Genomic DNA, 42,166 nt, shown 5'->3' with positions numbered 1-42,166 from the left:
CTGGGACATCGAAAACCTCACGGGGTGGGGACAGAGGAGAACCACCCGGAGCAAGGACCGCGCCGTGGTGGCCGTTCCTTGGTAACCGCCCCCGGCCAAAAGCCGCAAAGGTGTGACCTACGACGAAAGGCCGTAGATCCTGCGTGTAACCCACATCTCTTGACGGAGGGGGCCGTGCGGGGCGAAACCCCCATTTCAGGCTGATCGATCAGAGCGATGCACCAAATGTCCGAATTGGAATGAGGCTGTTCGCGACTATTCCGGGTAGTACGTGACATCCGTCCTGTGCCGCTTGTCACCGGGAGCCCGGTCAGGACGTTCCGGAAATGTGGCGTGGGTCTCCGGATCCGAAGAAGTCGGCCAGCAGCCGGTTGAGTTCCCCGGGCCGTTCCGTGGGGATCGAGTGGTGGGACGCGCCGGGGAGGACCACGACCTCCGCGCCGGGCAGCAGACGGCGCGCGTCGGCGGCCATGCGGGACGCGTCGTGCGCCCTGCTCCGCTCGGCCGCCACCACGAGGGTCCGGACGGGGCAGGCCCGCAGGGCGTGCTCGGCGGGGCGGGGCATGGCGACGACCTTGGACCGCTTCAGCCCGGCGGTACTGTCCAGGAACTCCCGCCACACCCGGTCCTCGGGGTCGCGGCCGGTCTCCCAGCGGTGGAAGGCCCGGGGCCGCTGGGCCGCCGGCCTCAGCAGGGTGAGCACCGCGTGCAGGAGGTAGCGGCTGCTCATCCGGGTGAAGCACTGGGCGGGGTCGAGCAGGGCGAGGCCGGCCAGGCGGTGAGGTGCGTGCAGCGCGTGGCGCAGGGCGATCCAGGCCCCGTAGGAGTGACCGCACAGGTGCACCCGGTCCAGGCCCAGCCCGTCGAGGACCGCCTCGAGCCAGGTGACCAGGTCCCCGGCGTCCCGCAGCGGCGCCCCGTCGTGGACGCTGCGGCCGAAGTCGCCGATCAGGTCCACGGCGTACACGCGGTGGGTGGCGGCCAGGGCGCCGGCGTTGGCGTACCAGACGACCGACGTCGTCCCGCCGCCGGGCAGCAGCACCACCGGGGAGCCGTCCTCGGGACCGCAGACGTGCACCCGGGTGCTGCCGTAGGGCGTGGGGACGTCGACGCCCCGGACCGGGACGGGCCACTGCCTCAGCACCGCGTCGTACGCCGCCAGGAACCTCGGCTCGTCACCCACGGGTCCCCCCACCTCGTGATCACCGGACCCGCCGATTCTCCCGCCCGCCGGGGCCCGGCGGAAGGGGCCGGGCCCCGGACGGAGCGGCCCGGGCGGCCCCGCACCCCACGGACCAGGGACGTCGGCGGGAACACCGGGCACCCGGCTCGCGGTACCTTCGTCGTCACCCGATGAGGAGAGTCAACGTGAGCAAGTTCGTGCGGCCCGCCGCCGAGGGGGCCGACCCGTTCGGCACGGTGCAGTTGCGGCGGGGTGTCCTGGACGCGTGGGCCGCCAGTCCCGCCCGGTTCCGGGAGGACGCCAACGCCGAGGAGGACCTGGTCCTCGGCGGCTACCGCGACCGGCTCGTCGTCGAGCTCGCCCAGAACGCCGCCGACGCCGCCGCCCGCGCGGGCGTGCCGGGACGGCTCCGGCTCACCCTGCGGGACGGGGTCCTCGTCGCCGCCAACACCGGCGCGCCCCTGGACGCGGCGGGCGTGGAGTCGCTGTCCACGCTGCGCGCCTCCGCCAAGCGGGACGTGCCCGACGCCTCGGTGGGCCGGTTCGGCGTCGGGTTCGCGGCCGTGCTCGCCGTCACCGACGAACCCGCCGTGGTCAGCCGCCACGGCGGGGTGCGCTGGTCCCTCGCCGAGGCCCGCGGGCTCGCCCACGAGGCCGCCGGGGGCAGTGCCGCCCTGGGTGACGAGATCCGCCGCCGGGACGGGCACGTGCCGCTGCTGCGTCTGCCCTTCGCCGCCGAGGGCACCGCCCCCGCCCCCTACGACACGGCCGTCATCCTCCCGCTGCGCGACACGGCCGCCGCCGACCTCGCCGAGCGGCTGCTGCACGCGGTCGACGACGCCCTGCTGCTCGCCCTGCCCGGCCTGGAGGAGATCGTCGTCGAGGACGGCGACAGCGAGCCGAGGACGCTGCGGCGCCGGACCGAGGGCGACCTCACCGTGGTGGAGGACTCCCGCGAGGGCACCACCCGCTGGCGCACCGCCGCCGCGCACGGGCCCCTCACCCCCGAGCTGCTCGCCGACCGGCCCGTCGAGGAGCGGCTGCGGCCCCACTGGTCGGTCACCTGGGCCGTGCCCGTCGACGCCGACGGCACCCCGGGCCGCCCCCGCACCAGCCCCGTCGTGCACGCGCCGACCCCCAGCGAGGAGCCGCTCGGCGTCCCCGCGCTGCTCATCGCCTCCTTCCCGCTGGACTCCACCCGCCGGCACACCGCCCCCGGCCCGCTCACCGACTTCCTGGTGCAGCGCGCCGCCGACGCCTACACCGAGCTGCTCGCCGACTGGCGGCCGGTGACCGCCGGGATCCTCGACCTGGTGCCCGGACCGCTCGGCAAGGGCGAGCTGGACGGCGCCCTGCGCGCGGCGGTCCTGGAGCGGCTGCCGCGCACCTCCTTCCTGCCGCCGGCGGCCGAGCCGCGCGACGACCGGGACGGCCGGGACGACGACTCCGGGCTGCCCGAGTCGCTGCGGCCCCGGGACGCGGAGATCGTCGAGGGCGCGGGCGCCGACACCGTGCGGGTGCTGGCGGAGGTCCTGCCGACCCTGCTGCCCGCCGGTCTCGAACGCCGCGTCGAGCTGCGCACCCTCGGCGTCGCCCGGATCCCGCTCGGTGACGCCGTCGACCGGCTGGCCGGGCTGGAGAAGGAGCCCGGCTGGTGGCGGCGGCTGTACGAGAGCCTCGCGGGCGTCGACCCGGACCGGCTGTCCGGGCTGCCCGTGCCGCTCGCCGGTGACCCCTCCGACGGGTTCGGCCCCGGCACGGCCCGTACGACCATCGGCCCGCGCCAGGTCCTGCTGCCCGGCGGTGACGCCGCCCGCATCGAGCCCGGGGTGCTGTCCCGGCTCGGCCTCAAGGTCGCCCACCCGGACGCCGCCCACCCCCTCCTGGAGAAGCTGGGGGCGCTGCCCGCGACCCCGCGCGCCGTCCTCACCACCCCGCAGGTGCGGGCCGCCGTCGCCGCGTCCCTCGACGACGACGGCGGCGGCCTCGGCTGGGAGGACGACGCCCCGGACGCCGAGGAACTCGCCGAGACCGTGCTCGGCCTGGTCCGGGACGCCGGACTGGAGCCCGGCGACGAGCCCTGGCTCGGCGCCCTCGCCCTCCCCGACGAGGACGGCGAACTGGCGCCCGCCTGCGAACTCGTCTTCCCCGGCGGCCCGTTCGCCTCCGTGATGCGCGAGGGCGAACTCGCCGCCGTGGACGCCGAACTGGCCGAGAAGTGGGGCGAGGCGCCGCTGGCCGCCTGCGGCGTGCTCGTCGGCTTCGCCCTCGTCCGCGCCACCGACGTCGTCCTCGACCCCGACGAACTGGAGCCCCGCGACAGCGACTTCAGCGAGCCCGACGACCCCGGGCTGCTGGACGCCGTGGACGTGTGGTGCGAGGACGTCCTCGACCGCTTCCCGGACACCCCGGTGCCGCCGGTCGCCACCGAGATCGTCGCCGTCCGCGACCTGGACCTCGTCGACGACGACCAGTGGCCCCGCGCCCTCGCCCTGCTCGCCCGCCCGCCGCTGCGCGACGCGCTCACCCAGCCGGTGCGGATCCTCATGCCGGACGGCACCCACGAGACCGTCCGCCCCTACACCGCCTGGTGGCTGCGCGGCCACCCGGTGCTCGACGGCCGCCGCCCGGCCGGACTGCGCGCCGCCGGCGGCGACCCGCTGCTGCGCGGGCTCTACGACGAGGCCGACGCCACCGGCTTCGAGGACGAGCAGGTCCTGCGGGCGCTCGGCGTGCGCACCTCGGTGGCCGCACTGCTCGACGAGCCCGGCGGCGCCGCCGAACTCCTCGACCGCATGGCCGACCCGGACCGCGAGGTGGGCCCCGCCCAACTGCACGCCCTGTACGGGGCGCTGGCCGGTCTCGACCCGGAGGACGTGACCCTGCCGGACGAGCTGCGGGCGGTCGTCGACGGGCGGGTGCGGGTGGTGGACGCCGCCGACGCGGTGGTCGTCGACGCGCCCGACCTGCTGCCGTTCACCGAGGGCCTGCCGCTGCTGCCGGTCCGCCCCGCGCGCGCGGCCGACCTGGCGGAGCTGTTCCAGGTGCGGCGGCTCAGCGAGACCGTCACCGGGCGGGTCGGCTCCGAGGGCACCGAGCACGACGTGCCGGAGCCGGTGCGGGTCCTGCTCGGCCCGCGCACCCCGGCCACATACGTCGAGCACGAGGAACTCCTCGTCGACGGCGTGGAGCTGGACTGGCGTCTCACCCCGGACGGCGTCCTGCACGCGGCCACCCTGGAGGGGGTCGCCGCCGGGCTCGCCTGGGCGGCCGGCCAGTGGCCGCGCCGGTTCGAGGTCGCCGCGCTGCTGGAAGACCCCTCGCGGACGGAGGAGTTGGCGCGGGACCGCTGGTTCGACTGACGGGCAGCTGGCCGACAGCGGACCGACAGCGGACGGCACCGGACCGACAGCGGACCGACAGCGGACGGCACCGGGCCGGCAGCGGGCCGTGAACAAACACGGTCACAAAACTTTCACTTTTCGTGCAACCATTGCCCCCACCCGCGCATCTGATCTTCCGAGTCAACAGACTCCACGATCATTCGGGGCCCCGGGCCGACGACGAGCCGTACGAAACGACCAGAGCCGGGGCCCCCTTCCTCCACCAGGGGAACGCATGCGTATTCGCGCCACCGTGGCCGCCGTCTCCGGCGCCCTGGCCCTGTCCGCCCTCGCCGTCCCGTCCGCCCAGGCCGTCGACGCGCCCTCGTTCCGGGACGCGGCCACCGCCGCGATCGAGGCGGACCGCAACGCCCCGGCCCAGCGGTCCACGTTCGCCGCCGCTGCCGCCGTCGGCGACCTCGACGTCTCCTTCTCCGGCCTCAAGATCGCCGCGGCGGTCAAGGTCGGGACGACGAACAAGGTCTCCACCACCGTCACCTACAAGATCACGCACGGCGCCGACGTGGACATCCACTCGGACGACTTCGCGACCGGCCCCTACATCTACAAGGGCTCCTACGAGCAGCCGGTCAACCTGCTGCTCGGCGACAACCCGGCCACCTGCACCTCCACCTCGGCGACCACCGCCACCTGCAAGGGCAAGATCGACATCTACCCCGCGTACGACGAGCTGATCAACTCCGACGCCGGCGCCTGGAAGGCCGGCGGGCTGGCGCTGAACTACGTCACCGAGGAGTTCGCCGACCAGGGCGCGATGGGCTCCACCAAGATCCAGCGGTACTCCCGCCTGACCGTCAACGCCGCCCCGGAGCCGGTGAAGAAGGGCAAGACCATCACGGTCACCGGCAAGCTGTCCCGGGCCAACTGGGAGACGCACAAGTACCACGGCTACAGCACCCAGAAGGTGCAGCTGCAGTTCCGCAAGAAGAACTCCAGCACCTACACCACCGTCAAGACCATCAAGACCAGCACCACCGGTCAGCTGAAGACCACCGTCAAGGCGTCGGTCGACGGCTACTACCGCTACAACTTCGCGGGCACCAGCACCACCCCGGCCATCAAGGCCGCCGGTGACTTCGTCGACGTGAAGTAGGCGGCAGGAGGCACGACGTGCGGCAGGCCGGGCACCACATGGTTCCCGGCCACCACACGGTGCCCGGCCGCCACCCGGTTCCCCGCGTCCCCGCCAGGGGCGCGGGGAACCGTGCGTCGGGGCCCGGACCTACACGGGGAACCGGCGGTCCACCCACCGCCACAGGAACTCCAGCGTGACCGCCGCCACCGCCGCGATCCCGACCGCCGCCCACGGCATCGTCATCCCGACCAGCTTCAGCGCGAAGAACTCCTGGAGCCACGGCACGACCAGCACCACCAGGAACCCGGCCCCCATGGCCGCGACCAGAGCCACCCGCCACCAGGTGTAGGGGCGGGCGATGATCGCCAGCACCCACATCGAGATCAGGAACAGCGTCAGGGTCGCCGCGCTGGTCTCCGCGCCCAGCGCGTCCGCACCGCTGTAGTGGTGCCGTGCGAGCAGGTACGTCGTGAACGTGGCCAGCGCGGCCAGCGCCCCGCCCGGGATCGCGTACCGCATCACCCGGCGCACGAAGTGCGGCCTGGCCCGCTCCTTGTTCGGGGCGAGCGCCAGGAAGAACGCCGGGACGCCGATGGTGAGCGTGGACAGCAGCGTCAGGTGGCGCGGCAGGAACGGGTACTCGACCTGCCAGCACACCACCAGGATCGCCAGCAGCACCGAGTAGACCGTCTTCACCAGGAACAGCGTCGCGACCCGGGTGATGTTGCCGATCACCCGCCGGCCCTCGGCGACCACCGACGGCAGGGTGGCGAAACTGTTGTTCAGCAGCACGATCTGCGCGACCGCCCGGGTGGCCTCCGAGCCGGAGCCCATCGCCACCCCGATGTCGGCGTCCTTCAGCGCCAGCACGTCGTTCACCCCGTCGCCCGTCATCGCGACCGTGTGCCCGTGCGACTGGAGCGCGCCGACCATCTCCCGCTTCTGCTGCGGGGTGACGCGGCCGAACACCGTGCCCTCGTCCAGCGCGCCCGCCATCCCGTCCGGGTCGGAGGGCAGCCGGCGGGCGTCCACCGCCGACCCCTCCAGGCCCAGCTTGGCGGCGACCGCGCCGACCGACACCGCGTTGTCCCCGGAGATGACCTTGGCGCGCACGTCCTGCTCGGCGAAGTAGCGCAGGGTGTCCGCCGCGTCCGGCCGCAGCCGCTGCTCCAGCACCACCAGCGCGGCCGGCTGCACGCCCTCGGCGGCCTCCGGCGCGTCCACGTCCACCCCGTCCCGGGCCCGGGCCAGCAGCAGCACGCGCAGCCCCTGCTCGTTCAGCCGGACGGTCTCGTCCAGCGCCGGGTCGTGCGGCGCGAGCAGCACGTCGGGCGCCCCCAGCAGCCAGGTCACCGGCTCCCCGCCCGGCTCCTCCACGAAGGTCGCGCCGCTGTACTTGCGGGCGGAGGAGAAGGGCAGCGTGTCCGTCAGCCGCCACTCGGTGGTGTCCGGGTAGGCGTCGATGATCGCCTGGAGGGAGGCGTTCGGCCGCGGGTCCGCCGAGCCCAGCTCGCCGAGCACCCGGCGCAGGTACGTCTCGTCCCCGTCGCCGAGCACCCGCAGCCCGGTCACGTCCATGCCGCCCTCGGTGAGCGTGCCCGTCTTGTCCAGACAGACCGTGTCGACGCGGGCCAGGCCCTCGATGGCGGGCAGCTCCTGCACCAGGCACTGCTTGCGGCCCAGGCGGATCACACCGATCGCGAAGGCCACCGAGGTGAGCAGCACCAGCCCCTCCGGAACCATCGGGACGATGCCGCCGACGGTGCGGGCGATGGAGTTGCGCAGCTCGTTGTGCTTGACGACCAGCTGGCTGATGATCAGACCGATCGCGGTCGGGACCATCATCCACGTCACGTACTTGAGGATCGTCGAGATGCCCGAGCGCAGCTCCGAGTGGACCAGGGTGAAGCGGGACGCCTCCTCGGCGAGCTGCGCCGCGTACGCCTCGCGGCCCACCCTGGTGGCCTGGAAGGCGCCGCCGCCCGCGACCACGAAGCTGCCGGACAGCACCGGGTCGCCCGGCCGCTTCACCACGGGGTCGGCCTCGCCGGTGAGCAGCGACTCGTCGATCTCCAGCCCGTCCGCCTCCACGCAGCGGCCGTCCACGACCACTTTGTCGCCCGGCCCGATCTCGATCAGGTCGTCCAGCACGATCTGGGAGGTGCTGACCTCGGCCGCCGTCCCGTCCCTGCGGACCGTCGGCCGCACCTCGCCGATCAGCGCCAGGGAGTCCAGGGTCTTCTTCGCCCGCCACTCCTGGATGATGCCGATGCCGGTGTTGGCGAGGATGACGAAGCCGAACAGGCTGTCCTGGATCGGCGCGACGATCAGCATGATCACCCAGAGGACGCCGATGATGGCGTTGAACCGGGTGAAGACGTTCGCGCGCACGATCTCGGTCATCGACCGACTGCTGCGCACGGGAACGTCGTTGACCTGCCCGCGAGCCACCCGCTCGGCCACTTCCGCGGCGGTCAGTCCGGTCACCGGTGACGTGACCGTGCCGGGCTGCTCGGCTTCGACCTGGGCGCCCGCGTCGAGATGCGTCATGCCTCTGACGTTACGTGCGGAGGCCGCCGGTCACCCACCTGACCCCGGCAAGTTCCGTCCCGGGAAGGACCCGGGGGAAAGCGGCAACCTCCCGGGGGCGTACGGGGACGGCCTCCGGACCCCGCGGGACCGTTCCGGGCCGACCCGGGGACTCCGGCCGGTGCGGCCCGTGCGGCCCGAGCGGCCCGTGCCGCCGGTGCGGCCGGTGCGGCCCTGTGGCGCCCGCCCGTCGGTGGCTCGGGGCGGGCCCCGACCCCTACGCGGTCTCGGCCCGCTCCGTCGCACCCTTCGAGCCGGCGGCGCTCGTCGAGCCTGTCGCGCCCGTCGAGCCCGCGGCGTCCGCCGGGCCTGCGGCATGCGGGGCGCCCGTCCCGCCCGCCGGGTTCGCGGCGTCCGCCGGGTCCGTCGCCCCCGCAGCGCTCGTGGCGCTCGTGGCGTCTACCGGGTCCGTCGCCCCCGCGGCCCTCGCCCGCTTGAGGGCGGCGTCGCGCTTGCGGACGTACCAGATGCCGATGAAGCCGAGCCCGCCGCCGGCCAGGCAGGTCCACAGCCACCAGGTGTGGCCGTGCTCGTCGAACCAGCCGTAGAAGGGCAGCTGCACCAGGAAGAGGACGAACCAGACGATCGTGCCGCCGACGATGGTGGCGACCACGGGGCCCTCCAGGGGCTCCGGTGCCTCGTGCTTGGGGGTCCACTTCTCCATACGGGCAGTCTACGAGGGGGTGCGGCGGCGCGGCCGGTCGCGTTCGCGCGGCGGCAGCGGCGGTGGCTGCTGCGGTGGCGGTGGCGGTGGCGTGGTCGGCCGCGTTCGCGCGGTCGCGGTGGGGTGGAAGGTCGCGTCGGTGCGGCGGCCGGGGGAGCGGTCGCCGGGAGACCGGGTGAAAGGTCGCCTCGGCGCGGTGCCCCGCCCTTCCGTCCCGCCCGCCGGTCCCGGTCCGTGTGGTCGGCCGCACACCCGCGGAGAAAGGTCATCCGGCGTCTACGCGCGGAGATAGCGGAGCAGCCGTTATATGTTCATACTGAAACGGTTTGTTTCTGGCCACTTCTTTTCGTAGGAAACGCCAAAGGGACGCCTCGCGATCCCGCCGGTGATGAGGTCTCGCATGTCCACGTCGGCTCCCGCCAAGGCGCCCACCCCGGAACAGCCGGAGGGCGGCCCGGCGTACGGCGCTCTCGACCGCTACTTCAAGATCTCCGAGCGGGGCAGCACCCTCGCCCGCGAGATCCGGGGCGGTTTCGCCACCTTCTTCGCGATGGCCTACATCATCGTGCTGAACCCGATCATCCTCGGCAGCGCGAAGGACATGTACGGCCACCAGCTCGACAACGGTCAGCTGGTCACCGCGACGGCGCTGACCGCCGCGTTCACCACCCTGCTGATGGGCGTCATCGGCAACGTCCCGATCGCGCTCGCGGCCGGGCTCGGCGTGAACTCGGTCGTCGCGCTCCAGCTCGCGCCCCGCATGTCCTGGCCGGACGCCATGGGCATGGTCGTGCTGGCCGGCTTCGTGGTGATGCTGCTGGTCGCCACCGGCCTGCGCGAGCGTGTGATGAACGCCGTCCCGTACGGCCTGCGCAAGGCCATCGCCATCGGTATCGGCCTGTTCATCATGCTGATCGGCCTCGTCGACTCCGGCTTCATCACCCGGATCCCGGACGCCGCCCAGACCACCGTCCCGCTCCAGCTCGGCGTCGGCGGTCACCTGAACGGGTGGCCGGTCCTGGTCTTCGTCCTCGGCGCGCTGCTCACGCTGGCGCTGATCGTCCGCCGGGTGCCCGGCGCGATCCTCCTGTCCATCGTCGCGATGACCGTCCTGGCGCTGATCATCAACGCCGTGGCCGACGTCCCCTCCTGGGGCCTGACCGAGCCGACCTGGCCCGGCAACCCGGTCGCCACCCCCGACTTCGGCCTGATCGGCGAGGTCAGCCTGTTCGGCGGGTTCGCCAAGGTCGGCGTGCTGACCGGCGTGCTGTTCGTCTTCACCGTGCTGCTGTCGTGCTTCTTCGACGCGATGGGCACGATCATGGGCGTCTCCGACGAGGCCAAGCTGACCGACGGTGACGGCCACATGCCCGGCATCAACAAGGTCCTCTTCATCGACGGCGTCGCGGTCGCCGCGGGCGGTGCCAGCTCCTCCTCGGCCACCACCGCCTTCGTGGAGTCCACGGCCGGCGTCGGCGAGGGCGCCCGCACCGGCTTCGCCAACGTCGTGACCGGCTCGCTGTTCGCCGTCGCGCTGTTCCTCACGCCGGTGGCCACCATGGTCCCGAGCCAGGCGGCGACCCCGGCGCTGCTCGCGGTCGGCTTCCTGATCCTGGCCGGTTCGATCAAGGAGATCGACTGGGCGGACTACACCATCGCCGTCCCGGCCTTCGTCACCATGGTGATGATGCCGTTCACCTACTCGATCACCAACGGCATCGGCATGGGCTTCCTCACCTTCTCCGTGCTGCGCCTGGCGGCCGGGCGGGGCCGTGAGGTGCCGGTGGCGATGTACGCGGTGTCGGCGGTCTTCGCCTTCTACTACCTGATGCCGGCGCTGGGCCTCACCTGATCCGCCGCCCGCACACCCGGCGCGCGACGGTTCTACGGGGTCACGGGACCCCGTAGAACCGTTCCGTCTCCTCCACCGAGGTTCGGAACCTCTGGTCGAAGTCGTCGCGCCGGAGTGTCCGCAGGACGTAGTCCTGGACGGTCATGCCGCGTTTGGCGGCGTGGTCCCGGAGCCGTTCGAGCAGCTCCTGATCGATCCGCAGGCTGAGCACGTCGGTCCCCATGGGCATGAGCGTTGCCGCACATCTCGTCCCCGTGCACCCCTTTTCGCCAATTGATCACTCGAACGGGTGATCCGGGACGGTAGTGGCCGGAGTCACGGCCGAGACGGCGCCTCACCGGTAGTCCTTAGCGAGAGTAATGAGTTACGCTAAGCACCATGCCGGATTTCAGCCATGGCGACGACGCTGCCGCCGTGAACTCCCTCCGCACCGCCGTGATGCGGCTGTCCCGTCGGCTCAAGCACCAGCGCGTCGACGAGTCGCTCAGCCCCACGGAGATGTCGGTGCTCGGCACCCTGGCCCGCTGCGGCCAGGCCACCCCGGGCGAACTCGCCCGCAAGGAGCACGTCCAGCCGCCCTCGATGACCCGCATCGTCGCCCTGCTCGAAGGCAAGGGCCTGGTCCGGCTGGACCCGCATCCCGACGACCGGCGCCAGAAGGTCGTGCGGCAGACCGAGCAGGCAGAGGCCATGCTCGAGGAGAGCCGCCGCCGGCGGAACGCGTTCCTGGCCACGCTGGTGGAGGGGCTCGACGAGGACGAGTGGGCGAAACTGCGCGCCGCCGCCCCCGTGCTGGAGAAGCTGGCACACCTATAGGCCCGCCCCGGCGGCCTCACCGAGAGGCCCGCCGCGCCGGCGACGCCCACGCAGAAAGCGCTGTAGCACCCGTTGCAGCACCCGCTGTAGCACCAAGGAGGCGAACCTTTTGAGTACGGGATCCGGAGCACCTTCCGCCCCCGCACCAGACACCCGCGACACCCCGAGCGACCTCGACAGCACCCCGCGCAAGTCGTCGATGTTCTCCTCGCTGAAGGTCAGGAACTACCGCCTCTTCTTCACCGGCCAGGTCGTCTCCAACATCGGCACCTGGATGCAGCGCATCGCCCAGGACTGGCTGGTGCTCACCCTCACCGGCTCCGCCGCCGCCGTCGGCATCACCACCGCCCTGCAGTTCCTGCCGATGCTCCTGTTCGGCCTCTACGGCGGCGTCCTCGTCGACCGGCTGCGCAAGCGCCCCACCCTGCTCGTCACCCAGACCGCGATGGCGCTCACCTCCCTGATGCTCGCCGTCCTCACGCTCACCGACAGCGTCCAGGTCTGGCACATCTACGTCGCCGCTTTCGCGCTCGGCCTGGCCACCGTCGTCGACAACCCGGCCCGGCAGTCCTTCGTCGCCGAACTCGTCGGCCCCCGCCAGCTCCAGAACGCCGTCAGCCTGAACTCCGCGAACTTCCAGTCCGCCCGTCTGGTCGGCCCCGCCGTCGCGGGCGTGCTGATCACCGGCGTCGGCACCGGTTGGGCGTTCCTCCTCAACGGCCTGTCCTTCATCGCGCCCATCACCGGCCTGCTGATGATGCGCTCCCGCGAGCTGCACGCCGCCACGCCCTCCAAGCGCGGCAAGGGCCAGCTCCGCGAGGGCCTGCGCTACGTCGCCGGGCGGCCGGAACTGGTGTGGCCGATCGTCCTGGTCGGCTTCATCGGCACCTTCGCCTTCAACTTCCCCGTCTACCTCTCGGCCTTCGCCGACGACGTCTTCCAGGGCGGCGCGGGTGCCTACAGCCTCTTCAACATCCTGATGGCCGTCGGCTCCCTGGCCGGTGCCCTGCTCGCCGCCCGGCGCGGCACCGCACGGCTGCGGCTGCTCATCCTGGCCGCGCTCGCCTTCGGCACCGTCGAGATCGTGGCCGCCGTGGCGCCGGCGATGTGGATGTTCGCGGTCCTCATGATCCCGATCGGCCTGTTCGCGATGACGGTCAACGTCACCACGAACACCAGCATCCAGATGTCCACCGACCCGGCCGTCCGGGGCCGCGTCATGGCCCTGTACATGATGGTCTTCCTCGGCGGCGCCCCCGTCGGCGCGCCCATCGTCGGCTGGATGACCGACACCTACGGCGCCCGGATCGGCCTCGCCGTCGGCGGTGCGATCGCGGTCACCGCCGCGGCCGTCATCGGCCTGATCCTGGCCCGGCTCGGCAACCTCCGCCTCACGGTCGGCTGGCACGGCGGGCACCCGAGCGTGCGGTTCGTGCCGAGGGAGCGGGAGCGGGAGAAGACCCTGGCGGCGGTCTGACCCTGCCGGGACCTCGTGTCCGGCCCTCGGTGCCCCGGGGGCCGGCTTCTGCCGCGCGCACGGGGGAGGCCCGGCCGCGGCCCGAGAGCGGTCCGGGCCCTGGTCACCCGCGAGATCCGTCCGGCCCCCGGTCACCCGCGAAACTGGACCCATGAGACTCTTCGCCGCCGTACTGCCCCCCGACGACGTGACCCGCTCGCTCACCGCCGAGGTGGAGCGGCTGCGGGCGCTGCCCGGTGCGGACACCCTGCGGTGGACCGGGCGGCCCGGCTGGCACGTCACCCTCGCCTTCTACGGCGAGGTCGACGACGTCCTCGTCCCGGACCTGGACGTCCGCCTGGAACGGGCCGCGGCCCGCACCGAACCCTTCGAGCTGGCGCTCGGCGGGGGCGGCCGGTTCGGCCGGGGCCGGGCCCTGTGGACCGGCGTCGACGGCGACCTGCGCACCCTGCGGCTGCTGGCCGACCGCTCCGAGGCCGCCGCCCGCAAGGCCGGCGTCCCGATGGAGGACCACCGCCGCTACCGCCCGCACCTGACCCTGGCCCGGAGCCGCACCGACCACGACGTGCGGCCCCACCTGGACGTCCTCGGCGGCTACCGCAGCCGCACCTGGACCGTGACCGAGCTGGCCCTCGTCCGCAGCAGCCTGCCGACGTCGGGCGTGCCGGGCGAGCAGCCCCGCTACGAGGCGGTCGCCCGCCACGCCCTCGGTGCGGCCGGTTAACCTCGGAGCGTGGACCCGAAGACCCGTAACCGGATCATGGCCGGTGCGCTGATACTGATGTTCGTCGTCGTGGCGCTGGCGGCGGCCCTGGGCAAGTAGCAGCGCCGCCGCCCGCGCCCGGTCGTGCGCGCCGACGTGCCGACCTCGTCAGCGGGCGGATGTCGTCAGCGGGCGAACGCCCCTGGTGTCACCAGGCGAACGCCTCCGGGGAGGGGCCCGGCCCCGGGAAGATCTCGTCCAGGGACGCCAGCAGCTCCTCGCTCAGCTCCAGCTCCACCGCCCGCAGGGCCGAGTCGAGCTGCTCCTTCGTGCGCGGCCCGACGATCGGTCCGGTCACGCCGGGCCGGGTGAGCAGCCAGGCCAGGGCGGCCTCGCCGGGGGCGATGCCGTGCTTGTCGAGCAGGTCCTCGTACGCCTGGATCCGCGCCCGCGAGGCGGGGTCGTCGAGGAACTCCGCGGCCCGGCCGGAGGCCCGGCGCCTGCCCTCGGCCTGCTTCTTGAGCACTCCGCCCAGCAGACCGCCGTGCAGCGGCGACCAGGGGATCACCCCGAGCCCGTACTCCTGCGCCGCCGGGACGACCTCCATCTCGGCGCGCCGCTCGGCGAGGTTGTAGAGGCACTGCTCGCTGACCAGGCCGATGGTGCCGCCGCGCCGGGCGGCGATCTCGTTGGCCTGGGCGATCTTGTAGCCGGGGAAGTTGGAGGAGCCGACGTAGAGGATCTTGCCCTGCTGGATCAGGACGTCGATCGCCTGCCAGATCTCCTCGAACGGGGTGCTGCGGTCGATGTGGTGGAACTGGTACAGGTCGATGTAGTCGGTCTGCAGCCGCTTCAGGCTGGCGTCCACGGCCCGCCTGATGTTGACCGCGGACAGCTTGTCGTGGTTCGGCCAGGCGTCGCCGTCGGCGGCCATGTTGCCGTAGACCTTGGTGGCGAGGACGACCTTGTCGCGCCGGTCGCCGCCCTGGGCGAACCAGTTGCCGATGATCGACTCGGTGCGGCCCTTGTTCTCGCCCCACCCGTAGACGTTGGCCGTGTCGAAGAAGTTCAGACCGGCGTCGAGCGCCGCGTCCATGATGGCGTGGCTGTCGTCCTCGTCGGTCTGCGGACCGAAGTTCATCGTCCCGAGGACGAGGCGGCTGACCTTGAGTCCCGTGCGTCCGAGCTGCGTGTACTCCATGGTTCCCCAGCCAACGTCCTGGAGTGCGCTCCAAGCAAGGGGATCAGTCCCGGGGGAAGCCGTCGGTCGGCAGCGTCAGATCGGCCACGGTGCCGGTCAGGTCGATGTCGTCGCCGAAGTCCACCCTGGTCCTGGTGACGTAGTCACCGTTCTTGGGGTCGGTGTAGACGAAGCAGCGCCCCAGGTAGGGGTCGGCGATGACGTACAGGGGGATTCCGGCGGTCGCGTACGCGGCCTTCTTCGGCCCGTAGTCGTTGGCGGCCGTGCCCTCGGAGATGACCTCGAAGACGAACCGGACGTCCGTGTGGCGCCACCGGCCCCGGTCGTCCTTCTCGGCGTCGGCGCCGAGCACCGCCACGTCGGGGCAGAAGCCGTTCTCATGGCCGGGGAAGTCGATGCGGACGTCGGAGAACACCTTCGCGTCCTTGCCGAACCGCGCTTCGACGGCCATGGCCATCCGGAAGATGATGGCCCAATGGGTGTCGCGCTGCGGTGTCAGGTAGACGTTGCCCCCGACGATCTCGACCCTGCATCCCTCGGGGACGGGCATCCGCTCCAGCCGCTCGAACCACTCGTCCAGACGCTCGGAGTCGACGTCGGCCATGGCGATCCTGTCTTCGACGACGGTCATCGTGGCGCTCCTCCCCGTCGCACCCACGGACGAATGCGACCGCGCGGTACAACGATACGCACGGTGAGCAGGACACGGTGCCGTCCTGCCCGGGCCGTCCCGCCGGGTGGCTAGACCTCCCCGTAGGGGCCGCCCAGGTCCCAGTGCTGCCACATCGCGTCGGCGAAGGCTGCCGCCATGCGGTGCTCGCCCCGCTCGTTGGGGTGGGTGCCGTCGTAGGTGTCGGTCCGGAAGTCGTAGGTGTCCGCCGGGTCGGCGAGCAGGAGGGGGGAGGTGTCGGTGCCGAGGTCTATGACCGTCTTGGCGAGGAGGTCGTTGAAGCGGGCGACCTGGGCGGCGAAGGCGGCGTCCTGGTCGGCGCGGACGTTGTGCAGCACCGGCATGATCACCATGCGCACCTTCGGCCGGGCCGCGCGGGCGTCGGCGACGAAGGCGCGGACGTTGTCGGCGGTCTGCTCGGCGTTGGTGTAGAAGCCGAGGTCGATCAGGCCGAGGGAGACCAGCAGCACGTCGGCGCGGGCGGCGCGGACGGACTCGCCGATGAGCGGGGCCAGATGGTGCCAGCCCTCGCCCCAGCCGGCGAGGTGGCCGCGGGGGAAGTCCGGGTCGGCGTAGGCGTACGAGATGGGCGCCTCGGCGGCCTTGTCGTAGAGGGTCTCGCGCGGGCCGGTGAAGGTGAACGGGCCGCCGAACGTTCCGCACAGGTGCTGCCACAGCCGGTAGCGCCAGGTGTGTTCACCCGCGCTCCCGATCGTCATCGAGTCACCCACGGGCATGAACCTGAGCATCCGCTCATCATCGTGGATCACCCCCGCCGACGGGGTGTGAGACCGGCCACGCGTCCGGGTGATCCCCACCGGCGCCGAACTAGCCTGCCTGATGGCAGGCTTGGGGCATGCGCCGACCCTTCGCCCTGCTCGCCGCCGCCCTCCTCACGGGGGCGCTCGCCGTGCCCGCCTCCGCAGCCGAGGGGGAGGGCCCGCGGACGCGGAGCGCGGGCGACGGGGGGTTCACGATCAAGGACCCGCGGATCACCGAGTCCAGCGGCCTCGCCGCGTCCCGGCAGCACCCCGGCATCTACTGGACCCACAACGACAGCGACGACGGCCCCTACCTGTACGCCGTCGACAGCGCGACCGGCGAGACCGTCGCCCGGCTCACCCTGACCGGCATCGGGTCGCCCCGCGACGTGGAGGCCATCTCGATCGGCCCCGGCAACCGCATCTTCGTCGGGGACATCGGCGACAACCTCGGCGGCACCTGGCCCCACGTGTGGATCTACGAGCTTCCGGAGCCGGAGGAGTTGAGCGACCGCACCGTGCGGGCCACGCAGTACGTCGTGACGTACGCCGACGGGGCGCGGGACGCCGAGTCGATGGTCGTGCACCCGAAGACCGGGCGCGTCTACATCATCGACAAGAACGAGGACGGCGGGCACCTGTACGAGGGGCCCGCCGAGCTCTCCGCGTCCGGCCCCAACGTCTTCCGGCGCACCGTCCCGATCGACCTGTGGGCCACCGACGCCGCCCTGTCCCCGGACGGCGAACACCTCGCCGTGCGCGGCTACCTCGGCGGCATCCACTACGCCTGGAACGACGGCAAGCCGCAGCGCAAGGGCCGGCTCAGCGTGCCGCTCCAGGGTCAGGGGGAGTCCGTCACGTTCTCCGCGGACGGCACCCGCATCCTGTACGGCACGGAGGGCACCCAGAGCCCGGTGGAGGCGCGCGAGGCGCCCGGCGCGAAGGCCGCGGAGGGTGACGGCGGCGACGGCGGCCAGGGCTCGAGCGGTGCCGACGGCGCCGCGGCCGGGGACGACGCGCTCGGGGACGGCGTCAAGCTCGGCGGCGCCGCCGTGGCGGTGATCTGCGTGCTCCTGTTCGCGCTGGGGCGGCGGCGCCGACGGGGGTGAGGGGCGCGGCCCCGAGGCGCGGGCCCCGGGTGTGCGAACGTGCGGAGGCGCCCGGCGGATCACCGCCGGGCGCCTCTGATCACGTACGACGCGGTACGGCTACAGCTTCTCGATGACGTGGTCGACGCACTTGGTCAGCGCCTCCACGTCGGCCGGGTCGACGGCCGGGAACATCGCCACGCGGAGCTGGTTGCGGCCCAGCTTGCGGTAGGGCTCGGTGTCGACGATGCCGTTGGCGCGCAGCACCTTGGCGACGGCGGACGCGTCGACCTCGTCGGTGAAGTCGATGGTGCCGATGACCTGGGAGCGCTTGGCCGGGTCGGTGACGAACGGGTTGGCGTACTTGATGTCCTCGGCCCAGCCGTACAGGGTCCGGGCGGAGGTGGCGGTGCGGCGGACCGCCCAGTCCAGGCCGCCCTGGCCGTTGAGCCACTTCAGCTGCTGGTCGAGCAGGAACAGGGTGGCCAGGGCCGGGGTGTTGTACGTCTGGTTCTTGCGGGAGTTGTCGATCGCCGTGGGCAGGGAGAAGAACTCCGGGACGTGCCGGCCGCTCGCGTGGATCCGCTCGACGCGCTCGATCGCGGCCGGGGAGAACACGCCGATCCACAGGCCGCCGTCGGAGGCGAAGGACTTCTGCGGGGCGAAGTAGTAGACGTCGGTCTCGGCGATGTCGACGGGCAGGCCGCCCGCGCCGGAGGTCGCGTCGACCAGGACGAGCGCGCCCTCGTCGGCGCCGGCCGGCCGCTTGATCGGCATGGCGACGCCGGTCGAGGTCTCGTTGTGGGTGAGGGCGTAGACGTCGACGCCGGCGGTGGCCACCGGCTCGGGGTGCGTGCCGGGGTCGGCGGAGACGACGTCCGGGTCGGCGAGCCAGGGGGCCAGCTTGGCGGCCTTGGCGAACTTGGAGCTGAACTCGCCGAAGGTGAGGTGCTGCGACCTGTTCTCGATCAGGCCGTGGGTCGCGATGTCCCAGAAGGCGGTGGAGCCGCCGTTGCCGAGCACGACCTCGTAGCCCTCGGGGAGCTGGAACAGCTCGTGGACGCCCTCGCGCACGCTGCCGACCAGGTTCTTCACCGGGGCCTGGCGGTGGGAGGTGCCGAGGAGGGACGTGCCGGTCGCGGCCAGGGCGTCCAGCGCCTCCGTCCGCACCTTGGAGGGACCCGCGCCGAAACGTCCGTCGGCGGGCTTGATGTCAGCGGGAATCTGGATCTCAGCCACGACAGGGGAGCCTAGCGGCTGACGGACGCGCGGGGCGCGTTTCGTCCGTCCGCTGAGACGGCCGGTGGACCCGCCCCGGTGGTGTCCGCGGGTGGGGCGGGGGCGGTCCCGCAGGGTCCGGCGGGGTGGTGGGTGGATCGGGCGGGCCGGTGCCCGCCGGGGTGGCGGGCGGATCGGTCGGGCTGGTGTCTGCCGGGGCCGGTGGGTGCAGGGGGTGCGCGGGGGCCGGTGGGTGGAGGGGTGCGCTGGCGCACGTGGGGTGCCCGGCGGGCGCCCGGCGGGCGGGGCTCGCCCGCCGGCCGACCCGGGGGCGTCAGGTGCCGAGGCGTACCGGCAGCTCGTACAGGTCGTTCTGGGTGACGACCGGCTTGTTGCGCAGCTCGGTGGCCGGGACGGCCAGGTCCAGGTCCGGGAAGCGGGCGTAGAGCGCGGGGAGCGCCACGCCGGCCTCCAGCCGGGACAGGGCGGCGCCCGGGCAGACGTGGGGGCCGTGGCCGAAGGAGATGTGCCGGTTGGCGCTCTCGCGGGTGATGTCGAAGTCGCCGGCGGTCGGGCCGTGGGCCTGCTCGTCGCGGCCGATCGCCGCGTAGGACACGATCAGCGCGTCCCCGGCGGGCAGCACCTTGTCGCCGACGGGCACGTCCTCGGTGGCGAACCGGATGAGGACGTGCGAGGTCGGCGTGGACCAGCGCAGCGTCTCCTCGATCACCGCGGACCAGTCGGCCTTCCCGGACAGCACCAGGGCGCGCTGCTCGGGGTGGGTGGAGAGGTTGACGACCGCGTTGACGATGAGCGAGATCGTCGTCTCGTGCCCGGCGGCGACCATCAGCTGGAGCGTGGAGACGATCTCCTCGTCGGTGAGCCGGTCGCCGTTCTCCGACGCCAGGATCAGCGCGGACGTCAGGTCGTCGCCCGGGTTCTCGCGCTTGTGCGCGACCGTCTCGGTCATGATCGCGGCCAGCTCGGTGAGCGTGGCGACGACCTCCTCGGGCGGGGTCTGGGTGGAGAAGAACTTCTCGAACAGTTCCTTCAGGCGCGGCAGCCGTTCCTCCGCCAGGCCCATCAGGTCCGCGATCACGTACATGGGCAGCGGGTACGCGAACAGCGCCTTGAGGTCGACGGTGTCGCCCGGGGCGGCGGCCACCTCGTCGAGCAGGGACCCGGTCAGCTCGGTGATGCGCTCCCGCATGTGCTCCACCCGGCGCGGGGTGAGCGCCTGCGCGACCAGGGTGCGCAGGCGGCGGTGGTCGGCGCCGTCCACGGTGAGCATGGAGCGGGGCGGGTTGGCCAGGCCGATCAGCGGCCAGTCGGGGGCTATCTCGCCGCGCTGCCAGGCGCCCCAGACGGTGATGTCCTTCACCAGCCGGGGGTCGGTCAGCAGCTTCTTGGCCTCGGCGTGGTGGGTGACCGCCCACACGTCCACGCCGCCCGGCAGGGTCACGGCGGCCAGCGGCCCGGCGGCCCGCAGCGCGGCGCTCTCCGCGTCCAGGTCGGAGACGAAGGGGTCGAGGTGGATGCGGTCCGGGCTCGACGCCGCCGGGCAGGTGCCCGGCACCGGGTCCGTGCCCGGTTTCTGGTCCGGGGCCGACGCCGGGTCCGGGACGGTCGGGGCGGCGGCGTTCGGGTCGGATGCGGTGGGTTCCGTGGCGGCCGTCATGCGGGCGTTCCTCCCAGGGCGGGGGTGGGGGTGAAGATGACCGGAAGTTCGGACAGCCCGCGCAGCCAGGGCGACGGGCGGCGGGAGAGTGAGGCGGCCGGCACCGCGAGGTCGATGTCCGGCAGCCGGTCGAGGACGACCTCGATGCCGGTGCGCGCGATCACCTCGGCGATCTCCTGCGCCGGGAAGGGGCAGCGGTGTTCGCCGTGGCCGAAGGAGAAGTGGGCGCCGTTGCCGCCGGTCAGGGCGGAGCCGTCGGTGCGCACCTGCGGGTCGGCGTTGGCGCCCTGGAGGCCGAGCAGCAGCATGTCGCCGGCCCGGATGCGGCGCCCGCCCAGCTGGGTGTCGCGGGACGCCCAGCGCCCGGCCACGTTCTGGGTGGGGGTGTCCTCCCACAGCACCTCGTTCATCGCCTCGGCGATGCTGTTGCGGCCCCCGAACAGGGAGGCGGCGAACCGGCTGTCGGTGAGCATCAGATGGAGCGAGTTGCCGATCCAGTCGGCGGTGGGCTGGTGCCCGGCCGCCATCATCACCATCAGGTCCTGGACGATCTCCTCGTCGGTGAACCCGGACGTGTCGGCGAGCATCCGGGTCACCACGTCGTCGGCGGGCTGCTCCTGGCGCAGCGCCACCAGCTCCGTCATCGACGTGAACAGGTGGGTCTGCCCGGCGATGGCCCGTTCCCGCCCGTCGATCATGTCGTTGAGAGCGGTGACCAGGGCGGGGCCCTGGTCGTCGGTGAAGCCGTAGAGCCGGGTCAGCACCCGCACCGGGAGCAGCATCGCGTACTCGGCGATGATGTCGGCGCGGCCCTCGGGGCAGATGCCGTCGATCAGTTCGTCGGCGAACTTCTCGGCGGAGCGCCGCAGTTCGAACGGGTCCACCGCCTCCAGCGCGGCGGTCATCATCCCGGCGCGCTGCCGGTGCCGTTCACCGACCGTGTAGAGGATCGACGGCTGCTTGCGGCCGATCATCGGCAGCAGCGGCCAGTCGTCGGGGATGTTCACCCACTGGCTCCACAGGTCGGAGTCGCGGCTGAACAGCACCGGGTCGCCGGTGATCTGGTGCAGTTCGCGGTAGCCGAGCACCAGCCAGGCCGGTATGTCCCCGTCGAGCAGGACGGGGACGACGCTGCCGTGGGCGCGCCGCATCTCCCGGTACACCCTGGCCGGGTCGTCCTGGAGCAGGGGCCCGCTCAGGCGGACGGGGTCGGGTTGCGGGGCGGGATGGGGGGCGGGGCTCACACCAGCTCCTGACGGGAGTCGCGGGAGGGGGAGGCGTACCGGGCCTGGATGTGCTCCACCAGCGTGATCAGCACGATCTTGCTGGACTCCCGGGACCGTGCGTCGCAGTTGACCAGCGGCACGTGCGGGTCGAGGTCCAGCGCCTCGCGGATCTGCTGCGGGGTGAAGGTGGGACCGCCGAAGTCGTTGCAGGCCACGATGAACGGCGTGCCGTGCTTCTCCAGCCGGTCGATGGCGTACCAGGAGTCGTCGATGCGCCGGGTGTCGACGAGGACGACCGCGCCCAGCGTGCCGGAGAACAGCCGGTCCCACAGGAACCAGAAGCGTTCCTGGCCGGGCGCCCCGAACAGGTACAGCACGTTGTGCGCGTCGAGCGTGATGCGGCCGAAGTCGAAGGCGACGGTGGTCGCGGTCTTGCCGCGCACCCCGCTGACGTCGTCGACGGCCTCGCCCGCCTGGGTCATCGTCTCCTCGGTGTTGAGGGGACGGATCTCGCTGACCGAGCGGACCATGGTGGTCTTCCCGGCGCCGAAGCCGCCCACGACGACGATCTTGAGGCCGTTGGCGGCCGACGAGCCGAGCGGTGTGCGGGCCCCGTCCGTGGGGCGCGGGTCAGAGGTTGCGGAGTCCAACGAGCACCTGCTCCAGGATGTCGGGGTCGGGAACGGCGGTTCTGCGCGGGTGCCGGGCGCTGACCCGGCCGGCCGCGAGCAGGTCGGACAGCAGGATGCGCGTGATGCTCACCGGCAGCTTCAGCACGGCGGCGATCTCCACCACCGCCGTGGGGCGTTCGGTCAGCCGCAGGATCTCCGCGTGCTCGGACTGCATGCCGGGCGCCGGGTCGCACTCGGCGACGACGAGGGTCACCAGGTCGAAGGGGTTGTCGGGGCCGGACCGGCTGCGTCCCTGGGTGAGCGTGTAGAGCCGGTCCGGCGCGTCGTCCCTGCCCGGCCTGCTCATGAGGTCCGGGGCTGGGCGGTCAGGTGCTCGCCGAGCTGTTCCACGAGCTCGCTCATGTTGTGGCCGACGAGTCCGGCGTCCGCGTCCTCCGCCGTGACGACGGCCAGGTGCGCGCCCTCGCCCGCCTCGACGATGAACAGCACACCGCCGTAGAACTCGGTCATCGCCGAGCGCACGCCGCCGCTGCCGTCGCCGAACTCGACGGAGGCGCCGTGGGACAGGGACTGGATGCCCGCGGCGATGGCGGCGAGTTGGTCGGCCTGGTCGGCGGAGAGTTCCGGGGTGCGGCACAGTTTCAGGCCGTCACGGGACAGCACGAGCGCGTGCCGCGCGCCCGGCGTGCGCTCCAGCAGGCCCTCGATCAGCCAGGTGAGCTTGTCGTCGGCGGTCGTCGTGCCGGTCATGTGGTCGTGTCGCCTTCCGGGATGCGGGGGGTTGCTGCGGGGTCGGAGGTCTCGGGGGATCCGGTGACCTCCTGGACGCCGGGGGTCTCGGAGACCTCCGGGGTCTCGGAGGCCTCCGGGGTCTCGGTGGACTCGGGCGTCTGGGTGAACTCGGGGGTGCCGGGGGCTTCCCGGGTGTCCCGGGTGTCCTGGGCGTTCCCGGTGTCCTCGGCGTTCCGGCTGTCCTGCTCCCGGGAGGAAGGGGCCGGGGGCGGTGAGGCGGCCGGGGACGGGGCTTCGACATCGGTGGTGTCGATGGCGGCGTCGGTGTCGGTGTCGGCGGAGGGCGCGGTGGCCGTGGCGGTGGTGGCCGCTTCGGGGGCGGTGTCCTGCCGTGCCCGGGGGGACCGGTCCGGGTCCTGGGGGGTCCCGTTCGCGCGCTGGGGCCGGGGGGCCTCGTCCGGGCTCTGGGGCCGGGGGGTCCCGTCCGGGCCCGTGGCCGTCTCCTCCGCGACGGTGCGGACGGCCTGACGGAAGGAGTGGAAGCGGGCGGTGCGGGCCCGGGTCTCCTCGGCGGTCGGCGCGGGGCGCGCAGCGGGGGTGGTGTCCTGCCGGGTGCGCTCGGCCTCCGCGAGGGTGCGGCCCCGGCGGCGGCGCGGCAGCGTGAGCGGCGCGGGCGCGTCGGAGCCCGGGGCGGATCCGGGGGTGCCGGCGGCCGGGGAGCCGTGGGACGGCAGCGGCTCCGGGGCCGGCTCGGCGGCCCCGGCACGGCCCGCCGCGTAGGACGACGGGGCCGGGGGCTCCGTGGCGCCGGACGGGGTGCGCAGCGCGGGGCGGGCCGTGCCGTTGTGAGCCGTGCGGCCGGGTGCCGTCCCCTCGCGGGCACCGTGACCGGCCTCGGACCGGGCGGCGGTGCCGTGACGGGGCTCCGGTTCGCCGCCGGGGGCCGTCCGGGACGGGAGGGCCGGTTCCGCGGCGGCCGACGTCGTCCGCGCGGTGGCGCCGGAGAAGGGAGCGGAGGACGGGGCGGAGGACGGCGCTCCGGCCGTGGCCTGCGGGGTGCCGGCGGCCGGGGCGACGGCCGACTCCGGCGGTACGAGGATGTCCTGGGGGACGAGCATCAGGACGCCGGTGCCGCCGCGGGCCGAGGGACGGTAGGAGACCCGCAGGCCGTACCGCCGGGCCAGCCGGCCCACCACCGCGAGGCCCAGCCGGGTGCCGGTCAGGCCGCCGAGTTCGGCGGACTCGCCGGAGACCGCGCGTTCGGCGCGGCGGAGCTGGGACTCGCCCATGACGAGCCCGCTGTCCTCGACGGAGACGATGACGCCCGCCGGGACCTCCTCCACGTAGACGTGCACCTCGGCGGTCGGCGGCGAGAAGTTCGCGGCGTTGTCGAGGAGTTCGGCGAGCGCGTGCATGACGCCCTCGGCGGCGTGCCCGGCGACGGCGGTGTCGCTGGTGGAGTGGACGCGGACCCGCTGGTAGCCGCTGATGCGGCCCATGGCGCCGCGCAGGATGGACTCCATGCCGATGGGCCGGGCCCAGCGGCGGCCGGAGCGGGCGCCGGTCAGGACGGCGACGGAGTCGGCCAGGCGGCCCGCCTGGGCGGTGCGGTGGTCGAGGTGGAGCAGGTCGGCCAGCACCTCCTCGTCCTGGTGCTTCTCCTCCATGGCGCGCAGGTCCGCGAGCATGCCGGTGGCCAGCGCCTGCATCCGGCCGGCGGTGTTCGCGGTGGCCGACACGGCGGCCGCGCGGGCGCTGTTGGCCTCGCGCAGGTCCCGCGTCAGCCGGGTGTTCTCCTCGCGGAGCCGCTCGCGCTCCTCGGTGAGGCGGTTCCGCTCGTCGGCCCAGCCGGCCCGCTCCTCGTCGAGGTCGCGGGTCAACCGGGCGGTGTGGGCGGTGTGTTCCTCGGTGATGAGGCGCAGCTTCTCGGCGTGCTCGGCGGTGAGCCGTTCGATCTCGGCGGTGTGGGCCTCGGTGAGTCCGGCCTTCTCCTCGGCGTGCTGGAGCGACAACTGGGCGCTCTGGGCGGCGTGGTGTTCGCTCAGCCGGTCGCGTTCCGCGCTCAGCGTCTCCGCCAGATGGGCGCGCTCCTGGTCCAGCTCGGCGGACAACCGGGCGCGCTCGCGGTTGAGTTCGCCGGTGAGTCGTTCGTGCTGGCGGCGGGCGTCCTCCGCCACCCGGGCGCGTTCCTGCAGCAGCCGTCCGACGTCCTGGCTGACGGTCTCCAGCCGTCCGCGGGCCGCGCGTGCCGTCAGGACGGCGTGCGCGGCCACCGTCGCGACCGCGCAGAGCAGCAGGCCGGCGATCGCCGCGGTCCATCCCACGGCGCCCCGGGCCGACTCCGGCCCCAGCAGGACGGCCGCCACGGTCCCGAGCGCGGCAAGGGCCGCGGTCAGCAAGGGGATCGGCAGTAGGGCGCGTGGGGTGGGGCGGTCGCCGGGGAGCAGGGGGGAGGTCATCAATCAGGTCCTCGGTCGGGTCCTCGGGCTGGTCCGCGGGTGCGCGTGCCGGGGGTCACCGCGCTCGGCCGTGGCCCGCGTGGCCGCCGTTGTCTTTTTTGGGGTCACGTTTCGGACGAGAGCGATGGGTCAACGCGCAACTCGCGGTCACTATATGGGAGTTCGTGATCGCTTTGGGAAGTATCCCTTCCAGTTCGCGGGACGGGACCGGATGACGAAGGGAATCGGCCACGGCATTCGGGGCGGTGGCCGAAGGGGTGCGGGTGCCAGATCGGCTCCCCGCCCGTCGACCGGGCGGGCGGCCCACCGGGGAGGCCGGAGTGCCGTGACGCGGGGGGCGGCCGGGTGCGGTGGGCCGTGACGCGGGGGGCGGCCGGGTGCGGTGGAGCGGGTGCGGTGGAGCGGCGGGGGCCCTGGCCGGGTTCGCGGCTGTCGGACGGGGCGGCGCGTCGGGGAGGCCGGGGGCGCGTCTCGGTCCTGCGGGGCCGGGCCGCGCCCCGGGGCTGGGGCCGGGCCGCCGGGCCGGGGCATGCTGGGACCATGACGGGCACCACAGACGGGACGGACGGGACGAACCAGCCGGACGGGACGAACGAGCCGGGCGCCCCCGATGGCCTGGGGGGACGTGGCGGGGCCGGGGCTGGCGGGCCGGGCGGGAAGAGTGGCCCGGGTGGACGTGGCGGGAGCGGGACCGGAGGGCTGGGCGCCACCGGTGGCGCGGCTGGGCGTGGCGGGGCCGGGGCCGACGAGCCGGGAGGGACCGGCAGGCCGGGTACTCGCGGTGGCGCGGGTGGGCCTGGCGGGGCCAGGACCGGAAGGCCGGACGGGACGGACGGGACGGACCGGCCGGGCGGAACCGGCGAGCCGGGCGGGCCGGACCAGCCGGGCCGGACGAACGAGCCGGGCGGGACCGGCGGGCCGCGGGGGACGGGAGGGCCGGACGCTCCCGGTGGCACGGGTGGACGTGGCGCAGCCGGGACGGGCAGGCCGGGCGCCACCGGTGGCGCGGGTGGCCGTGGCGGGGCCGGGACCGGGGGATCGGGCGGAGCCGGGGGGCGGGGCGCTGCCCCCGGTGGTTCGGCGGACTCCCGTGAGCTGCGGGACGCGCTGCGTTCCGCGATGGCCGGTGAGGTGGACTTCGGCACGACCGCGCGGGCACTGACCACCATGGACGCCTCCAACTACCGCCGCGTGCCGCTGGGCGTGGTCGCGCCCCGGGACGCCGACGACGTGGCGGCCGTGCTGGAGGTCTGCCGGGAACGGGGCGTCCCGGTGGTCGCGCGCGGCGGCGGCACGTCGATCGCGGGGCAGGCGACCGGTACCGGTGTGGTGCTGGACTTCACCCGGCACATGAACCGGCTGCTCGCCCTCGACCCGGGCGCCCGTACCGCGGTCGTCCAGCCCGGCCTCGTGCTGGACCGGCTCCAGGAGGCCGCCGCCCCGCACGGTCTGCGGTTCGGGCCGGACCCGTCCACGCACGGCCGCTGCACGCTCGGCGGCATGATCGGGAACAACTCCTGCGGGTCCCACTCGGTGGCCTGGGGCACCACCGCCGACAACGTCCGCGAGCTGTCGGTGGTGACCGCGCGCGGCGAGCGGCTGGACGCGGGCCGGGACTGGGCCGGCGCCCCGGCGGGCCTGCGGCGGCTCGTCGACGGGGAACTGGCCCGGCTGCGCACCGGGTTCCCCGACCTGCCCCGCCGCATCTCCGGCTACGCGCTGGACGCCCTGCTGCCCGAGAACGGGGGCGACGTCGCCCGCTCCCTCTGCGGGTCGGAGGGCACGCTGGCCCTCCTGACCGAGGCGGTGGTGGACCTCGTGCCCGCCCCGCGCGCACGGGCGCTCGCCGTGCTCGGGTACGCCGACGAGAGCGGGGCCGCCGAAGCGGCGGCGGGCCTGCTGCCGTGCGGGCCGCTGACCGTGGAGGGCATGGCGGCCGATCTCGTGCCGGAGGCCGTGGACCTGCCGCGCGGGGGCGCCTGGCTGTTCGTGGAGACCGGCGGCGACACGGCGGCCCAGGCCCGCGCGCGGGCGGAGTCGGTGGTCCGCGCGGCCGACGCCCTGGACGCCGTGGTGGTCACCGACCCGGCGCGGCAGCGCACCCTGTGGCGGATCCGCGAGGACGCCAGCGGCACCGCGACCCGGATGCCGGACGGCACCGAGGCGTGGCCCGGCTGGGAGGACTGCGCGGTGCCGCCCGCCCGGCTGGGCGCGTACCTCCGCGACTTCCGGGGCCTGCTCGCCGCCCACGGCCTGCGCGGCGCCCCCTACGGGCACTTCGGGGACGGCTGCATCCACGTCCGGATCGACTTCGACCTGCTGACGGAGCCGGGCGTGGCCCGCTTCCGCCGCTTCTCCGAGGAACTGGCCGACCTGGTCGTCGCCCACGGCGGCTCGCTGTCCGGGGAGCACGGGGACGGACAGGCGCGGGCCGAACTGCTGCCGCGCATGTACGGCGCGGAGACGGTCGCCCTCTTCGAGCGGGTCAAGGGCGTCTGGGACCCGGACGGCCTGCTCAACCCGGGCATGCTGGTGGACCCGGCGCCCCTGGACGCGGACCTGCGGTTCGCCGTCCTGCCCCGGGAGCCGGTGGACGTGGCGTTCGGCTACCCGGCCGACGGCGGCGACTTCTCGGCCGCGGTCCGCCGCTGCGTGGGCGTCGCCAAGTGCCGTACGACGTCGGCGTCGGGGCCGGCGGTGATGTGCCCGTCGTTCCGCGCGACCGGCGAGGAGGAGCACTCCACGCGTGGGCGCGCCCGGCTGCTGCACGAGATGCTCGCCGGTGAGCTGGTGACGGACGGCTGGCGCTCGACGGAGGTGCGTGACGCCCTCGACCTGTGCCTGTCCTGCAAGGGCTGCCGCTCCGACTGCCCGGTGGGCGTCGACATGGCCACCTACAAGGCGGAGTTCCTGCACCACCACTACGCCGGCCGGCGCCGTCCCGCCGCCCACTACGCGATGGGGTGGCTGCCGGTGTGGCTCGGCTGGGTGGCGCGGACGCGCTCGGCGGCGCTCGTCAACGCCCTCGCCTCGGTGGGGCCGCTCGCGAGCGCGGCGAAACGGCTGGGCGGGATCGCGGGGGAGCGGCAGATCCCCCGGGTGGCGGACCGGACGTTCACGCGGTGGTGGCGGACGCGGCGGACACCCGGCGTGGGGGCCGGAGGAGCCGCGCCGACCGGGGGTGCGGCGGAGGCCGGGGACCGTGGGGCGGAGGCCGGGGGCCGTGGGGCGGAGGCCGAGGGTCGTGCGGCGGAGGCCGAGGGGCGTGGGGCGGACGGCGGCGGGACGGGCGCGGGGACGCTGGTGGTCCTGTGGCCGGACACCTTCACGGAGCACCTGTCGCCCTCGGTGGGCCGGGCCGCCGTCCGGGTGCTGGAGGCGGCGGGCCTGCGGGTGGCGCTGCCGCCGACCCTGCGCCGGGGCCGCCGCCCGGTCGGGGACGCCCGCTCCCGCTCGGCCCTCTCCCTGCTCACGGCCCGCCGCGGCCGGGTCTGCTGCGGACTGACCTACGTCTCCACCGGCCAGCTCGACCGGGCCCGCGCCGTGCTGCGCCGCACGCTGGACCTGCTGGAACCCGTGCTCGCCACCGACGCCCCGCTCGTCGTCCTGGAACCCAGCTGTGCGGCGGCCCTGCGCACCGACGCTCCCGAACTGCTCCACGACGACCCCCGGGCCGCCCGGCTGGCCGGCCGCGTCCTGACCTTCGCGGAGGCGCTGGAGCAGTACGCCCCCGGCTGGGCCCCACCCGCCCTGAACCGCCCCGTCACCGGCCAGACCCACTGCCACCAGCACGCGGTCCTCGGCGACGCCCCGGACCGCCGCCTCCGCCACGCCGCCGGCCTCACCGGCGACCTGTCCGGCGGCTGCTGCGGCCTGGCGGGCAACTTCGGCTTCGAGAAGGGCCACTACGAGGTCTCCACGGCCTGCGCGGAGGAACAGCTGCTTCCCGCCGTCCGGGACGCCCCGGACGGCACCGTGGTCCTGGCCGACGGCTTCTCCTGCCGCACCCAGCTGGAGCAGCTCGCGGGCGTGCGCGGCCGTCACCTCGCGGAGGCGCTGGCCGAGGCGCTGGACGACGGGGTGTCGGACGGCGGGGCGTTGGACGACGGGGTGTCGGACGGCGGGGCATTGGACGACGGGGCGTGAGCACCGAGGGTGCGGGTGTCCGGACGGCGCTCAGACGAGCCGCCGCAGCCGTCGGCCCCGGCTCTCCGCCACCCGCAGCGCGTCCGCGAGGGCCACGGTCAGGCACTCGGCGAGGTGCCGCAGTTCGCCGGGCAGCGCGTCGGGGATCAGCGCGCGGGCGTGGGCGAGGACGTCGGCGCCCATGCCGAGCTGCACCGTCTCCGTCGTGTCGGCGAGCCGGGAGACCGGCCCGTCGAGACCGTCGTCCGTGATCAGGTAGCAGGGCTTTCCGTCCACGCCGGACCAGGGGAGCAGGCGGGGCTCAGGTGCGTCCATGGGGGTGTCCCGGTGAGGTGAGGGGGTGGGCGGGGTGGTCGGTCATGTCATCGGCTCCGGTCGAGGTGATCAGCGCGTTGCCACGCCACGGGCAGGGGCAAGCCGTGCGAGGCGTAAGGCATTCTAGGCATGCTAGGTATCCCCTGTATCGCGTACTGCGCTAAGTATGCTCATCCTGAATCGGTGATCGAGTTCGCTCCCGATATTCCCCGCTGGCGCCAGGTCGCCGAGGTGGTGCGCGGCCGGATCGCCGACGGCACCTACCCGCCGCGCACGCGCGTGCCCTCCGTGGTGCAGCTCACCGCGGAGTTCGGGATCGCCAACGCCACGGCTCACAAGGTGCTGCGCGCGCTGCGGGAAGAAGGGCTGACGTACACCGAGCCCGGCCTCGGCTCCTTCGTCGCCGAGCCGAAGGGGCCGTCCGCGGCCGACGGGCCCGCCTCCGGCACCTGACGGCAGGACCCCGGGCCGGAACCCGGTCCGCAATCCGGACCGAAATCCGGACCGGCATCCGGACGGGCATCGGGCCCGCAGCCGCCTCTACGGCGTCGTCTCGCCCCGGACCAGCGGGTGGCAGACGGGCTGGACCTCCTCGGGGAGGTCGTCCGGGAGGCACCAGCGGGCCTCCAGGATCTCGAACGGGTCCAGGCGCAGCTCGCCGCCGAGCAGCCGGGCCTCGTAGGCCACCTCCATGCGCGTGCGCAGGCCGCTGTTCAGCATGACCAGGGGGCCCACCTCGACGTCCAGGCCGGTCTCCTCCTTGACCTCGCGGACCACGGTCTGCCGGAAGTCCTCGCCCTTGCGGGCGAATCCGCTGGGCAGGCCCCACTGCCGTCCCGGCGGCCACATTCGGTGCCGGAGCAGCAGCACCCGCCCCTCGTCGTCGCGCACCACACCGGTCACGCCGACGACGAACTTGGCGTGCAGGAGCCACATGATGCGGCTCTGGAAGGGGCGCAGGAGTCGCCAGACGCGGGTGACAAGTCGTCGCACGGGACCTCGGAGGAGTGGTGACGGGAGGTGACGGGCCGGGGGCGGGTGATCGCCGCTGGGAACCGTACCGGTCCGGCCGGGCCGGCGCGGTCACGGGTCGGGGGCGGCGTGTGGCCCGCAGGCTGGAAGGGGGTTGACCGGGGCGGGCCGCGAGCCTCATCGTCAGGTACGTACATGCCTCACGGTCCTGTACCGGGGACATTACCCTGGACCGGGTGATGCATTCCGGTGCACGCCCCCCGCCAGGATTCCCGCTCTCCGCACCGCGTCCCAGGAAGGTCCCGTGACCACGCCCAGCCCCGCCACCCCGTCCACCCAGGCCGCCGTCCCCGCGACGGGCGGTGGCCCGTCCGTCCCCGGCGGCGCGTCGCACGGGCGGGGTTCGCTGGGGCCGGTGGGCCTGGTCCTCGCCGGCGGGATATCCGTCCAGTTCGGCGGCGCCCTCGCGGTGACCCTGATGCCGAGGGCGGGCGCCCTCGGGGTGGTGTCGCTGCGGCTGCTGGTGGCCGCCGTGGTGCTGCTCGCGGTGTGCCGGCCTCGGCTGCGCGGGCACTCGCGCGCCGACTGGACCACGGTGGTCGTGTTCGGGATCGCCATGGCCGCGATGAACGGCCTCTTCTACCAGTCGGTGGCGCGCATCCCGCTCGGCCCGGCCGTCACCCTGGAAGTGCTGGGCCCGCTGGCCCTGTCCGTGCTGGCGTCCCGGCGCGCGATCAACTTCCTCTGGGCCGGGCTGGCCCTGGCCGGCGTCTTCCTGCTGGGCGGCGGGGGATTCGACCGCCTCGATCCGCTGGGCGTGGCCTTCGCCCTGGCGGCGGGCGTGATGTGGGCCGCCTACATCGTGTTCAGCGCGCGGACCGGACGCCGCTTCCCGCAGGCGGACGGGCTGGCGCTCGCGATGGGCGTCGCGGCGGTGCTGTTCCTGCCGCTGGGCATCATGGAGGCCGGGACCAAGCTGATCGAGCCGACGACGTTCGCGCTGGGCGCGGCGGTCGCCGTGCTGTCCTCCGTGCTGCCGTACACCCTGGAACTCCTCGCCCTGCGCAGGCTGCCCGCCTCCACGTTCGCCATCCTGATGAGCCTGGAGCCCGCGATCGCAGCCATGGCCGGCTTCCTCGTCCTCAGCCAGGCCCTCAGCCTGACCGAGGCCGCCGCCATCTCCCTGGTCATCGCGGCGAGCATGGGCGCGGTCCGCACCCAGGTGGGCCCGCGACGCCGGACGAGGGCCCGCGTGGACCTCACCAAGGACTGACAGCCGCCCGCCCCGTCGGATCACGGGGCTCGTCGGATCACGGAGGTCACAGCGCCCCGGGCGCCCGGACCCCACGACGATTTCCCCGTCGGGTTCACCGGAAACCGGCCCCGAGGGAGGTGCCCTGCCCGCCCCGTGACCGCTATCCGTATTCCGCTTGATGCGGTGCCCGAAGTACCTGTGGCGGGAGTACAGCGGAAAGGGACACCGTGCCGCCCATTTTGCTCCCCTCCGCATCCTCGGAACGTTCTCCGCGCGCGTCCCTTCGCGATTCACTGCCGCAGCAGGAGCACCGTTTGCCAGACCAGTGCGGCGTGCACGAGGAGGCACGTGCCCCATGCACCGCGCCGTCGCGATCCATGACGGAAGACGGTTGCCCACCCGGCCGCCAGGAGCAGGACGGCCAGGGCGATGAGGCACCACCCCAGGATCGGCCAGGGTCCCGCGGAAGGATCCGCGAACATCCTGAGCACCGTCAGCGGTATCAGCACCAGCAGCGGCAGGGCCCACGTGCCTTCGGATGCGGCGTGAGGCGACTGGGTCTCGGTCATCCGGAAAACTCCCCCGGGCGGGGCTCGCCGTGGCCGGGGAGGGATACGGCGGAGCCCGGCGTCTCGATATCGGTCACGGAACGCGCGTGCACGCTACCCGCGCGTCGGACACTTCACCTTCGAGGTGTTCGGTCAAGAGGCGATAATTTCCGTGCGACGGCCGGGGGAATTCGGGACAGCGATGCCGTGAAGCGCTTTCTCCGCCCGCCGAGTTTCGGCGCGAACGCGACCTTCTCGACGCTCACCCGTCGCTTCGGCGAGGGCGGCGTCGCCGGTCGGACCAGCCGATCCGGTGAGCGAGGTCGTTCAGTGGCCGGACGGCGATGACGAGGAAGATGAGGAACAGGCACGACCGAAGAGCCGTGCCGGGTCGGCGGCGCGGACTGCCGTCGACCCGGTCTGCGAGACCTGATGGGGAAGCCGGTGAACCGTGCCGGCCCTCGCGCCGGCGGTGGCCCGCGCGGGAACTCGTTCACCCTCACCGGAACAGGGCGGAAGGAGCGGACTGTTGATGGCGGCGCGGACTCCGACGGAACGCGCCCTGGCGCGCTCGTTCACCAGCCGCGGTACGCGGTTCGACGTCTCCGACCTGCGCATCGACCACCACCGGGACCGCAGTGCGACCTTGACGTACCGACTGGCCGTCGCGCGTGAAGGTCGCCAGGAGGAGGAGCACTGGGAGGTCACGCTGCCGTGGGACGACAAGTCCTTCGTGGACGTGCTCACTTCGCCCGCGCCCGAACCCGACCGGCTCGCCATGCTCGTGTCCTTGGTCCGCGGCCTGTCGGAGGAGTGGTGGGAAACCAAGGGGTATGAGCGGGAGGCGGCGAAGAAGGGACGTCGGATGCCGTGAACTGGTGTGGGCGGCGCCGTCCGGACAGAACCGGCTCGGACGACTCCTGGCCCTGGCCTGCGGGCACGTGCAGTGCCCCCTTCTTCGGCACGGATCGGAGTGCCTGACCGCATGGGTGGTCGCTCCTCTGCATCGGAGCCCGAGAGGCGATGCAGTTGAGGACCGTGAGGTTCCATTGATCTTCTTCACAGGGAATTGATCATTCCGCCCCTTCGGCGCGTGTAAGGATCTTCAGTGCGTGTCGTCCCTGACCAGGACGACGCTTCCTGGAACGTCCCACAAGGGGGAAGAAGTGCTTCGGTTCATGACGGGGCGCCGTACGACGATGTGCGGCGTCGCTCTCCTCACCGGCGCCGCATTGCTTGCTGCGGGCTCACCCGTAGCCATGGCTGATGACGCGACACGGCCGTTGAACGCTGCGGCGACAGTCGAGGCGGTCACCGGTACGGCCGACATCGCGGACAGCACCGCTGCTCGGGACGCCCCGGCCATCGCGCTGACGAGGGTCGAAGGCCAGGAAGTGAGGATCACGGCCCCGACGGTCGCGTCAGATGCCGTGACCGCTGCAGTGGGGAACACCCGTTTGACCGTGGCGTTGAACGGTGGTACTGCCGCTCGTGGTACGAAGGCCGGCAGCGGCACGGTCGTATACCCGGACGCGGCCCCGTCCACGGACCTGGCGGTGCAGCCGACCAAGGATGCCGGCGTTCGCGTGCTGGTCACTCTCAAGGACTCCGCAGCGGCCACCGAGCAGCGGTTCCCGGTGGGACTTCCCGCGGGTGCCACCCTCCTGGCCGATGGATCCGGTGGTTACGTCATCAGTCAGGGCACCGGCGACCAAGCCAAGATCATTGGCTCCATCGACGCTCCGTGGGCCAAGGACGCCGAGGGGCGTCCGCTGACCACGCGATACCGGCTCGAGGGGAGCACTCTCGTTCAGACGATCGAGACATCTCCTGATACGGCGTTCCCCGTTGTCGCCGACCCGAAGGTCAGCCTGGGTCGGTACATCTACCTGCGGTTCAGCAAGAGCGAGGTGAAGGATCTGGCCAAGGCCACCATGCCGACGTTCGCGGTCATCGCGGCCGCCATGGCCTGCGGCAAGATCCCCAATCCCGCGGCGTCGGCCGGTTGTGCGGCGGCCACCGGTCTTCAGGCCGCCTCCCTGTGGGGGCAGGCCAAGGACGCGGCCAAGGCCAAGCAGTGCGTGGAATGGAAGCTGACCTACGTCGGGGTCATCAAGGGCTGGAAGCGCTACAAGTGCTGACCACCTGCCGGTGGTCAGCCGGCGGACGGCAACAGTCCGTCCATGTCCCCCATCAGCACGGGAAGGAAGGGCTGCAATGTCCGGGTACGGAGCCGTGGGCCGGGATCTCGCGGTGGTCGCCGTCGTCTATCTGGCAGTGGTCCTGACGGTCGGAGCCGTACGGGACTGGGCCGTCGCGGGGTGGCTCATGGTGGGTCTGCCCGCACTGGTGGCCGGGCGAATCGCGTTCCACCATCGAGGGCGACAAGGGGATCGGCGTCCCTGACAGGGGCACAGGCCCGTCGGCCCCGGGCTGCCGGACCGTTGACGTGGGTGCGCAGGGGGTGAGTGTCGGCCACAGCGCCGCCGGACCGCGCTCACCCGGCAGGAGATGCCCTCGGCGATGCTGCCGAGGGCCTTCCCGCGGCCGACAGGGCGCACACCCGCCGAGCCACCAGGTGCCTGTCCCTTCACCACGGTGCCCCGCCCCCTCGGCGCTGCCCGCCCCGACTCGTGGCGATGTTGAGCGCTTAGGCTGCTGATCCACTCATCGGTACAACGGGGAGGGAACCGATGACGGATACGGCCGAGGCATTCCAGCCGTTGCAGGACGAGGATCCGCGCACCGTGGGGGAGTACCGGCTCGCGGCGCGGCTGGGTGCGGGCGGGATGGGGCGGGTGTACCTCGCGCACACGCACGGCGGCCGGCCGGTGGCCGTCAAGGTCGTGCGCTCGGAACTGGCCGACGACCCGACCTTCCGGCGGCGCTTCGCCCGGGAGGTCGGGGCGGCGCGGACGGTGAAGGGTGCCTACACCGCCGAACTGATCGACGCCGACCCGGAGGCCGTACCGCCCTGGCTGGCCACGCTGTACGTGCCGGGCCCCTCCCTCACGGAGGCCGTCGCCCGGCGCGGGCCGCTGCCCGAGACGGCGGTGCTGTGGCTGACGGCGGGGATCGCCGAGGCGTTGCAGGCCATCCACGGGGCCGGGATCGTGCACCGGGACCTCAAGCCGTCCAACGTCCTGCTGGCGTCCGACGGGCCGCGGGTCATCGACTTCGGCATCGCCCGCGCCGTCGACGCGACCGCCCACACCGCCACCGGCGCCACCATCGGCACGCCCCACTTCATGGCCCCCGAGCAGGCGTCCGGCGGCGAGGTGTCGGCCGCCACGGACGTCTTCGCGCTCGCCCAGACGGCCGCCTTCGCGGCGCTCGGCCGCCCGCTGTACGGCGACGGGCCGGCGGTGAGCGTGCTGTACCGCATCGTGCACTCCGCCCCCGACCTGTCCGAACTGCCCGACCGGCTGCGCGGGTTGCTCGCCCGGTGCCTGGTCGAGACCCCGGAGGACAGACCCACCCCGGCGGAGGTCGTCGCGTTCTGCCGTGAGGCTCTGGGACGGGACGCCGATGCGGGGGCCGGGGCGGACGTCTGGCAGGAGATCGCCGGCCCGCAGGTGACGGTGCCGCCGCCGACCGCGCACCCGGGACCGGACGTGGCGCCGACCGCGGTGCACACGGTGTCGGCGGGGCCCGCGGGACCCGTGGCCGGTGCGGCCCCGATCCCGCCCGCCGGCCCGTACGGGCATCCCTACGGACACCCCTACGGGGCCCCGTACGGGCCCTTCGCTGCGCCCCGGCCGCCGTCCACCCCTCAGGACCGGCGGAGCCGGCGCCGGCGCCTGGGACTGTACGGAGCGGCCGGAGTCGCCGCCGTCGGGCTGGTGATCGCGGCGGCCTGGACGGTGCTGGACGCGGTGGGCGACCTCGACCGGGGAGACGGTGGACGCGGCCGGGACACGGCCGCCTCCGCCTCCGGCACACCCGGACCGGACGCGAACCGGCCGGCGGGGTCCGGTGGCGAGGGCGAGGGCACGGGCGCGGGGGAGGGCACGGACGCGGACGCGGACAAGTCCGGGACCGGGGCCGGGGCGGGGTCCGGGGCGGGCGCGGACGCGTCGGCCGGGCGGGACACCGGGGCCGGAGCCGACGCGGACGGGAAGCCGCGGGCGCACGGCTACAACGGTCTGATGCTGACCCCCGACGACTCCCTGCGCTACGGCGACGGCACGGTGTACGACAACCGCAAGGAGGACATCCGGTTCAGCTGCTCCGAGGTCAGCTGCGAACTGGAGAGCGACAGCGTGGTGTTCACCCGGGTCTACGGCGATCCCGGTGACGGCACCCACGACATGTGCGACCTCATGACCGCGAACACGAAAACCCGTCGCGTCCCGATGGCCGCCGTCGCGGCGGGCACGGAGATCTGCGTGCGGGACCAGGACGGCAACGTGGGGCTGCTCGTCGTGCAGACGAAGTCGACCGCGATTCCGAAGCTCGGCTTTGTCAGGGTGGACCTGACCGTCTGGCGCAAGACCTGAGGGTCGTGGCGTTCGGCGGCTCGTGACACGGGCAGGAACGACCGGGTAACAAAAAAGCATGCACGCATGCTTGATAAGGGCCGTCAGGCCTGCCATGCTCGCCGCGTCCGCACCGCGTCCCGCGCACCGCATGCGCTGCACGCCGCAAGCGATACGCACCGCAGGCGATACGCACCGCATGCCCGACGCACACCGCGTCCGCACAGCGTGCCGCACCTCGCGTCACGCACCGCGGATCACGCACCGCCGTGTCCACGCCGCCGTGTCCGTGCCCCGAGGGGAGCGCCTCGTGTCCGATCCGACGCCTGTGATCGACGATCTGCGGGAGGAGAGCGAGGAGCTGGACCGGCTCGTGGCCGGGCTCGGTCCCGAGCGGTGGGCGCTGGAGACGCCCGCCCCCGGCTGGACCGTCGCCCACCAGATCGCGCACCTCGCCTGGACCGACCACTCGGCGCTGGTCGCCGCCACCGACGCGGACGGGTTCCGGAAGCTGGTCGAGGCCGCCCTGGCCGCCCCGCACACGTTCGTGGACGAGGGCGCCGAGGAAGGCGCCCGGGTGCCGCCGGACGTGCTGCTGGAGCGGTGGCGGGCGGGGCGGGACGCGCTCGACACGGCGCTGCGGGCCGTGCCGTCAGGGGTGCGGCTGCCCTGGTACGGGCCGCCGATGTCGGCAGCCTCGATGGCCACCGCCCGCCTGATGGAGACCTGGGCGCACGGCCTGGACGTGGCGGACGCGCTGGGCGTGGAGCGTGCTCCCACCGCGCGGCTGCGGCACATCGCCCGACTCGGCGTCCGCACCCGGGACTTCGCCCACGGGGTGCACGGGCTGACGCCGCCCGCCGAGCCGTTCCGCGTCGAACTGACCGCGCCCGGCGGGGAGCTGTGGACCTACGGCCCCGAGGACGCGCCGCAGCGGGTCACCGGCCCCGCACTCGACTTCTGCCTGCTGGTCACCCAGCGCGCCCACCGCGCCGACCTCGCCCTGAGAGCCGACGGGCCGGACGCCGACCGCTGGCTGGACATCGCCCAGGCGTTCGCCGGGCCGCCCGGTGGCGGGCGGGCGCCGAAGGGGGACGCCCGGTGACGGCCGCACCCCTGCGCATCGGCAACTTCTCCGGCTTCTACGGCGACCGCGCCGACGCCCTGCGCGAGATGCTGACCGGCGGGGAGCTGGACGTCCTCACCGGCGACTACCTCGCCGAGCTGACCATGCTCATCCTGGCCCGCGACCGGCTGAAGGACCCCGGTGCCGGCTACGCCCGCACGTTCCTGCGGCAGCTGGAGGACACCCTCGGGCTCGCCCACGAGCGGGGCGTGCGGATCGTCACCAACGCGGGCGGGCTCAACCCGGCCGGGCTCGCCGACGCCGTGCGGGCCCTGGCCGGCCGGCTCGGCATCCCCGTACGGGTCGCCCACGTCGAGGGCGACGACCTCACCGCCCGGCACCCCGGCAGCCTCGCCGCGCACGCCTACCTCGGGGGGTTCGGCATCGCGGAGTGCCTGCGCGCGGGCGCCGACCTGGTCGTCACCGGGCGGGTCACCGACGCGGCCCTGGTCACCGGGCCGGCCGCCGCCCACTTCGGCTGGGGGCCGACGGACCACGACCGGCTGGCGGGCGCCGTCGTCGCCGGGCACGTGCTGGAGTGCGGGACCCAGGCCACCGGCGGCAACTACGCCTTCTTCGGCGAGTGTCCGGACGGCGACGCCCTGCACCACCCCGGCTTCCCGGTCGCCGAGATCCACGCCGACGGCAGCAGCGTCGTCACCAAGCACCCCGGCACCGGCGGCTTCGTCGACGTGGGCACGGTGACGGCGCAACTGCTGTACGAGACGGCCGGCGCCCGGTACGCGGGGCCGGACACCACCGCCCGCCTGGACACCGTGCGGCTGACCCGGCAGGGGCCGGACCGGGTGCGGATCGACGGCGTGCGCGGCGAGCCCCCGCCCCCCGCCCTGAAGGTCGGACTCAACCGGCTCGGCGGGTTCCGCAACGAGGTGGTGTTCGTGCTCACCGGGCTCGACATCGAGGCCAAGGCGGACCTGGTGCGCGCCCAGATGACCGAGGCGCTCGCCAAGTCCCCGCCCGCTGAGGCACGGTGGGAACTGGTCCGCACGGACCGGCCCGACGCCCCGACCCAGGAGGTGGCGAGCGCGCTGCTGCGGCTGGTCGTGCGGGACCCCTCCGCGGAGGCGGTCGGGAGGGCGTTCAGCGGGGCCGCCGTCGAGCTGGCCCTGGCGAGCTACCCGGGCTTCCACGTCCTGGCCCCGCCCGGGAAGGGCGCCCCCTACGGGGTGTTCGAGGGGGAGTACGTGCCGCAGGAGGACGTCCCGCACGTGGCCGTCCTGCCCGACGGGCGCCGCGTCCCGGTCGAGCCGCCCCGCGAGACGGCCGCCCTCGACGACGTGCCGGAGCCCGCGCTCCCCGAGCCGCTGCCGGCGGGCCCGACGGTCCGGGCGCCGCTGGGCCGCGTCGCCGGGGCCCGCAGCGGCGACAAGGGCGGGGACGCCAACGTGGGGGTGTGGGTGCGCTCCGACGACGCCTGGCGGTGGCTGGCCCACGAGCTGACCGTCGAGCGGTTCCGCGAGCTGATCCCCGAGGCCCGCGACCTTCCCGTCACCCGGCACGTGCTGCCCCGCCTGCGCGCCCTGAACTTCGTCGTCGCCGGGATCCTCGGCGAGGGCGTCGCCGCGCAGGCCCGCTTCGACCCCCAGGCCAAGGCGCTCGGTGAATGGCTGCGCTCCCGCCACGTCGACCTACCGGAGGTGCTGCTGTGACGGTCCTCGGCTCGGCCCTGGACACCGGAGACCCGGAATACCGGGCGAACCGCGAGGCCATGCTCGTCAAGCTGGCCGAGCTCGACACCGAACACGCCAAGGCCCTCGCGGGCGGCGGCGAGAAGTACGTGGCACGGCACCGCGGGCGCGGCAAACTCCTCGCCCGCGAGCGCGTCGAGCTGCTCCTCGACCCCGACACGCCGTTCCTGGAGCTGTCCCCGCTGGCGGCCTGGGGGAGCGACTACACCGTCGGCGCCTCCCTGGTCACCGGGATCGGGGTGGTCGAGGGCGTGGAGTGCCTGATCACCGCCAACGACCCGACCGTGCGCGGCGGGGCCAGCAACCCCTGGTCGCTGAAGAAGGCGCTGCGCGCCCACGAGGTCGCCTTCGCCAGCCGGCTGCCCGTGATCAGCCTGGTGGAGTCCGGCGGCGCGGACCTTCCCTCGCAGAAGGAGATCTTCATCCCCGGCGGCGCGATCTTCCGGGACCTGACCCGGCTGTCCGCCGCCGGCATCCCCACCGTCGCCGTCGTCTTCGGCAACTCCACCGCCGGGGGCGCGTACGTGCCCGGCATGTCCGACCACGTGATCATGGTCAAGGAGCGGGCGAAGGTGTTCCTCGGCGGGCCGCCGCTGGTCAAGATGGCCACCGGGGAGGAGAGCGACGACGAGTCGCTCGGCGGCGCCGAGATGCACGCCCGCGTCTCCGGCCTCGCCGACCACTTCGCCGTCGACGAACCCGACGCGCTGCGCCGGGCCCGCCGGGTCGTGGCCCGACTCAACCACCGCAAGGCGTACCCGGATCCGGGCCCCGCCGAGCCGCCGAAGTACGACCCGGAGGAGCTGCTGGGCATCGTCCCCGGCGACCTGAAGATCCCCTTCGACCCGCGCGAGGTGATCGCCCGCATCGTCGACGGCTCCGACTTCGACGAGTTCAAGCCGCTGTACGGGACCAGCCTCACCACCGGCTGGGCCGCGCTGCACGGCTATCCGGTCGGGATCCTCGCCAACGCGCAGGGCGTGCTGTTCAGCGAGGAGTCGCAGAAGGCGGCCCAGTTCATCCAGCTCGCCAACCAGCGCGACATCCCGCTCCTCTTCCTGCACAACACCACCGGCTACATGGTCGGCAAGGAGTACGAGCAGGGCGGCATCATCAAGCACGGCGCCATGATGATCAACGCGGTCTCCAACTCCCGTGTCCCGCACCTGTCCGTGCTGATGGGCGCCTCCTACGGCGCCGGGCACTACGGCATGTGCGGGCGGGCGTACGACCCGCGCTTCCTGTTCGCCTGGCCGAGCGCCAAATCCGCCGTCATGGGCCCGCAGCAGCTCGCGGGCGTCCTGTCCATCGTCGCCCGGCAGTCGGCGGCGGCGAAGGGACGGCCCTACGACGACGAGGCCGACGCGGCGCTGCGCGCGATGGTGGAGCAGCAGATCGAGTCGGAGTCCCTGCCGATGTTCCTGTCCGGGCGGCTGTACGACGACGGGGTCATCGACCCGCGCGACACCCGGACCGTGCTCGGCCTGTGCCTGTCTGCCGTCCACACCGCCCCCTTCGAGGGTGCGCGGGGCGGCTTCGGCGTCTTCCGGATGTGAGGACCATGATCACTTCTGTGCTCGTCGCGAACCGGGGCGAGATCGCCTGCCGCATCGCCCGCACCTGCCGTGAGCTGGGCATCACGACCGTCGCCGTGCACTCCGACGCCGACCAGGACGCCCTGCACACGCGGACGGCCGACCTCGCGGTGCGGCTCCCGGGGGCGGCGCCCGCCGACACCTACCTGCGCGGCGACCTGATCGTGAAGGCCGCCCTGGCGACCGGGGCCGACGCCGTGCACCCCGGGTACGGATTCCTCTCCGAGAACGCGGACTTCGCGCGCGCCGTGCGGGACGCCGGACTGGTGTGGATCGGGCCGCCGCCCGAGGCCATCGAGGCGATGGCGTCCAAGACGCGGGCCAAGCAGCTCATGGGCATCGAGCCCCTGACCGACGTCACCGAGGCCGACCTGCCGGTGCTGGTGAAGGCGGCGGCGGGCGGCGGCGGACGCGGGATGCGGGTCGTGCGGCGCCTCGAGGACCTGGACGCGGAACGGGCCGCCGCCCGCGCGGAGGCGGTGAGCGCCTTCGGCGACGGCGAGGTGTTCGTCGAGCCGTACCTCGGCGGTGAGGCGGGCGGCCGGCACGTCGAGGTGCAGGTGCTCGCCGACACCCACGGCACCGTGTGGGCGC

At 73.6% G+C, this 42,166-nt stretch carries 34 protein-coding genes and 1 pseudogene (1 of these 35 only partly in view); 18 read left to right on the top strand and 17 right to left on the bottom strand.

What is annotated here, in order from left to right; translation table 11 throughout:
* Nucleotides 1–310: 310 nt before the first annotated feature.
* Entirely contained in the window at nucleotides 311–1,183 is an 873-nt protein-coding gene (locus tag AB0F01_RS24855) for an alpha/beta fold hydrolase (protein ID WP_362099767.1), read from the bottom strand.
* 185 nt (nucleotides 1,184–1,368) lie between these two features.
* Between AB0F01_RS24855 and AB0F01_RS24850 the strand changes: the two genes are divergently transcribed.
* On the top strand, nucleotides 1,369–4,545 hold the full coding sequence (locus AB0F01_RS24850) for a molecular chaperone Hsp90 (protein WP_362099764.1): 3,177 nt from the start codon (nucleotides 1,369–1,371) through the stop codon (nucleotides 4,543–4,545).
* Nucleotides 4,546–4,801: 256 nt separating this feature from the next.
* Nucleotides 4,802–5,680 (top strand): hypothetical protein, encoded by an 879-nt coding sequence (locus AB0F01_RS24845; RefSeq protein ID WP_362099761.1) that lies wholly within the window; start codon nucleotides 4,802–4,804, stop codon nucleotides 5,678–5,680.
* Nucleotides 5,681–5,809: 129 nt separating this feature from the next.
* Here AB0F01_RS24845 and AB0F01_RS24840 read toward each other — a convergent pair whose 3' ends face one another.
* Together AB0F01_RS24840 and AB0F01_RS24835 are read right to left on the bottom strand one after the other, a co-directional pair.
* Nucleotides 5,810–8,212, bottom strand: coding sequence for an HAD-IC family P-type ATPase (locus tag AB0F01_RS24840; protein ID WP_362099758.1), 2,403 nt, complete (start codon nucleotides 8,210–8,212; stop codon nucleotides 5,810–5,812).
* Between the two features lie 460 nt (nucleotides 8,213–8,672).
* A pseudogene (locus AB0F01_RS24835) lies at nucleotides 8,673–8,915 on the bottom strand (DUF2530 domain-containing protein); the annotation flags it as partial.
* 400 nt (nucleotides 8,916–9,315) lie between these two features.
* Between AB0F01_RS24835 and AB0F01_RS24830 the strand changes: the two are divergent.
* A complete protein-coding gene (locus tag AB0F01_RS24830; protein ID WP_362099755.1) occupies nucleotides 9,316–10,767 on the top strand; it encodes an NCS2 family permease in 1,452 nt (483 codons plus the stop codon).
* A 40-nt stretch (nucleotides 10,768–10,807) separates the two neighbouring features.
* Here the strand turns inward: AB0F01_RS24830 and AB0F01_RS24825 are convergent, their stop codons facing one another.
* The gene (locus tag AB0F01_RS24825; protein WP_362099752.1) at nucleotides 10,808–10,996 is read right to left on the bottom strand and encodes a ribbon-helix-helix protein, CopG family; all 189 of its coding nucleotides are present in this window, start codon (nucleotides 10,994–10,996) and stop codon (nucleotides 10,808–10,810) included.
* Nucleotides 10,997–11,145: 149 nt separating this feature from the next.
* Between AB0F01_RS24825 and AB0F01_RS24820 the strand changes: the two genes are divergently transcribed.
* The 3 genes from AB0F01_RS24820 (at nucleotide 11,146) to thpR (ending at nucleotide 13,784) form a co-directional block, all read left to right on the top strand.
* Entirely contained in the window at nucleotides 11,146–11,583 is a 438-nt protein-coding gene (locus tag AB0F01_RS24820; RefSeq protein ID WP_362099749.1) for a MarR family transcriptional regulator, read from the top strand.
* A gap of 109 nt (nucleotides 11,584–11,692) precedes the next feature.
* The gene (locus tag AB0F01_RS24815; protein ID WP_362099746.1) at nucleotides 11,693–13,060 is read left to right on the top strand and encodes an MFS transporter; all 1,368 of its coding nucleotides are present in this window, start codon (nucleotides 11,693–11,695) and stop codon (nucleotides 13,058–13,060) included.
* Nucleotides 13,061–13,211: 151 nt separating this feature from the next.
* Nucleotides 13,212–13,784 (top strand): RNA 2',3'-cyclic phosphodiesterase, encoded by a 573-nt coding sequence (gene thpR, locus AB0F01_RS24810; protein ID WP_362099744.1) that lies wholly within the window; start codon nucleotides 13,212–13,214, stop codon nucleotides 13,782–13,784.
* Between the two features lie 187 nt (nucleotides 13,785–13,971).
* On the opposite strand, the gene AB0F01_RS24805 is transcribed toward thpR, so the two are convergent.
* The 3 genes from AB0F01_RS24805 to AB0F01_RS24795 form a co-directional block, all read right to left on the bottom strand.
* Nucleotides 13,972–14,964: an aldo/keto reductase gene (locus AB0F01_RS24805; RefSeq protein WP_362099741.1), complete on the bottom strand. Its 993-nt coding sequence runs from the start codon at nucleotides 14,962–14,964 to the stop codon at nucleotides 13,972–13,974.
* Between the two features lie 43 nt (nucleotides 14,965–15,007).
* Nucleotides 15,008–15,595: a Uma2 family endonuclease gene (locus AB0F01_RS24800; RefSeq protein WP_362099738.1), complete on the bottom strand. Its 588-nt coding sequence runs from the start codon at nucleotides 15,593–15,595 to the stop codon at nucleotides 15,008–15,010.
* Between the two features lie 110 nt (nucleotides 15,596–15,705).
* The gene (locus AB0F01_RS24795) at nucleotides 15,706–16,383 is read right to left on the bottom strand and encodes a GDSL-type esterase/lipase family protein (RefSeq protein WP_362099735.1); all 678 of its coding nucleotides are present in this window, start codon (nucleotides 16,381–16,383) and stop codon (nucleotides 15,706–15,708) included.
* Between the two features lie 107 nt (nucleotides 16,384–16,490).
* Here AB0F01_RS24795 and AB0F01_RS24790 point away from each other — a divergent pair, with 107 nt between their 5' ends.
* Nucleotides 16,491–17,504, top strand: coding sequence for a WD40 repeat domain-containing protein (locus AB0F01_RS24790; protein ID WP_362099732.1), 1,014 nt, complete (start codon nucleotides 16,491–16,493; stop codon nucleotides 17,502–17,504).
* A gap of 99 nt (nucleotides 17,505–17,603) precedes the next feature.
* Here AB0F01_RS24790 and serC read toward each other — a convergent pair whose 3' ends face one another.
* The 7 genes from serC to AB0F01_RS24755 all read right to left on the bottom strand — a co-directional run bounded on the left by serC (nucleotide 17,604) and on the right by AB0F01_RS24755 (nucleotide 25,428).
* Nucleotides 17,604–18,722 carry a phosphoserine transaminase gene (gene serC, locus AB0F01_RS24785; RefSeq protein ID WP_362099729.1) on the bottom strand — a complete coding sequence of 373 codons (1,119 nt, stop codon included), beginning with the start codon at nucleotides 18,720–18,722 and terminating at the stop codon, nucleotides 17,604–17,606.
* A gap of 313 nt (nucleotides 18,723–19,035) precedes the next feature.
* Entirely contained in the window at nucleotides 19,036–20,379 is a 1,344-nt protein-coding gene (locus AB0F01_RS24780) for a cytochrome P450 (protein WP_362099726.1), read from the bottom strand.
* Nucleotides 20,376–21,578 carry a cytochrome P450 gene (locus tag AB0F01_RS24775; RefSeq protein ID WP_362099790.1) on the bottom strand — a complete coding sequence of 401 codons (1,203 nt, stop codon included), beginning with the start codon at nucleotides 21,576–21,578 and terminating at the stop codon, nucleotides 20,376–20,378. Before AB0F01_RS24775 ends, AB0F01_RS24780 begins: the two co-directional genes overlap by 4 nt.
* Nucleotides 21,579–21,619: 41 nt before the next feature.
* A complete protein-coding gene (locus AB0F01_RS24770; protein WP_362099723.1) occupies nucleotides 21,620–22,255 on the bottom strand; it encodes an ATP/GTP-binding protein in 636 nt (211 codons plus the stop codon).
* The gene (locus AB0F01_RS24765; RefSeq protein WP_362099720.1) at nucleotides 22,236–22,583 is read right to left on the bottom strand and encodes a DUF742 domain-containing protein; all 348 of its coding nucleotides are present in this window, start codon (nucleotides 22,581–22,583) and stop codon (nucleotides 22,236–22,238) included. Before AB0F01_RS24765 ends, AB0F01_RS24770 begins: the two co-directional genes overlap by 20 nt.
* Nucleotides 22,580–22,987, bottom strand: coding sequence for a roadblock/LC7 domain-containing protein (locus AB0F01_RS24760; RefSeq protein ID WP_362099717.1), 408 nt, complete (start codon nucleotides 22,985–22,987; stop codon nucleotides 22,580–22,582). Before AB0F01_RS24760 ends, AB0F01_RS24765 begins: the two co-directional genes overlap by 4 nt.
* Nucleotides 22,984–25,428, bottom strand: a complete 2,445-nt coding sequence (locus AB0F01_RS24755) for an ATP-binding protein (RefSeq protein WP_362099714.1) — start codon at nucleotides 25,426–25,428, stop codon at nucleotides 22,984–22,986. The genes AB0F01_RS24760 and AB0F01_RS24755 overlap by 4 nt, the downstream gene beginning before the upstream one ends.
* 1,119 nt (nucleotides 25,429–26,547) lie before the next feature.
* Here AB0F01_RS24755 and AB0F01_RS24750 point away from each other — a divergent pair.
* Nucleotides 26,548–29,574, top strand: a complete 3,027-nt coding sequence (locus AB0F01_RS24750; RefSeq protein ID WP_362099712.1) for an FAD-binding and (Fe-S)-binding domain-containing protein — start codon at nucleotides 26,548–26,550, stop codon at nucleotides 29,572–29,574.
* A gap of 30 nt (nucleotides 29,575–29,604) precedes the next feature.
* Here the strand turns inward: AB0F01_RS24750 and AB0F01_RS24745 are convergent, their stop codons facing one another.
* Nucleotides 29,605–29,889: a hypothetical protein gene (locus tag AB0F01_RS24745; RefSeq protein WP_362099709.1), complete on the bottom strand. Its 285-nt coding sequence runs from the start codon at nucleotides 29,887–29,889 to the stop codon at nucleotides 29,605–29,607.
* Between the two features lie 183 nt (nucleotides 29,890–30,072).
* Between AB0F01_RS24745 and AB0F01_RS24740 the strand changes: the two genes are divergently transcribed.
* Nucleotides 30,073–30,342 (top strand): winged helix-turn-helix domain-containing protein, encoded by a 270-nt coding sequence (locus AB0F01_RS24740; protein ID WP_362099706.1) that lies wholly within the window; start codon nucleotides 30,073–30,075, stop codon nucleotides 30,340–30,342.
* Between the two features lie 87 nt (nucleotides 30,343–30,429).
* Here the strand turns inward: AB0F01_RS24740 and AB0F01_RS24735 are convergent, their stop codons facing one another.
* Entirely contained in the window at nucleotides 30,430–30,882 is a 453-nt protein-coding gene (locus AB0F01_RS24735) for an NUDIX domain-containing protein (protein WP_362099703.1), read from the bottom strand.
* A gap of 283 nt (nucleotides 30,883–31,165) precedes the next feature.
* On the opposite strand from AB0F01_RS24735, the gene AB0F01_RS24730 reads away from it, so the two are divergent.
* Entirely contained in the window at nucleotides 31,166–32,134 is a 969-nt protein-coding gene (locus AB0F01_RS24730) for an EamA family transporter (RefSeq protein ID WP_362099701.1), read from the top strand.
* A gap of 272 nt (nucleotides 32,135–32,406) precedes the next feature.
* On the opposite strand, the gene AB0F01_RS24725 is transcribed toward AB0F01_RS24730, so the two are convergent.
* The gene (locus AB0F01_RS24725) at nucleotides 32,407–32,685 is read right to left on the bottom strand and encodes a hypothetical protein (protein ID WP_362099698.1); all 279 of its coding nucleotides are present in this window, start codon (nucleotides 32,683–32,685) and stop codon (nucleotides 32,407–32,409) included.
* A gap of 511 nt (nucleotides 32,686–33,196) precedes the next feature.
* Here AB0F01_RS24725 and AB0F01_RS24720 point away from each other — a divergent pair.
* The 8 genes from AB0F01_RS24720 to AB0F01_RS24685 form a co-directional block, all read left to right on the top strand.
* Nucleotides 33,197–33,538, top strand: a complete 342-nt coding sequence (locus AB0F01_RS24720) for a hypothetical protein (RefSeq protein WP_362099695.1) — start codon at nucleotides 33,197–33,199, stop codon at nucleotides 33,536–33,538.
* 238 nt (nucleotides 33,539–33,776) lie between these two features.
* The gene (locus tag AB0F01_RS24715; RefSeq protein WP_362099692.1) at nucleotides 33,777–34,805 is read left to right on the top strand and encodes a hypothetical protein; all 1,029 of its coding nucleotides are present in this window, start codon (nucleotides 33,777–33,779) and stop codon (nucleotides 34,803–34,805) included.
* A gap of 76 nt (nucleotides 34,806–34,881) precedes the next feature.
* On the top strand, nucleotides 34,882–35,070 hold the full coding sequence (locus AB0F01_RS24710) for a hypothetical protein (protein ID WP_362099689.1): 189 nt from the start codon (nucleotides 34,882–34,884) through the stop codon (nucleotides 35,068–35,070).
* Nucleotides 35,071–35,357: 287 nt separating this feature from the next.
* The gene (locus AB0F01_RS24705) at nucleotides 35,358–37,163 is read left to right on the top strand and encodes a protein kinase (RefSeq protein WP_362099686.1); all 1,806 of its coding nucleotides are present in this window, start codon (nucleotides 35,358–35,360) and stop codon (nucleotides 37,161–37,163) included.
* Between the two features lie 289 nt (nucleotides 37,164–37,452).
* Nucleotides 37,453–38,247, top strand: a complete 795-nt coding sequence (locus AB0F01_RS24700) for a TIGR03084 family metal-binding protein (protein WP_362099683.1) — start codon at nucleotides 37,453–37,455, stop codon at nucleotides 38,245–38,247.
* A complete protein-coding gene (locus tag AB0F01_RS24695) occupies nucleotides 38,244–39,938 on the top strand; it encodes an acyclic terpene utilization AtuA family protein (protein ID WP_362099680.1) in 1,695 nt (564 codons plus the stop codon). The genes AB0F01_RS24700 and AB0F01_RS24695 overlap by 4 nt, the downstream gene beginning before the upstream one ends.
* The gene (locus tag AB0F01_RS24690) at nucleotides 39,935–41,533 is read left to right on the top strand and encodes a carboxyl transferase domain-containing protein (RefSeq protein WP_362099677.1); all 1,599 of its coding nucleotides are present in this window, start codon (nucleotides 39,935–39,937) and stop codon (nucleotides 41,531–41,533) included. Before AB0F01_RS24695 ends, AB0F01_RS24690 begins: the two co-directional genes overlap by 4 nt.
* A gap of 5 nt (nucleotides 41,534–41,538) precedes the next feature.
* A protein-coding gene (locus AB0F01_RS24685; protein ID WP_362099674.1) for a biotin carboxylase N-terminal domain-containing protein crosses the window boundary here: on the top strand, nucleotides 41,539–42,166 show its 5' portion. It continues 1,433 nt past the right edge of the window; only the first 628 of its 2,061 coding nucleotides appear in the window; the start codon lies at nucleotides 41,539–41,541; its stop codon lies off the right edge, out of view.

The sequence above is a fragment of the Streptomyces sp. NPDC029526 genome, assembly GCF_040637405.1.
Lineage (GTDB): Bacteria > Actinomycetota > Actinomycetes > Streptomycetales > Streptomycetaceae > Streptomyces.
This window is presented reverse-complemented; position numbering and strand designations above follow the sequence as displayed.

Coding starts and splice junctions, on each gene's coding strand:
- AB0F01_RS24750 (WP_362099712.1), top strand. CDS start 26,548: ATGGCCGGTGAGGTGGACTTCGGCACGACCGCGCGGGCACTGACCACC.
- AB0F01_RS24830 (WP_362099755.1), top strand. CDS start 9,316: ATGTCCACGTCGGCTCCCGCCAAGGCGCCCACCCCGGAACAGCCGGAG.
- AB0F01_RS24755 (WP_362099714.1), bottom strand. CDS start 25,428: ATGACCTCCCCCCTGCTCCCCGGCGACCGCCCCACCCCACGCGCCCTA.
- thpR (WP_362099744.1), top strand. CDS start 13,212: ATGAGACTCTTCGCCGCCGTACTGCCCCCCGACGACGTGACCCGCTCG.
- AB0F01_RS24725 (WP_362099698.1), bottom strand. CDS start 32,685: ATGACCGAGACCCAGTCGCCTCACGCCGCATCCGAAGGCACGTGGGCC.
- AB0F01_RS24845 (WP_362099761.1), top strand. CDS start 4,802: ATGCGTATTCGCGCCACCGTGGCCGCCGTCTCCGGCGCCCTGGCCCTG.
- AB0F01_RS24765 (WP_362099720.1), bottom strand. CDS start 22,583: ATGAGCAGGCCGGGCAGGGACGACGCGCCGGACCGGCTCTACACGCTC.
- AB0F01_RS24720 (WP_362099695.1), top strand. CDS start 33,197: ATGGCGGCGCGGACTCCGACGGAACGCGCCCTGGCGCGCTCGTTCACC.
- AB0F01_RS24780 (WP_362099726.1), bottom strand. CDS start 20,379: ATGACGGCCGCCACGGAACCCACCGCATCCGACCCGAACGCCGCCGCC.
- AB0F01_RS24840 (WP_362099758.1), bottom strand. CDS start 8,212: ATGACGCATCTCGACGCGGGCGCCCAGGTCGAAGCCGAGCAGCCCGGC.
- AB0F01_RS24825 (WP_362099752.1), bottom strand. CDS start 10,996: ATGCCCATGGGGACCGACGTGCTCAGCCTGCGGATCGATCAGGAGCTG.
- AB0F01_RS24805 (WP_362099741.1), bottom strand. CDS start 14,964: ATGGAGTACACGCAGCTCGGACGCACGGGACTCAAGGTCAGCCGCCTC.
- AB0F01_RS24705 (WP_362099686.1), top strand. CDS start 35,358: ATGACGGATACGGCCGAGGCATTCCAGCCGTTGCAGGACGAGGATCCG.
- AB0F01_RS24800 (WP_362099738.1), bottom strand. CDS start 15,595: ATGACCGTCGTCGAAGACAGGATCGCCATGGCCGACGTCGACTCCGAG.
- AB0F01_RS24795 (WP_362099735.1), bottom strand. CDS start 16,383: ATGCTCAGGTTCATGCCCGTGGGTGACTCGATGACGATCGGGAGCGCG.
- AB0F01_RS24820 (WP_362099749.1), top strand. CDS start 11,146: ATGCCGGATTTCAGCCATGGCGACGACGCTGCCGCCGTGAACTCCCTC.
- AB0F01_RS24710 (WP_362099689.1), top strand. CDS start 34,882: ATGTCCGGGTACGGAGCCGTGGGCCGGGATCTCGCGGTGGTCGCCGTC.
- AB0F01_RS24790 (WP_362099732.1), top strand. CDS start 16,491: ATGCGCCGACCCTTCGCCCTGCTCGCCGCCGCCCTCCTCACGGGGGCG.
- AB0F01_RS24745 (WP_362099709.1), bottom strand. CDS start 29,889: ATGGACGCACCTGAGCCCCGCCTGCTCCCCTGGTCCGGCGTGGACGGA.
- AB0F01_RS24760 (WP_362099717.1), bottom strand. CDS start 22,987: ATGACCGGCACGACGACCGCCGACGACAAGCTCACCTGGCTGATCGAG.